53 protein-coding genes, 1 tRNA gene and 1 pseudogene (1 of these 55 cut by a window edge) are annotated in these 54,681 nt (G+C 71.3%); 31 read left to right on the plus strand and 24 right to left on the minus strand.

The annotated features are described in order from the left end of the window. Nucleotides 1-156 precede the first annotated feature (156 nt). Nucleotides 157-942, minus strand: coding sequence for a glucosamine-6-phosphate deaminase (gene nagB, locus ACFV8T_RS20750; RefSeq protein WP_385329335.1), 786 nt, complete (start codon nt 940-942; stop codon nt 157-159). 196 nt (nt 943-1,138) lie between these two features. Here nagB and ACFV8T_RS20755 point away from each other — a divergent pair, with 196 nt between their 5' ends. Together ACFV8T_RS20755 and ACFV8T_RS20760 are read left to right on the plus strand one after the other, a co-directional pair. Next, complete coding sequence (locus ACFV8T_RS20755; RefSeq protein ID WP_385329338.1) at nt 1,139-2,209, plus strand: SIS domain-containing protein; 1,071 nt, start codon at nt 1,139-1,141, stop codon at nt 2,207-2,209. 364 nt (nt 2,210-2,573) lie between these two features. Beyond that, nucleotides 2,574-4,040 carry a PAS domain-containing sensor histidine kinase gene (locus tag ACFV8T_RS20760; RefSeq protein ID WP_266425420.1) on the plus strand — a complete coding sequence of 489 codons (1,467 nt, stop codon included), beginning with the start codon at nt 2,574-2,576 and terminating at the stop codon, nt 4,038-4,040. A 219-nt stretch (nt 4,041-4,259) separates the two neighbouring features. Here ACFV8T_RS20760 and ACFV8T_RS20765 read toward each other — a convergent pair whose 3' ends face one another. Further along, a complete protein-coding gene (locus tag ACFV8T_RS20765) occupies nt 4,260-4,517 on the minus strand; it encodes a WhiB family transcriptional regulator (RefSeq protein WP_003953983.1) in 258 nt (85 codons plus the stop codon). A gap of 319 nt (nt 4,518-4,836) precedes the next feature. Then, nucleotides 4,837-5,805: a diacylglycerol/lipid kinase family protein gene (locus ACFV8T_RS20770; protein WP_385329340.1), complete on the minus strand. Its 969-nt coding sequence runs from the start codon at nt 5,803-5,805 to the stop codon at nt 4,837-4,839. A gap of 162 nt (nt 5,806-5,967) precedes the next feature. On the opposite strand from ACFV8T_RS20770, the gene ACFV8T_RS20775 reads away from it, so the two are divergent. Next, nucleotides 5,968-6,423, plus strand: coding sequence for a hypothetical protein (locus ACFV8T_RS20775; protein ID WP_385329343.1), 456 nt, complete (start codon nt 5,968-5,970; stop codon nt 6,421-6,423). A gap of 90 nt (nt 6,424-6,513) precedes the next feature. Here ACFV8T_RS20775 and ACFV8T_RS20780 read toward each other — a convergent pair whose 3' ends face one another. The 3 genes from ACFV8T_RS20780 to ACFV8T_RS20790 all read right to left on the minus strand — a co-directional run bounded on the left by ACFV8T_RS20780 (nt 6,514) and on the right by ACFV8T_RS20790 (nt 8,368). Continuing rightward, nucleotides 6,514-7,467 carry an RNA polymerase sigma factor SigF gene (locus ACFV8T_RS20780; RefSeq protein ID WP_371095424.1) on the minus strand — a complete coding sequence of 318 codons (954 nt, stop codon included), beginning with the start codon at nt 7,465-7,467 and terminating at the stop codon, nt 6,514-6,516. Further along, entirely contained in the window at nt 7,464-7,877 is a 414-nt protein-coding gene (locus tag ACFV8T_RS20785) for an anti-sigma regulatory factor (protein WP_072483809.1), read from the minus strand. Before ACFV8T_RS20785 ends, ACFV8T_RS20780 begins: the two co-directional genes overlap by 4 nt. Nucleotides 7,878-8,107: 230 nt before the next feature. Next, on the minus strand, nt 8,108-8,368 hold the full coding sequence (locus ACFV8T_RS20790; protein WP_385329345.1) for a UBP-type zinc finger domain-containing protein: 261 nt from the start codon (nt 8,366-8,368) through the stop codon (nt 8,108-8,110). A gap of 57 nt (nt 8,369-8,425) precedes the next feature. Here ACFV8T_RS20790 and ACFV8T_RS20795 point away from each other — a divergent pair, with 57 nt between their 5' ends. Further along, nucleotides 8,426-10,030: a Na+/H+ antiporter gene (locus tag ACFV8T_RS20795; protein ID WP_385329348.1), complete on the plus strand. Its 1,605-nt coding sequence runs from the start codon at nt 8,426-8,428 to the stop codon at nt 10,028-10,030. Here ACFV8T_RS20795 and ACFV8T_RS20800 read toward each other — a convergent pair. From ACFV8T_RS20800 to ACFV8T_RS20815, 4 genes are all read right to left on the minus strand, one after another. Then, nucleotides 10,003-10,920 (minus strand): 1-aminocyclopropane-1-carboxylate deaminase/D-cysteine desulfhydrase, encoded by a 918-nt coding sequence (locus tag ACFV8T_RS20800; protein WP_385329351.1) that lies wholly within the window; start codon nt 10,918-10,920, stop codon nt 10,003-10,005. The genes ACFV8T_RS20795 and ACFV8T_RS20800 overlap by 28 nt on opposite strands. Nucleotides 10,921-10,953: 33 nt before the next feature. Continuing rightward, complete coding sequence (locus ACFV8T_RS20805; RefSeq protein WP_385329354.1) at nt 10,954-11,544, minus strand: N-acetylmuramoyl-L-alanine amidase; 591 nt, start codon at nt 11,542-11,544, stop codon at nt 10,954-10,956. Between the two features lie 137 nt (nt 11,545-11,681). Beyond that, nucleotides 11,682-12,878: a globin domain-containing protein gene (locus ACFV8T_RS20810; RefSeq protein WP_385329357.1), complete on the minus strand. Its 1,197-nt coding sequence runs from the start codon at nt 12,876-12,878 to the stop codon at nt 11,682-11,684. A gap of 136 nt (nt 12,879-13,014) precedes the next feature. Beyond that, on the minus strand, nt 13,015-13,464 hold the full coding sequence (locus ACFV8T_RS20815; RefSeq protein WP_385329359.1) for an RrF2 family transcriptional regulator: 450 nt from the start codon (nt 13,462-13,464) through the stop codon (nt 13,015-13,017). A 176-nt stretch (nt 13,465-13,640) separates the two neighbouring features. On the opposite strand from ACFV8T_RS20815, the gene ACFV8T_RS20820 reads away from it, so the two are divergent. The 3 genes from ACFV8T_RS20820 to ACFV8T_RS20830 all read left to right on the plus strand — a co-directional run bounded on the left by ACFV8T_RS20820 (nt 13,641) and on the right by ACFV8T_RS20830 (nt 17,106). After that, nucleotides 13,641-15,047, plus strand: coding sequence for a family 2B encapsulin nanocompartment shell protein (locus ACFV8T_RS20820; RefSeq protein ID WP_385329362.1), 1,407 nt, complete (start codon nt 13,641-13,643; stop codon nt 15,045-15,047). Between the two features lie 237 nt (nt 15,048-15,284). After that, the gene (locus tag ACFV8T_RS20825; protein WP_385329865.1) at nt 15,285-16,280 is read left to right on the plus strand and encodes a family 2 encapsulin nanocompartment cargo protein polyprenyl transferase; all 996 of its coding nucleotides are present in this window, start codon (nt 15,285-15,287) and stop codon (nt 16,278-16,280) included. Between the two features lie 151 nt (nt 16,281-16,431). Next, the gene (locus tag ACFV8T_RS20830; protein ID WP_385329364.1) at nt 16,432-17,106 is read left to right on the plus strand and encodes a DUF6304 family protein; all 675 of its coding nucleotides are present in this window, start codon (nt 16,432-16,434) and stop codon (nt 17,104-17,106) included. A gap of 77 nt (nt 17,107-17,183) precedes the next feature. Here the strand turns inward: ACFV8T_RS20830 and snpA are convergent, their stop codons facing one another. Continuing rightward, nucleotides 17,184-17,861, minus strand: a complete 678-nt coding sequence (gene snpA, locus ACFV8T_RS20835) for a snapalysin (RefSeq protein WP_385329367.1) — start codon at nt 17,859-17,861, stop codon at nt 17,184-17,186. 244 nt (nt 17,862-18,105) lie between these two features. On the opposite strand from snpA, the gene ACFV8T_RS20840 reads away from it, so the two are divergent. The 6 genes from ACFV8T_RS20840 to ACFV8T_RS20865 all read left to right on the plus strand — a co-directional run bounded on the left by ACFV8T_RS20840 (nt 18,106) and on the right by ACFV8T_RS20865 (nt 23,673). Further along, nucleotides 18,106-19,059: a LysR family transcriptional regulator gene (locus tag ACFV8T_RS20840; RefSeq protein ID WP_385329370.1), complete on the plus strand. Its 954-nt coding sequence runs from the start codon at nt 18,106-18,108 to the stop codon at nt 19,057-19,059. An 85-nt stretch (nt 19,060-19,144) separates the two neighbouring features. Continuing rightward, on the plus strand, nt 19,145-20,152 hold the full coding sequence (locus tag ACFV8T_RS20845) for an NAD-dependent epimerase/dehydratase family protein (RefSeq protein ID WP_385329868.1): 1,008 nt from the start codon (nt 19,145-19,147) through the stop codon (nt 20,150-20,152). Nucleotides 20,153-20,310: 158 nt separating this feature from the next. Continuing rightward, complete coding sequence (locus ACFV8T_RS20850) at nt 20,311-21,714, plus strand: choice-of-anchor A family protein (RefSeq protein WP_385329373.1); 1,404 nt, start codon at nt 20,311-20,313, stop codon at nt 21,712-21,714. Nucleotides 21,715-21,723: 9 nt separating this feature from the next. Further along, nucleotides 21,724-22,083 carry a DUF952 domain-containing protein gene (locus tag ACFV8T_RS20855; protein ID WP_385329375.1) on the plus strand — a complete coding sequence of 120 codons (360 nt, stop codon included), beginning with the start codon at nt 21,724-21,726 and terminating at the stop codon, nt 22,081-22,083. Continuing rightward, entirely contained in the window at nt 22,080-23,006 is a 927-nt protein-coding gene (locus ACFV8T_RS20860) for an NAD(P)H-binding protein (RefSeq protein ID WP_385329378.1), read from the plus strand. The genes ACFV8T_RS20855 and ACFV8T_RS20860 overlap by 4 nt, the downstream gene beginning before the upstream one ends. Before the next feature lie 43 nt (nt 23,007-23,049). Then, nucleotides 23,050-23,673 carry a nucleotidyltransferase domain-containing protein gene (locus ACFV8T_RS20865; protein WP_385329381.1) on the plus strand — a complete coding sequence of 208 codons (624 nt, stop codon included), beginning with the start codon at nt 23,050-23,052 and terminating at the stop codon, nt 23,671-23,673. A gap of 15 nt (nt 23,674-23,688) precedes the next feature. Here ACFV8T_RS20865 and ACFV8T_RS20870 read toward each other — a convergent pair whose 3' ends face one another. Beyond that, complete coding sequence (locus ACFV8T_RS20870; protein WP_385329383.1) at nt 23,689-24,300, minus strand: TetR/AcrR family transcriptional regulator; 612 nt, start codon at nt 24,298-24,300, stop codon at nt 23,689-23,691. A gap of 99 nt (nt 24,301-24,399) precedes the next feature. Between ACFV8T_RS20870 and ACFV8T_RS20875 the strand changes: the two genes are divergently transcribed. Continuing rightward, entirely contained in the window at nt 24,400-25,875 is a 1,476-nt protein-coding gene (locus tag ACFV8T_RS20875; protein ID WP_385329385.1) for an MFS transporter, read from the plus strand. 111 nt (nt 25,876-25,986) lie between these two features. Here ACFV8T_RS20875 and ACFV8T_RS20880 read toward each other — a convergent pair whose 3' ends face one another. Continuing rightward, nucleotides 25,987-26,466 carry a VOC family protein gene (locus tag ACFV8T_RS20880; protein WP_385329388.1) on the minus strand — a complete coding sequence of 160 codons (480 nt, stop codon included), beginning with the start codon at nt 26,464-26,466 and terminating at the stop codon, nt 25,987-25,989. Nucleotides 26,467-26,823: 357 nt separating this feature from the next. Here ACFV8T_RS20880 and ACFV8T_RS20885 point away from each other — a divergent pair. Then, a tRNA-OTHER gene (locus tag ACFV8T_RS20885) sits at nt 26,824-26,940 on the plus strand. A gap of 184 nt (nt 26,941-27,124) precedes the next feature. On the opposite strand, the gene ACFV8T_RS20890 is transcribed toward ACFV8T_RS20885, so the two are convergent. From ACFV8T_RS20890 to ACFV8T_RS20900, 3 genes are all read right to left on the minus strand, one after another. Continuing rightward, on the minus strand, nt 27,125-28,459 hold the full coding sequence (locus tag ACFV8T_RS20890; RefSeq protein ID WP_385329390.1) for an NAD-dependent succinate-semialdehyde dehydrogenase: 1,335 nt from the start codon (nt 28,457-28,459) through the stop codon (nt 27,125-27,127). Between the two features lie 83 nt (nt 28,460-28,542). Next, on the minus strand, nt 28,543-29,643 hold the full coding sequence (locus ACFV8T_RS20895) for an alcohol dehydrogenase catalytic domain-containing protein (RefSeq protein ID WP_385329393.1): 1,101 nt from the start codon (nt 29,641-29,643) through the stop codon (nt 28,543-28,545). Next, nucleotides 29,643-31,124: an APC family permease gene (locus ACFV8T_RS20900; protein ID WP_385329396.1), complete on the minus strand. Its 1,482-nt coding sequence runs from the start codon at nt 31,122-31,124 to the stop codon at nt 29,643-29,645. Before ACFV8T_RS20900 ends, ACFV8T_RS20895 begins: the two co-directional genes overlap by 1 nt. 189 nt (nt 31,125-31,313) lie before the next feature. Here ACFV8T_RS20900 and ACFV8T_RS20905 point away from each other — a divergent pair, with 189 nt between their 5' ends. Together ACFV8T_RS20905 and ACFV8T_RS20910 are read left to right on the plus strand one after the other, a co-directional pair. Further along, on the plus strand, nt 31,314-31,955 hold the full coding sequence (locus ACFV8T_RS20905) for a TetR/AcrR family transcriptional regulator (protein WP_385329398.1): 642 nt from the start codon (nt 31,314-31,316) through the stop codon (nt 31,953-31,955). 212 nt (nt 31,956-32,167) lie between these two features. Further along, nucleotides 32,168-32,488, plus strand: a pseudogene (locus ACFV8T_RS20910) (flavoprotein); the annotation flags it as partial. Between the two features lie 310 nt (nt 32,489-32,798). On the opposite strand, the gene sodN reads toward ACFV8T_RS20910, so the two are convergent. Next, nucleotides 32,799-33,194: a superoxide dismutase, Ni gene (gene sodN / locus ACFV8T_RS20915; RefSeq protein ID WP_093899557.1), complete on the minus strand. Its 396-nt coding sequence runs from the start codon at nt 33,192-33,194 to the stop codon at nt 32,799-32,801. Nucleotides 33,195-33,373: 179 nt separating this feature from the next. Here sodN and sodX point away from each other — a divergent pair, with 179 nt between their 5' ends. Continuing rightward, complete coding sequence (gene sodX, locus ACFV8T_RS20920) at nt 33,374-33,832, plus strand: nickel-type superoxide dismutase maturation protease (protein WP_266414434.1); 459 nt, start codon at nt 33,374-33,376, stop codon at nt 33,830-33,832. On the opposite strand, the gene ACFV8T_RS20925 is transcribed toward sodX, so the two are convergent. After that, nucleotides 33,736-34,365 carry a CGNR zinc finger domain-containing protein gene (locus ACFV8T_RS20925; protein WP_385329401.1) on the minus strand — a complete coding sequence of 210 codons (630 nt, stop codon included), beginning with the start codon at nt 34,363-34,365 and terminating at the stop codon, nt 33,736-33,738. The two genes, sodX and ACFV8T_RS20925, sit on opposite strands and share 97 nt — an antisense overlap. A gap of 89 nt (nt 34,366-34,454) precedes the next feature. On the opposite strand from ACFV8T_RS20925, the gene ACFV8T_RS20930 reads away from it, so the two are divergent. From ACFV8T_RS20930 to ACFV8T_RS20940, 3 genes are all read left to right on the plus strand, one after another. After that, nucleotides 34,455-35,216: a class I SAM-dependent methyltransferase gene (locus ACFV8T_RS20930; RefSeq protein ID WP_385329403.1), complete on the plus strand. Its 762-nt coding sequence runs from the start codon at nt 34,455-34,457 to the stop codon at nt 35,214-35,216. A 146-nt stretch (nt 35,217-35,362) separates the two neighbouring features. Further along, nucleotides 35,363-35,851, plus strand: a complete 489-nt coding sequence (locus ACFV8T_RS20935) for a SigE family RNA polymerase sigma factor (protein WP_385329406.1) — start codon at nt 35,363-35,365, stop codon at nt 35,849-35,851. Then, nucleotides 35,848-36,597: a hypothetical protein gene (locus ACFV8T_RS20940; RefSeq protein ID WP_385329408.1), complete on the plus strand. Its 750-nt coding sequence runs from the start codon at nt 35,848-35,850 to the stop codon at nt 36,595-36,597. Before ACFV8T_RS20935 ends, ACFV8T_RS20940 begins: the two co-directional genes overlap by 4 nt. A 57-nt stretch (nt 36,598-36,654) precedes the next feature. On the opposite strand, the gene ACFV8T_RS20945 is transcribed toward ACFV8T_RS20940, so the two are convergent. The 3 genes from ACFV8T_RS20945 to ACFV8T_RS20955 are packed head-to-tail and all read right to left on the minus strand — an operon-like array spanning nt 36,655 to nt 39,358. Beyond that, nucleotides 36,655-37,416, minus strand: coding sequence for an amino acid ABC transporter ATP-binding protein (locus ACFV8T_RS20945; protein ID WP_385329411.1), 762 nt, complete (start codon nt 37,414-37,416; stop codon nt 36,655-36,657). Next, entirely contained in the window at nt 37,413-38,384 is a 972-nt protein-coding gene (locus tag ACFV8T_RS20950; RefSeq protein WP_385329414.1) for an amino acid ABC transporter permease, read from the minus strand. The genes ACFV8T_RS20945 and ACFV8T_RS20950 overlap by 4 nt, the downstream gene beginning before the upstream one ends. A 29-nt stretch (nt 38,385-38,413) precedes the next feature. After that, the gene (locus ACFV8T_RS20955; protein WP_385329417.1) at nt 38,414-39,358 is read right to left on the minus strand and encodes an ABC transporter substrate-binding protein; all 945 of its coding nucleotides are present in this window, start codon (nt 39,356-39,358) and stop codon (nt 38,414-38,416) included. A gap of 520 nt (nt 39,359-39,878) precedes the next feature. Here ACFV8T_RS20955 and ACFV8T_RS20960 point away from each other — a divergent pair. The 5 genes from ACFV8T_RS20960 (at nt 39,879) to ACFV8T_RS20980 (ending at nt 44,564) form a co-directional block, all read left to right on the plus strand. Continuing rightward, on the plus strand, nt 39,879-41,090 hold the full coding sequence (locus ACFV8T_RS20960; protein WP_385329419.1) for an NADP-dependent malic enzyme: 1,212 nt from the start codon (nt 39,879-39,881) through the stop codon (nt 41,088-41,090). 215 nt (nt 41,091-41,305) lie between these two features. Continuing rightward, on the plus strand, nt 41,306-42,271 hold the full coding sequence (locus ACFV8T_RS20965) for a zinc-binding dehydrogenase (protein WP_385329421.1): 966 nt from the start codon (nt 41,306-41,308) through the stop codon (nt 42,269-42,271). A 44-nt stretch (nt 42,272-42,315) separates the two neighbouring features. Further along, nucleotides 42,316-43,710, plus strand: coding sequence for a cellulase family glycosylhydrolase (locus ACFV8T_RS20970; protein ID WP_385329423.1), 1,395 nt, complete (start codon nt 42,316-42,318; stop codon nt 43,708-43,710). Between the two features lie 66 nt (nt 43,711-43,776). Continuing rightward, a complete protein-coding gene (locus ACFV8T_RS20975; RefSeq protein ID WP_014154112.1) occupies nt 43,777-43,986 on the plus strand; it encodes a sigma factor-like helix-turn-helix DNA-binding protein in 210 nt (69 codons plus the stop codon). Continuing rightward, nucleotides 43,986-44,564, plus strand: coding sequence for a Clp protease N-terminal domain-containing protein (locus tag ACFV8T_RS20980; protein WP_385329425.1), 579 nt, complete (start codon nt 43,986-43,988; stop codon nt 44,562-44,564). The genes ACFV8T_RS20975 and ACFV8T_RS20980 overlap by 1 nt, the downstream gene beginning before the upstream one ends. Before the next feature lie 50 nt (nt 44,565-44,614). Here ACFV8T_RS20980 and ACFV8T_RS20985 read toward each other — a convergent pair whose 3' ends face one another. Together ACFV8T_RS20985 and ACFV8T_RS20990 are read right to left on the minus strand one after the other, a co-directional pair. After that, entirely contained in the window at nt 44,615-45,598 is a 984-nt protein-coding gene (locus tag ACFV8T_RS20985) for a helix-turn-helix transcriptional regulator (RefSeq protein ID WP_385329428.1), read from the minus strand. A 1-nt stretch (nt 45,599) separates the two neighbouring features. Continuing rightward, nucleotides 45,600-46,457, minus strand: coding sequence for a DUF4097 family beta strand repeat-containing protein (locus ACFV8T_RS20990; protein ID WP_266414412.1), 858 nt, complete (start codon nt 46,455-46,457; stop codon nt 45,600-45,602). A gap of 153 nt (nt 46,458-46,610) precedes the next feature. Between ACFV8T_RS20990 and ACFV8T_RS20995 the strand changes: the two genes are divergently transcribed. Then, complete coding sequence (locus ACFV8T_RS20995; protein WP_385329431.1) at nt 46,611-47,462, plus strand: hypothetical protein; 852 nt, start codon at nt 46,611-46,613, stop codon at nt 47,460-47,462. Nucleotides 47,463-47,474: 12 nt separating this feature from the next. On the opposite strand, the gene ACFV8T_RS21000 is transcribed toward ACFV8T_RS20995, so the two are convergent. Beyond that, nucleotides 47,475-47,657, minus strand: coding sequence for a DUF6104 family protein (locus ACFV8T_RS21000; RefSeq protein ID WP_003961784.1), 183 nt, complete (start codon nt 47,655-47,657; stop codon nt 47,475-47,477). A 185-nt stretch (nt 47,658-47,842) separates the two neighbouring features. Between ACFV8T_RS21000 and ACFV8T_RS21005 the strand changes: the two genes are divergently transcribed. From ACFV8T_RS21005 to ACFV8T_RS21020, 4 genes are all read left to right on the plus strand, one after another. Beyond that, nucleotides 47,843-48,385, plus strand: a complete 543-nt coding sequence (locus tag ACFV8T_RS21005; RefSeq protein ID WP_385329433.1) for a CU044_2847 family protein — start codon at nt 47,843-47,845, stop codon at nt 48,383-48,385. Further along, nucleotides 48,382-50,457: a trypsin-like peptidase domain-containing protein gene (locus ACFV8T_RS21010; protein ID WP_385329436.1), complete on the plus strand. Its 2,076-nt coding sequence runs from the start codon at nt 48,382-48,384 to the stop codon at nt 50,455-50,457. The genes ACFV8T_RS21005 and ACFV8T_RS21010 overlap by 4 nt, the downstream gene beginning before the upstream one ends. Nucleotides 50,458-50,545: 88 nt before the next feature. Further along, nucleotides 50,546-51,577 carry an AAA family ATPase gene (locus tag ACFV8T_RS21015; protein ID WP_385329438.1) on the plus strand — a complete coding sequence of 344 codons (1,032 nt, stop codon included), beginning with the start codon at nt 50,546-50,548 and terminating at the stop codon, nt 51,575-51,577. Between the two features lie 7 nt (nt 51,578-51,584). Further along, on the plus strand, nt 51,585-54,681 hold the 5' portion of the coding sequence (locus ACFV8T_RS21020; RefSeq protein ID WP_385329441.1) for an SAV_2336 N-terminal domain-related protein. 320 nt of this gene lie beyond the right edge of the window; only the first 3,097 of its 3,417 coding nucleotides appear in the window; its start codon is at nt 51,585-51,587; its stop codon lies beyond the right edge, outside the window.

Below are 54,681 nucleotides of genomic sequence, written 5' to 3' on the forward strand. Positions count from 1 at the left end.
CCGGGGGGGGGGGGGGGGGGGGGTGGGGGGGGGGGGGGGGTGGGGGGGGGGGGGGGTGGGGGCCCCCCCCCCCCCCCCCCCCGGGCCGCGACGGCATACGAGAGGGCCGGGGCACCCACCACGGGTGCCCCGGCCCTCTCCACGTGTCCGGGACGGCTACAGCCCCTGCCACGACGGCTTCGCCGCGTACGTGGCGCGGAAGTAGTCCGCCAGCTTCAGCTTGGACGCCGCGGCCTCGTCGACCACCACCGTCGCGTGCGGATGCAGCTGGAGCGCCGACGCGGGCACGATCGAGGCGACCGGCCCCTCCACCGTCTGCGCCACGGCGTCCGCCTTGCCCTCGCCGGTGGCCAGCAGGATCGGGTGACGGGACTCCAGGATGGTGCCGATGCCCTGGGTGATCACGTGGTGCGGCACCTGTGCGATGTCGTTGTCGAAGAAGCGCGCGTTGTCGATCCGGGTCTGCTCGGTCAGCGTCTTGATCCGGGTACGGGAGGCGAGCGAGGAGCACGGCTCGTTGAAGCCTATGTGCCCGTCGGTGCCGATGCCGAGGAGCTGCAGATCCACCCCGCCGGCCTCGGCGAGCGCCCGGTCGTACGCCAGGCAGGCCGCCCGGACGTCCTCGGCGGAGCCGTCGGGGCCCATGAAGGACGCCTCGGACAGGCCGAGCGGTTCGACGACCTCGCGCAGCACCACGGAGCGGTAGGACTCGGGGTGGCCCGCGGGCAGCCCGACGTACTCGTCGAGCTGGCAGATGCGGGCACGCGAGGAGTCGACGGCACCGGAGCGGACCTTGGCCGCCAGCGCCTGGTAGATGGGCAGCGGGGTCGAGCCGGTGGCAACGCCGAGAAGGGCGTCGGGCTTGCGGCTCAGGAGGGCGCCGATGGCCTCCGCGATGAGTTCGCCGCCTGCCTTGGCGTCCGGGACGATGACAACTTCCACGCGGGGCCTGCCGATCTGAAGAGTTGAGTCAGGTGGTATAGACCAATCGGTCTCCAATCTAGCAGACCCCGGCAACGCGGGCACGGGGAATGTGCCCGTCCCGGACGCGGTCCGCTGGCGGCTGTCCGGTCCTGCGTGGTCGACTGGTCCGGACGGCGCCGCCGACGCACCGGGACCCCGCTGGGAGGCACTCGACATGTCCGCCACATCTCCGGCCGAGGAGAGCGAGCAGCCGGGCAGGATCATGTCCGGCGAGATGGCCGAGCAGCCCGTGATGCTCCGGCGCATCCTCGACCGGGGCGCCCCCGGGATCCGTGAGGTGGCCGCGGCCGTCGCGGCGAGGAAGCCGCGCTTCGTCCTGCTCACCGCCCGTGGCACCTCTGACAACGCCGCGCTGTATGCCAAGTACCTGCTGGAGATCCGGCTCGGCCTGCCCTGCGGTCTCGCCTCGATGTCGACCACCACCGCGTACGGCGCGAAGCCGGACCTCAGGGACGTCCTCGTCATCACCGTCAGTCAGTCCGGCGGCTCGCCCGACCTGGTGGCCTCCACCAGGGCGGCGCGCGAGGCCGGTGCGATCACCCTGGCCGTCACCAACAACCGGGACTCGCCGCTGTCCGCCGTCTCCGAGTACCACATCGACATCCTGGCCGGCCCGGAGAAGGCCCTCCCGGCCACCAAGACGTACACCGCCTCGCTCCTGTCCCTCTACCTCTTCGTGGAGGGGCTGGCCGGCGGCGACGGCTCGGCGGCCGAGGTCCTGCCGGAGCGGGCCGAGGAGATCCTGGCCCGCAAGGACGAGGTCAGGGCCCTGGCGTCGCGCTACCGCTTCGCCGAGCGCATGGTCATCACCTCCCGCGGCTACGGCTACCCCACCGCCAAGGAAGCCGCCCTGAAGCTGATGGAGACCAGTTACATCCCGGCTCTCTCGTACTCGGGCGCCGACCTGCTGCACGGCCCGCTCGCCATGGTCGACAACATCTCCCCGGTGATCGCCGTGGTCACCGACGGCCGGGGCGGCGAGGCGCTCCAACCGGTCCTGGACCGGCTGCGCGGACGCGGCGCGGACCTCTTCGTGGTCGGCCCGAAGGCCCAGGTGGAGGCGGCGTCCGCGGGCTTCGTGCTGCCGACGGCCGGGGTCGCCGAGGAGCTCCAGCCGGTCCTGGAGATCCTGCCGCTGCAGATGCTGGCGTACGAGGTGACGATCGCCCGGGGCCAGGACCCGGACGCGCCCCGCGCCCTGGCCAAGGTCACCGAGACCCGCTGAACGCGGCGAACGGCCCCGGGAACACCCGCGGGCCACGGCGCCGGGACGGGACCCTCAGCCCGTCCGGCACCGCAGCCCGGAGTAAGACCGGCCATCACGGACGGTCTGTTCGGCCGGCGGTGTGCGGTGCCCCCGGCCGGGGAGAGGTACCGACGCGGTCAGGGCAGAGAGCGCGGTACCTCGATCCGCCCTCCTGTGCGGGGAGAGCGGAAGATCTGTCTTCAGCATTGTGGACTAGACCATTCACCCGTGTCCATCCATAGGAGAGCCGCAATTTTCCGGCCTCCTCCCTCTGCACGCGCGGCCGGGCCGTTCGGTTCGGAACCACTGCCCATCCGCGGGTACGCTCGCACACGTGCCCTCCATGAACGACCTCGTCCGCCAGCACACAGCCCTCAGCGACACCGACCTGGAGTGGCTGCATCTGCTGGTCTCGGAGTGGCAGCTGCTCTCCGACCTGTCCTTCGCCGACCTCGTGCTCTGGGTCCCCACCCGCGACGGCACCCGCTATGTGTCCGTGGCACAGATGCGCCCCAACACCGGCCCCACCTCCTACCAGGACGACATGGTCGGGCACCTGGTGCCGCGCGGCCGGCGTCCGCTGCTGGACGCGGCGCTGGACGAGGGCCGGATCGTGCGCGAGGGCGACCCGGAGTGGCGCGAGGAGGTGCCGGTACGGGTCGAGTCGATCCCCGTACGCAGGGAGGGCCGGGTCCTCGGGGTCATCGCCCGCAACACCAACCTCCTCACCGTCCGGACCCCGTCCAGGCTGGAGCTCACCTACCTCCAGTCGGCCTCCGACCTGGCCCAGATGATCGCCGCCGGGTCCTTCCCCTTCCCCGGCCAGCAGGTCGACATGGATGCCTCGCCGCGCGTCGGCGACGGGCTGATCCGGCTGGACGCCGACGGAGTCGTCCAGTACGCCAGCCCCAACGGCCTGTCCGCCTACCACCGGCTCGGCCTCGCCTCCGACCTGGTCGGCCAGCACCTGGGCGGGATCACCGCCGAACTCGCCCCTTCCCGGGGCCCGGTGGACGAGGCCCTGGTCAAGCTGGCCAGCGGCTACGCCCCCCGGGAGTTCGAAGTCGAGTGCGCGGGCGGGGTGATCCAGCTCCGGGCGATCCCGCTCAAACCCAAGGGCGTCCGCATCGGCTCCCTGGTCCTGCTCCGGGACGTCACCGAACTCCGCCGTCGCGAACGTGAGTTGATCACCAAGGACGCCACCATCCGGGAGATCCACCACCGGGTGAAGAACAACCTCCAGACCGTTGCCGCCCTGTTGCGGCTCCAGGCCCGGCGGATGGACTCCGTACGGGGCCGCGAGGCGCTCAACGAGGCGGTACGGCGCGTCGGTTCGATCGCCATCGTCCATGAGACGCTGTCCCAGAATCTGGACGAGCGGGTGGAGTTCGACGAGATCGCCGACCGCGTCATCGCGATGGTCGCCGAGATCTCACCGGGCAAGGTCACCTGCCGCCGGACGGGACGCTTCGGCATCCTCGACGCCGAAGTGGCCACGCCGCTGGCGATGGTGCTCACGGAAGTCCTGCAGAACGCCCTGGAACACGCCTTCACGCTCGCCGAGTCCGGCACGGTGGAGGTGTCCGCGGTGCGCGGCGGCTCCTCCGCCGGGACGCGGCTGCTGATCACGGTCCAGGACGACGGATGCGGTCTGCCCGAGGGATTCGACCCGCAGCGCGCCGGCAATCTGGGGCTGCAGATCGTCCGGACGCTGGTGGAAGGCGAGTTGGGCGGAACCTTCGGCATGGTCCCGGCCCCCGAGCGCGGCACCCAGGTCGTGCTCGACATCCCGGTCCGGTCCGAGAAGTAGCCCTTCCGGTCCGCCTGTTCGTCCGTTCGCCCGCGTGGACGGACGGGCGGCGGCATGAACGCGGCCACGAACACAGCAGTGAGCCCGGACCGTTGTCACGGTCCGGGCTCACTGTTCATGCATGCGCTTCGGGGGTACTGCGCGCTGCGACTCGGGGGGCGGGGTTGTGCGTACGCTCTGTACGCGCCGCCTGGCTGAGGCTCGTAGCGGTGGCGTCGGTCAGGCGCTGGCGTTACGCGCCCGGTTGCGAGCGGCACGGCGCTTCATCGCGCGGCGCTCGTCCTCGCTGAGGCCACCCCAGACGCCGGAGTCCTGGCCGGACTCGAGCGCCCACTGCAGGCACTGCTCCATGACGGGGCAGCGACGGCAGACGGCCTTGGCTTCCTCGATCTGCAGCAGCGCAGGACCGGTGTTGCCGATGGGGAAGAACAGCTCGGGGTCTTCCTCACGACAAACGGCGTTGTGACGCCAGTCCATGGCTGCTACCTCTCCTTGGTATTACATACTGGTGCTTGTGAATGTGAACGCTTTCACGAATCCCCCCGCGGATGACGGGCCGACGCCCAGATGAACTGGTTGTGGTCCTGTGCAGTGAGGAGGGGTTCTGGCTTTCAGTGGAGGCCGGTGTTGCGGGCCGTCCCGATCGCCATGTAGAGATTCGCAAACCTCGGCGGCGGATACAACCCCTTCTGGAAACTTTTTTTTGATTCCTCGGTGTCGACTAGGTCACAGCCGTACTTCTATGGGGTGGATCCCAGCCCAAACGTTCGAGTTAAAGGACTTTGGTCCCTTCCACTCACACAATCACACGCAGTGCACGGCGTACGCCTGTGAACGTCACACTTCTGCGCACTCCCAGGTGGTCGCCGTCCATCTGGAAAGGCAGTGGAACCTTTGAATGCAAGGTGAAGTCCGTGAGGTCATGAAGTGAAACGGCGTGCTTGCCGGACGGGCCCTTCTCCGGACTCGAAGTGAGCAGCTGGGTGCCGTAACGAGCGACCGCCGGAGTGGAGAGCCGCTTCAGTCCGAGCACGTCCAGGCCGGTGTCGAAAGTGGCCTTCGGGGACGCGTACAACGGACGATTGCCCAGGTAGGACCAGGGTGCGGTATTGGAAATTATGGACAGTGCCAGGTCGGTGACCGGTTCCTGCCCGGGGGTCTCCAGGGTCATCACGCCCTGTCTGCGGTGCGGCTCGTCGAGGAATTGCCGGACCACCTGGCGTACATAGAGCGCGTGCGTGGAACGCTTGCCGCGTTCGCGTTGCTGTTCGACCCGGCCGACCACGCCCGCGTCGAATCCGAGTCCGGCGCAGAAGGTGAACCAGCGCTCCGGGACCGACTCGTCCTCGGTGCCGGGGGTGCCGGCCGCCAGTCCGAGCCCGACCGTGCGTTCGGTCCGGTTGGCGAGCGCGTCCAGGATCGCGCCGGTCGCCTCCACCGCGTCGTTGGGCAGGCCCAGGGCGCGCGCGAAGACATTGGTGGAGCCGCCGGGAACCACCGCGAGGCTCGGCAGGCGATCCAGATCGGGGCCGTTGTGGAGGAGACCGTTGACGACCTCGTTGACCGTGCCGTCGCCGCCCAGGGCGACCACCAGATCGATGTCGTCGGCATCCGCGGCGCGCCGCCCCAGATCCCGGGCGTGGCCCCGGTATTCCGTGGTCACGGCCTCCAGCTTCATCTCGCTGGCCAGCGCGTGGATGAGCACGTCACGCGTCCGCGCACTGGTGGTGGTAGCAGCTGGATTGACCACGAGGAGTGCGCGCATGACCGCCAGACTACCTACCGCGCGGTATCACTCTGAAGTCCCGCCCCATGACATTCACGCTCGGTGACGACCCGGGTGCTGCGGGGCGGGCCGGCCGTCCGTTCCCGTACCGATTCCGACCCCGGCTTCGCTTCCGCGGCGCCGGGATGCCAACCTGCAAGGGTGAGTACTCAGCAGAACACGCCCGCCTCGTCGCCCTCGCCGAGGCTCGAACCGGCGAAGCCGAGCAGGATCACTCTCGTTGCCGCACTCACCGCCCTGGAAGGGGCGGCGCTGGCCATCGGCGGGATCTGCATGCTGGTCATGGGCCTGCTCGGACGCCCCGAGAGCCCGCAGCAGGCGGAGATGGGCGGCCTGACGCTGATCGCGCTCGCCCTGATCCCGTTGTTCGCCGCCCGTGGTCTGCTGCGGCGGCGCAGCTGGAGCCGAGGCCCCGCGCTCATCACGCAGATCATCGCGCTCCCGGTGGCCTGGACGCTGCTGAGGTCGCACGGCGTGCTGATCCCGGCCGGGATCGTTCTCGCCGCGGTGACGCTGACGGCGCTCTACCAGCTGGTCAGGCCGACGACCATCGAGGCACTCGGCATCCGCCGGCCGGGCACCACGCCGGAGGGCTGAGCCGGCCGCCCGCTGTCCGGGCGGAGCGGCACGGCTCCACCGGACGGCCGCGGGCACGGGAGGGCCCGCGCCCGCGAGCGGCCCTGCCCGCTACTCCTCGACGAGCAGCCGCTCGCGCAGCTGCGCGAGCGTGCGGGCCAGCAGCCGCGAGACGTGCATCTGCGAGATGCCGACCTCCTGCGCGATCTGCGACTGGGTCATGTTGCCGAAGAAGCGCAGCAGCAGAATCCGCTTCTCGCGCGGCGGCAGGTCCTCCAGCAGCGGCTTGAGCGACTCCCGGTACTCGACGCCCTCCAGCGCCTCGTCCTCGGAACCCAGCGTGTCCGCGACCGCGGGGGACTCGTCGTCCGTGTCCGGCACGTCCAGCGAGAGCGTGCTGTACGCGTTCGCCGATTCCAGGCCCTCCAGGACCTCTTCCTCGGAGATGCCCAGCCGCTCCGCCAGCTCGTGGACCGTCGGCGAGCGGCCGTGCTGCTGGGAGAGCTCGGCGGTGGCCGTGGTCAGCGACAGCCGCAGCTCCTGGAGCCGGCGCGGCACCCGGACCGCCCAGCCCTTGTCACGGAAGTGGCGCTTGATCTCGCCGACGACCGTCGGAGTCGCGTACGTCGAGAACTCGACGCCGCGGTCCGGGTCGAACCGGTCCACCGACTTGATCAGGCCGATCGTGGCGACCTGGGTCAGGTCGTCCAGCGGCTCGCCGCGATTGCGGAACCGGCGGGCCAGATGCTCCACGAGCGGCAGATGCATCCGCACCAGCCGATTGCGCAGCTCCGCCTTCTCGGGCGACCCGTCGGGCAGCGCGCGCAGTTCGATGAACAGCGCCCGCGCCCCGCTGCGGTCGTGTGGATCGTGGTGCCCGTGCTCGCTCATCTGGCCTGCCCGCTCCGCCTGCGACTGCTCCACCGCGACCGTACGGCCCACAGGCCCGTCCGCCCCGTCCACCGGATGGGGCAGGGCCTGCTGTTCCGGGATGCCTGCTGCGCGCACCACCCCTGGTCGCATCGTTTCGTCCCGCACAGGACCGTCCCCGTTCCCGTTGCTCACGCCGGCCCGGGTCCCGCGCCGCGCTGTTTGTAGAGGCTGATGCTGACCGTACGGTCGTCGGCCACCGAGGAGTCGACCTTCCCGGCCAGTGCGGAGAGCACCGTCCAGGCGAAGGTGTCGCGCTCCGGTGCCCGTCCGTCCGTCGTGGGGGCGGCCACCGTGACCTCGAGAGAATCCTCGACGAGCCGGAAGACGCAGCTGAGGACGGAGCCCGGCACGGCCTGCTGAAGCAGGATCGCGCAGGCCTCGTCGACCGCGATGCGAAGATCCTCGATCTCGTCGAGAGTGAAGTCCAAGCGTGCTGCGAGACCGGCCGTGGCCGTACGCAGCACCGACAGGTAGGCACCCGCAGCGGGCAGCCGGACCTCTACGAAGTCCTGATTCCCGGGCTCGCCTGCGATCTGGGACACCCTCACCTCCAAGGTGGCACAAACTCTTTCGAGGATCCGGGAAGGGTGCCCCGGAGCCATGTGGTACGTCTTCGGTTCTGGTCCGCGACGCTATCGCGACCCATGATGCCGTGTCGCCAGAGCCCCAGCCCATGGCTGTCACTCATGGTAAACCCACGAGTACACACAGTGGCTAGGGGTCTGCGGCGGTCAATTACGAACAACCGGCGCCGGTTTGACGTACCCAGACGTCAGACGATCGAACCGTCCTCGAAGCACCAGCGCCAGCTCTCGCCGGGCTCGAAGCTCCGCATCACCGGATGACCGGTCTCCTTGTAGTGCCCCGTGGCGTGCTGCAGGGGTGACGAATCGCAGCAGCCGACATGGCCGCAGACCAGGCAGAGCCGCAGCTGCACGGGGTGGGTGCCGGCCGCGAGGCAGCCCGGACAGGTCCCGCTGAGCGGGGCCGGTTCGGGGCGCGGCAGACCGGACACGTGAGGGCAGTCACTCATGATTGTCAGGTTACGACGGATGCGTGGACCGTGAAATGCGGATGCGAGGACCGTGGAATGGACGTATTGCCGCTGGTAGGACTGGTCGCGGCCAGTGCGGCGGTCGCGGGGGCGGCCCGCCGCACACCGGTGCCGGCCCCGCTGCTGCTCGTCGCCGTGGGCCTGATCGCCTCCTATCTGCCCGGGGTGCCCGCCTACACCCTGGACGCGCACGTCGTGCTGCCGCTGCTGCTGCCGCCGCTGCTCTACACGGCGGCCGTCGACAGCTCGTACCTCGATCTGCGGGCCAATCTGCGGCCGGTCGCGCTGCTCTCGGTCGGTTACGTCCTGTTCGCGACCGTCGCGGTCGGCTGGCTGGCGTACCGCCTGGTGCCCGACCTGCCGCTCACCGCCGCGCTGGTGCTCGGCGCGGTCGTCGCCCCGCCGGACGCGGTCACGGCCGCCGCGATCGCGCGCCGGGTCGGGCTGCCCGGCCGGGTCACGACGGTCCTGCAGGGCGAGTCCCTGGTGAACGACGCCACCGCGATCACCGCGTACAAGGTGGCGCTCGCCGCCGCCGTGGGCGAGGGCATCAGCTGGGGCGCGGGGATCGGCGAGTTCTTCCTCGCCGCGGTCGGCGGCGTCGTGGTCGGCCTGGCGCTGATGGTGCCGCTGCACTGGCTCCGCACCCACCTCAAAGAGGCGCTGCTGCAGAACACGCTGTCACTGCTGATCCCCTTCGTGGCGTACGCGGCGGCCGAACGCGTGCACGCCTCCGGGGTGCTCGCCGTGGTCGTCGTGGCGCTCTATCTGGGGCACCGGTCCTGGCAGGTGGACTTCGCGACCCGGCTCCAGGAGGCGGCGGTCTGGAAGATGGTCGCGTTCATCCTGGAGTCCGCGGTCTTCGCGCTGATCGGGCTCCAGCTGCCCTTCGTGCTGAAGGGGCTCGGCGCGTACGCCGTGGGCGAAGCCGCCCGGTACGCGGTGCTCGTCTTCCTCGCCGTGGTCGTGGTCCGCTTCATCTGGGTCTACCCGGCGACGTATCTGCCCCGGTGGCTGTCGAAACGGATCAGGGAACGCGAGCCCGACACCAACTGGACGGCGCCGCTGATCGTCGGCTGGGCCGGGATGCGCGGGGTCGTCTCGCTCGCCATCGCCTTCTCCATCCCGTTCGCCATGTCCGACGGGAGACCCTTCCCGGCCCGCAACCTGGTGCTGTTCCTGACGTTCACCACCGTCATCGGCACCCTGGTCGTCCAGGGGCTCAGCCTGCCGCTGCTGGTGCGGGTCCTGAAGCTCCCGGGGCGCGACGCGAAGGCCGAGACGCTGGCCGAGGCGCAGGCCCAGAGCGAGGCCTCCGTGGCCGCCGAGGCACGGCTGGAGGAGCTGCTCTCCGATGACCGCAACCAGCTGCCGGGACCCCTCGCCGACCGGCTGCGCACCGTTCTGGAGCGCCGCCGCAACGCCGTGTGGGAGCGGCTGGGTGCGGCCAATCCGGTGACCGGGGAGTCGGCGGACGACACCTACCGGCGCCTGGCCAGGGAGATGATCGACGCCGAGCGCTCGGTCTTCGTGACGCTGCGGGACGAGCGGCGGATCGACGACGAGATGCTGCGGACGCTGCTCAGACGGCTCGACCTGGAGGAGGCGGCGGCCTACCGGGAGGAGTCGGGGGCTCCTTGAGGGCTGCCCGTGACGACCGCCGCGACCGTGGTTCCCGCAGGGAACGCACCCTCCTCGGCCAGTTCGGTGAGCGCGTACAGCAGCTTGGCGACGTAGAGCCGCTCGACGGGCAGGCCGTGCCGCCGCTCGAAGTCCTCGGCGAAGGCGTGCAGGGCCGGGGTCGTACGGGCGTAGCCGCCGAAGTGGAAGCGTTCGTCCAGGGACCACGACCCGGCCGGGCCGCCGAAGGCCTCCTCCTGCAGTTCCCGCACCGCTTCCCCGAGGAAGCCGCCGCGCAGCACCGGGACGCCGAGCGCCCGCTGCCCCGGCGCGAGGCCGGCGGCGAGACCGGCGAGGGTGCCCCCGGTGCCGCAGGCCACCGCGACCACATCGGCCCGGCCGCGCAACTCGCGCCCCAGCTCTGTACAGCCCTGTGCGGCCAGGGCGTTGCTGCCGCCCTCCGGGATGACACAGCACTCCCCGAAGGCGCTCAGCAGCCCCGCCAGGACCTCTGGATCACCCTTCGCGCGGTAGGTCGCGCGGTCCATGAAGTGCAGGGTCATCCCGTCGGCGGCGCACCGGGCGAGCGAGGGGTTCAGCGGGCGGCCGGCCAGCTCGTCACCGCGCACGACCCCGACGGTGGGGAAGCCGAGCAGCCGGCCGGCCGCGGCGGTGGCCCGCAGATGGTTGGAGTAGGCGCCGCCGAAGGTCAGCACGGTGCGCCCGGCGGCGGCCCGCAGGTTGAGGGAGAGCTTTCGCCACTTGTTGCCGGGCAGGCCGGGGTGGATGAGATCGTCGCGCTTGAGCAGCAGCCGTACGCCGTGGCGTGCGAAGCGCTCGTCCTCGACCGGCCGCAGGGGCGAGGGGAGCACCGGCCGCAGCCGGGAGAGGTCGAGAGCTTCGGAGGGCATGCCGCAATTGTCGCCGGGCCGGGCGGGCACCGGTCACTTGAGGCGCTCGTGGATCCGGGACCGCATGGAGTCCATCGTGAAGCCGCGCGGGTCGACCTTGCCCGGCTGCCACTCCTTGTGTCCGATCACCGAGCGGGAGCCCCAGTCGTGGTGACGGCAGATCGCGGCGGCGGTCTTCTCGATGGCTTCGAGCTGGACATCGGGCCAGGGGTCCTTGCCGTCGCCGAGGTTCTCGCACTCGAAGCCGTAGAAGTGCCTGTTCCCGTCGGTATTGGCCTCGTTGTCGCCCGGGAGGCGCTTCTCGGCGACGACGGCGCGCAGTACGTCGTCGTCGCCGAGTCCGGCGTGGTTGGCGCGGCCGTAGCCGACCAGATGGACCCGGCCGTCCTTGGCGATCACGCCGTGGCAGAGCGGGCCGGGCAGATCCGGGTAGCCGTCACGGCAGATGCGCACGGTGGACTCGGTGCCCTCGGTGACCGTGTGGTGGATCATCACGCCGTTGACCGGGCCCCAGGGGCCCTTGTGGTCGCGGTTGTGGGTACGCCAGTCACCGACCTGGACGACGGTGAGCCCTTCGTCCATCAGGACTTCCAGGAACCTGCTCGCGGACATGGGGGAGGACATGGCCGTCTCCTTCGTACGTGAGGGGAACCAGCCTTGATCCGCTTTTACTGGAATGTCGCTCTCCGAACCATCCCTTCGGCGGCTGTTCGGGCTGTGTGCGATCCGATCCGGTCAACTCCGCGAGCAGTGGGCCGGATTCAGTCCTGTGCCAGCCACATGTCGGGGCCGAACACCTCGTAGTGGATGTCGGTCGCCGGGATGCCCTTGGCCAGCAACTGGGTGCGTACGGCGCGCATGAACGGCAGGGGGCCGCAGAGATAGGCGTGGGTGCCGGGGGCGACGGCGAGGCCGCTCAGATCGACCCGGCCGGTGCGGTCGGCGGGGTGGCCGGCCTCGGGGTCCTCGTACCAGAAGTGGGCGGCGGCGTCGGGGAGTTTGCCGGTGAGCAGGGCGTGGTCGGCGCGCATCGCGTGGGTGGCGGGGGAGCGGTCGCCGTGCACGACGGTGACCGGGGCGCGGTGGCCGGTCGCCGCGAGGTGTTCCAGCATCGACAGCATCGGGGTGCAGCCGATGCCCGCGGAGGCGAGCAGGAGCGGTGCGTCGGCGGAGTCGAGCACGAGATCGCCGTACGGGGCGGAGACCCGCAGCACGTCACCGGCCGCCACCTCGGTGTGCAGATGGCGGGAGACCTCGCCGTCGGGCGAGCCGCCGCCGTGCACCCGCTTGACGGTGATCGAGCGGAGCCGCGAGCCGGGGGCGCTGGAGAGGCTGTACTGGCGTATCTGGCGGGCCCCGTCGGGGAGTTCCACCTGTACGGAGACGTACTGGCCGGGCCGGAAGGCGGGCGCGGGCGCTCCGTCGGCCGGGCGGAGCTGGAAGGTGGCGACGTCGGCGGTCTCCTCGATCCGGGCGGCCACCTCCCACGCGCGCCACACGTCGCCGGCGACGACGCCCTGCTGTGCGTACAGCCGCTCCTCGATCGAGATCAGGGCGCCGGCCATCAGCCAGTAGACCTCGTCCCAGGCCGCTGCGACCTCCGGGGTGACCGCGTCGCCGAGCACCTCGGCGATGGCGGCGAACAGGTGGGTGTGCACGACGTCGTACTGGGCGGCGGTGACGCCGAGCGAGGCGTGCTTGTGCGCGATCCGGCCGAGCATCACGTCGGGGCGGGTGTCCGGGTGCTCGATCAGCTGGGTCGCGAAGGCGGCGATGGAGCCCGCGAGGGCCTGCCGCTGGGCGCCGGACGCCTGGTTGCCGCGGTTGAAGAGGTCGCGCAGCAGCTCGGGGTGGGCGTCGAAGAGCTTGCGGTAGAAGAGGTCGGCGATGTCTCCGACGGCCGCGCCCACGGCGGGGAGGGTGGCACGGACGGTGGCGGTCGACGTCTCGGAGAGCATCGGGACTCCTTGGATTTTAATTGGTATTTGAGATTCGTATTTTTGACCAGTGTGGAACCGGCAGCGCGAAGCGGGGCGGCGCGAATCCGGGTGGAGTGAGGCCGGGCGTGGGGCCCGTGGTGCGGTCGGTGGCGGCTCAGCCGGTGTCCGGGCGGCCGCGGCTGATGCCGATCAGCAGCGGTCCGGTGGGGGATGCGACGAGTTCGGTGATGGTGAGCGGATCGAGGGCGGCGTAGAAGGCCTCCTCCGCGCGGCGCAGGGCGCCGCGCAGCCGGCAGGCCGAGCGCAGCGGGCAGGGGGTGGTGCCCTCGCAGTCGACGACGTCGCCGGGCCCCTCCAGCTCCCGGACGAGCTGGCCGATCGAGGCGGAACGGCCCGCTCCGGTGAGGCTGAGTCCGCCGCCGCGGCCCCGTCGCGCCTCGATGAGGCCGAGGTGCTGGAGTCTGGCGACGACCTTGGCCGTGTGGGTGTACGGCACCTGCATGGTGGCCGCCACCTCCCGGGTGGTCGGCGGGTCCTCGTTCTCCGCGACGGCGAGGCGCATCAGTACGCGCAGCGCCACGTCGGTGAATCTCGTCAGCCGCATGACGACCACCGTAGATAAGTTGCATCAAGGATGCAAATTAAAGTGTCGCGCGGGTATCGCTGTGCGTGGTGCCCAGCCCAAAGCCGATTAATCACACTCTTTTGTGTAATGGCGTGGGTGCTCTCTGTGCTGAAAGGCTCCTTCTCGCAGGTCAGCCGAAATCGAGAGGACCACAGATGTCCGTTGGTGAAGAGGTTCAGAACGCGTCGGTGCCGCCGCAGCAGAGTCTGGGGACGGCAGCGGCGCGGAACCTCGCGACGACCACCAAGTCCGCCCCGCAGATGCAGGAGATCACCTCGCGGTGGCTGCTGAAGATGCTGCCGTGGGTGCAGGTGCAAGGTGGTACCTACCGGGTGAACCGCAGGCTGAGCTACTCGGTCGGGGACGGCAGGGTGACCTTTGTGCAGACCGGTGACCGGGTCGCGGTCATCCCCGCCGAGCTCGGAGAGCTCCCCGCCCTGCGGGACTTCGGCGACGAGGAGGTGCTGGGCGAGCTCGCCCGGCGGTGCGAACAGCGCGAGATCGCGGCGGGACAGGTACTGGCCGCGTCGGGGGACGCGGCGGACAGCGTCTACCTCCTGGCGCACGGCAAGGTCGAGAGGGTCGGCACCGGCCCCTACGGGGACGAGACGGTGCTCGGGGTCCATGCCGACGGGGCCTACTTCGGGGACCAGGCCCTGGTCGACGGCGACGCCGTCTGGGAGTACACGGCCCGTGCCGTCACCGCCTGCACGGTGCTGAGGCTGAGCCGGGCGGACGTGCTGAACCTCGCCGAGCGCGCGGACTCGCTCCGCGAACATCTCGCCGGACTGCTCAGCATCCCGGAGCAGCGCACCAACAAGTACGGCGAGGCCGCGATCGACCTCTCCGCCGGCCATGTCGGCGAAGCCGTCGTCCCGCACACGTACGTCGATTACGACGCGGCGCCGCGGGAGTACGAACTGAGCGTCGCCCAGACCGTGCTGAAGGTCCACAGCCGGGTCGCCGACCTCTACAACCAGCCGATGAACCAGACCGAGCAGCAGTTGCGGCTCACGGTCGAGGCGCTGCGCGAGCGCCAGGAGCACGAGCTGATCAACAACCGCGAGTTCGGGCTGCTCAACAACTGCGACTACGGGCAGCGCCTCCAGCCGCACGACGGTGTGCCCAGCCCCGACGACATGGACGAGCTGCTCTCGCGCCGCCGCGGCTCGAAGCTCTTCCTCGCCCACCCGAGGGCCATCGCCGCATTCGGCCGCGAGTGCAACAGGCGCGGCCTGGTGCCGGAGAGCGTCGACATCGGCGGACACCATGTGCCGGCCTGGCGGGGGGTGCCGATCTTCCCGTCCAACAAGATCCCGATCACCGACGCCCGGACCACGTCGATCATCTGCATGAGGACGGGTGAGGCCGAGCAGGGCGTCATCGGACTCCAGCAGTCCGGCATCCCCGACGAGATCGAGCCCAGCCTCTCGGTCCGCTTCATGGGGATCGACGAGCAGGCGATCATCTCCTACCTGGTGACGGCCTACTACTCCGCGGCCATCCTCGTGCCGGACGCCCTGGGCGTACTGGAAAACGTCGAGGTCAGCCGCTGGCGGTAGCCCCTCGGGGGCCCGGACGACGATGTCCGGGCCCCGTCAATCTCCGCCACCGGGCAGCCGTGCCCGGGGCGGCCTCGGGAGGACGCCCCAGTGAAGACCCACCACGCACCCCAACCACCGACACCCCGGGCCCCGGGCGACAACGCCCCACCCGTCGGTGCCCCGGCCGCCCCCGCGACGCAGGGCGCCGACGACCCGCCCGTCCCCGCGGCGCAGGGCCAGGAGGCCGAGGTCCTCCTGGAGCAGACCAGGGCCCTCGTGGATCCCCAACTGCGCGCCGCCGTCGAATCCCTGCCCGGATCGATCCGCCGCGTCGCGATGTACCACTTCGGCTGGCAGGAGGCCGACGGCAGCCCGTCCTCGGGACCGGCGGGCAAGGCGATCAGACCCGCACTGGTCCTCGCCGCCGCCCGCGCACTGGGCGGCGACCCGGCACAGGCGGTACGGGCAGCCGTCGCCGTGGAGCTGGCCCACAACTTCACCCTGCTGCACGACGACGTCATCGACGAGGACCGGACCCGTCGGCACCGGCCCACGGCCTGGGCGGTCTTCGGCATTCCCGACGCGGTCATCGCGGGCGACGCCATGCTCGCCCTCGCCCAGCGGCTGCTCGCCGAGGATCCGTCCCCGGCCGGGGCCCGCGCCTCGGCACGGCTCTCGACCTGCGTCATCGAGCTGTGCGCGGGCCAGCAGGCCGACTGCGCCTTCGAGGACCGGGGCCCCGACGAGGTCACGCTGGACGAGTGCCTGACCATGGCCACCGCCAAGACCGGCGCCCTGCTCGGCTGCGCCTGCGCGCTGGGCGCGTTGTACGCGGGCGCGGGGCAGCGGGCGGTCGGCGCGATGGACGGATTCGGCCGGGAGGCGGGCCTCGCCTTCCAGCTGATCGACGACCTGATCGGCATCTGGGGGGATCCGGCGCGGACCGGGAAGCCGGTCGGGGCCGATCTCGTCGCCCACAAGAAGTCCCTGCCCGTCGTCGCCGCGTTGACCTCCGGCACCCCGGCGGCGGCCGAACTCGCCACGCTCTACCGGGGATCGATGACCACACCCGGCGAGGTGAGCAGCGCCGCCGACGCCGTCGACCGGGCCGGCGGCCGGGACTGGGCGCAGATCGCCGCGGCGGACCGGATGGCCCGCGCGGTCCACCACCTGTCCCGGGCGGTCCCCGACCTGGCCGGCGCCGGCGACCTCCTGACCCTGGCGGAGTTCGTCACCCGCCGGACGCACTGAGAGCGGGGAGCGGAGAGCAGGGCACGGAGCCGAGAACGGTGAAGGGGGCGGAGGAGGGGGAACGGAACAAGGTGCCGAGGTCACAAGGCCCGTGAGCCGAAACGGAGGGCGAGAGGGCGACTGTCATGGGCACGGGCTACAGTCCGTGCCCATGACAGATGAGTCATGGGCAGGGTGGTACCGGGACCGACAGGGTTCCGACGCCGTCGTCCTCACTACCGACGGACAGCAACTACACCTCCGGACAAGGGGCATCGACTTCGAGGGTGCGAGCTTCGACGGCCTCACCCCGGCCGTCGGCACGCCACCGGCCGACGACCGGTTCACCCTGGTGGACGGTGCGCTGAGCGACTGTGTCCTGGAGTGGGACCTCCCGCTCCCGGTCATCTGGGAAGGAGCCGTCCACCAGGCCACGCTCAGCTGCCTGTTGTCGCTGCGCCGCCCCGATTCGTACCTCGGCCTGGAGCTGCAGTTCGGCGGGGCGGCCTACACGTCCCATCGCGCCGAGAACGACTTCGCGTCCGCACTCGCCACGATCCAGCGCGCCCTGCCGCCCGGCGTGCGTCTCCAGACCTGCATCGCCTGCGCCTTCTCGGACTACTTCCCGGCCCCGGCCGCGGTGCGCGGACTGTCCGGCGGCCTGGCCTGCTTCCGGGGCGCCAAGGACGCCTACCGCGGGGCGGCCGGTGAGGGCGATGTCCTGGACCTGTGGGACCGGCGCACGGGATTCGTCCAGGAGATCTGGAGCTGCCGTGAGTACGAGCCCCGCCCGGAGCAGGGTGCCGGTACGGGCCACCGCGGCGCCTTCCCGCTGGAACACGCCTGATCGTCCCGGTGGGCAGGGCGGAGGGGCCACCCCGTCCTACGAGGTGGCCCCGATGGTGCGATGCGTCCGGACCGGGGTCAGGAGCCGCTGCGCGCGAGTGCGGCCGCGAAGCCGTTCTGCCACAGGTAGTTGACCTGGCTGCGCTCGTTCGCGTCGGGATACGGGTTGGTACAGGACGGGCCGGGGCCGCCGCCCGACATCAGCTCGCTGCACGGACCGGAGTAGTGGTCCGGAAGGCCGAGCACATGCCCGGTCTCGTGCGTGGTGACGCGGGTCGAGTCGTACTGCTGGTTCTGCGCGTAGTCCAGGAAGATGTATCCGTTGCCGTGCCCGTCGGTGCTCGCGTACGAGCCGCTCGGGTCGTTGCCCTCGTAGTAGGTGAAGTCGGCGTTCGAGCCTTCCTGCAGCCGGACGTTGGAGACGGAGCTGTTCCAGATCTGCGCGCTGTTGGATATCTGGGTGCGGAAGCTCGGCGCGTTGGCGGTGCTGTAGACGATGGTGACCGACTGGGCGCCGGGGTTCGCCGCCCGCTTCTTCGCCACGGACTTGGCGACCGCCTCGAAGAACGCCTTGTTCGCGGCGGCGTTCTCGTGCGACCCGGCGTAGGCGGTGTAGCCCGCCCGGACGTCCGAGGTGGTGGTGACGGGTGCTGCGGCGGGGGCCGAGGAGGCGATTGCCGGTGCCGTGCCCAGCGCGGCCGCGAGGCCGAAGCCGAGGCCGACCACGGCCGACATGACGGTCCTGGGGTGTTTCATGGGGGGTCTCCTACCGTTACCGGTCCGATGAACCCGTCCGATGATCGGACTCGGACGGGTGCGGTACGGAGAGAGTGTCGGGGAGCGGAAGCCGTGGCGGATGATGTCAACCGGCGATAGCACCGGGCTATCGCCAACTGCGGTACCGCTGCCGAAGGGTCCGCCAACTCCAGGTGAATTAAAGGGCTTTGACGTGATTGGGGAGTCTGGTGCGACAGTCGTCCGCCGCCCTACGCTCGACCGTATGGAGCTTGAGGTGAGACACCTCAGGGCGCTGTGCGCCATCGCGGATACGGGCAGCCTGCACCAAGCCGCCCGCAGGCTGGGCGTGAGCCAGCCCTCCCTGACCACCCAGCTGCGCCGGATCGAGAACACCCTGGGCGCCGAGCTGTTCCGCCGTGAACGGACCGGTTGCCGCCCGACGTTGCTCGGCCGTTCCGTCCTCAGCCGGGCCCGCCCCCTGGTCGACGGAATGACCGCCCTGGTCAGCGACGCGAAGGCGGAGGCGGACGCGGTCCGGGCGTCCGGGCCCCGGCTGCGCATCGGCTGCACGGCGAGCCGGGTCATCGGCGGCTGGCTGCGCAGGCTGCGGCTCCGGCTGCCCGGTACGGACATCTCGCTGCGGGTCGACGTATCGGCCGGCGCGCTGCTCCGCGACGTCGGGGCGGGCGGGCTCGACGTCGCCTTCGTGCACGAGGTCGAGGGCTGCCCGCTGGCCGTCCCGGACGGCCTGGAACAGCGCGTACTCCTGGACCGCGAACCGCAGTTCATCTCCATGGCCCGGGACCACCCGGCCGCCGCCCGCCCCGTGGTCGACCTCGTCGACCTGGCGGCCGACCGGTGGATGGTCGACCCCACGGTGGACGGCGAATGGGACGGGCTGCGCCGGGTGTTCGGCGAGGCCGGCCTCGCACCGACCGTCCTGCACGGCGACTACCTCACCGCCGCCTCCCTCGTCGTGCTCGGCGAGGCGGTCGCCCCCTGCCAGCCCACCTCCGGACCGCGCGACGACATGGCGATCCGCCCGCTGCGCGACGACCCCCTCGCCGTACGGCTGCTGCTGGTGTCCCGGCCGGGCACCGACGCGGCCACGGTGTACGGGGAGTTGGAGGCGGCCTACCGGGAGGCGGCCCGGCGCGCGGCCGGGTACCACCAGTGGCTGCTGCGCAACCGCAGCCCGCTGGCCCGCACGCTGTGAGGGGCCGGTTCCCGATTCCGCCGAGAGCGAGGACCGGTTCCCCCCGGGCCGCCCGGCGGGCAGAGTCGGTCCCATGAGGCTTCTGATGCTGGGTGGTACGGAATTCGTGGGGCGCGCCGTCACCGAGGCGGCGCTGGCGCGCGGCTGGGACGTCACGGTGTTCCACCGCGGCCGGCACGCACCCCCGCCGGGCGTGGCGGAACTCCTCGGCGACCGCACCACCGAGGACGGCCTCGCCGCCCTGGCCGGACCGGGCGACGACCCCGACGGCGGGTACGCCTGGGACCTGGTGGTCGACACCTGGAGCGGCGCCCCCTCGGCCGTACGGGACGCGGCCCGTCTGCTGGCCGGCCGGGCCGCCCGGTACGCCTACGTCTCCAGCCGCTCCGTTTACGACTTCCCGGCCCCGGCCGGTCTGCCGGAGGAGGGCCCGGTGGTGACCGGCGCCTCGCCCGACGCGGGCGGAGACGTCTCGTACCCCCTGGCCAAACGCGGCGGCGAACTGGCCGCGCTCGACGCCTTCGGCGACCGGGCCCTCCTCGCCCGCGCGGGGCTGATCCTGGGGCCCTGGGAGAACATCGGCAGACTGCCCTGGTGGCTGGGGCGGATCGCCCGCGGCGGTCCCGTACTGGCCCCGGGCACACCGGATCTGAGGCTTCAGTACATCGACGCCCGCGACCTCGCCAACTGGCTGCTGGACGCTGCCCGCAGCGGTCTGCACGGACCGTACAACCTGGTCAGCCGCCAGGGTCACGCCACCATGGGGCAACTCCTTGAGGCCTGCGTACGGGCCACCGGCTCCGACGCGGCACTGCGCTGGACGCCCGCGGAGAAGATCCTCGCGGCGGGCGTGGAGCCGTGGACCGATCTGCCGGTCTGGCTGCCGCCGGGCGAGCTGTACGACACCCTGCACTGCGCAGACGTCAGCAAGGCGTACGCGACCGGGCTGCGCTGCCGCCCGGTCGAGGAGACGGTCGCCGACACCTGGAAGTGGCTGGAGGAGCTGGGCGGGAAGCCCCCGCAGCGACCGGACCGGCCCGCGGTCGGCCTGGATCCGCGCGTGGAGGTCGAACTCCTGGCGCACTCGGCCTGACGCGCCGTCGGACATCGCGGGCGCGCTGACGGGGGCGGCCCGGCGCGCGCTCGCGCGCACGGGCGTACCCGGTCGCGGCCCCGTGTATCCGGGTACATCGGGCTCGATCCGGCGTGGCATTCCTGTCGTTTGGTAAACAAAGCTGCATATTGCCCCTTATGGCAACACAAGCGCGGAGGCGCGGCAAAGGTATCCGGGCGGCGGCGGCCACGGCGGCGGCCGCGGCCATGGTGGGCACGATGGCGTCCATCGCTCTCGCCGACCCGCTGCCCGGCGGGCTCGGCCCGTGTCTGGGCAGTGACTGCCCGACGACCTGGCTCGATCCGAACAACGGGCCCGTCACCCATCACGACAGCAATATCAATATCTTCGTCGGCGGCGACTTCCTGGTCCGGGAGGCCGCCGCCGAGGCCGAGGGGAAGATCGTCACCCTCGGACAGTTCGACATGAACAAGCGCGAAGGCGCCTCGCAGATCTACAACGTCGGCGTGGCGGGCGTGGGCTCCCGGGTGCCGCCCCCCAACGACTCCGACTACCTGACCGTGGGCGGGGACCTGACCGTCGCGACCGGGCAGCGGCTGCTCGCCGAGGAGGGGACGAACCACGGTGTGGTCAAGTACGCCGGGAACGTCAGCGGAACGGTGATCCCGGCCCCGCTCCGCGACCCGGCCGCCACGGAGCCGTACACGGCGCTGCGCGACCAGCTCACCGCGGCCAGCCACTGCTACGCGTACGACGACAACCAGGACCACCGCCGTCCCGCCACGGGCACCGTGGTGAACGCCGGTTTCGAGACCGTCTTCACCGGTGACGGCAGCTCGCCCCTCCAGGTCTTCGCCGTGGACGCGGATGTGGTGTCGGCCCAGGGCGGCCAGCAGGGCATCACGTTCAACGCCGTCCCGGACGGTGCGACGGTGCTCGTCAACGTCTACGGGAGCAGCCGCAACATCAACACGCTGATGGGCTCGCTGCCGCAGGCCGGACTGCGCGAGCGCCTGCTGTGGAACTTCCCGGACGCCACCGAGGTCGGGCTGCACGGCACCGGTCAGTTTCAGGGCAGCGTGCTGATCGGCCGGCAGTCGAGTACGGCCGTGCTGGACATGAGCGGAACCAACGGCCGTTTCTACACCGCCGGTTCGCTGACCCACACCTCGGCGGGCCAGTCGGGCGGCCAGGAGCTGCACGCCTACCCCTTCGACGGTGATCTGCCGACCTGCGGCGAGGAGCCGTCGCCCACGCCGACCCCGACGCCCACGCCGACCCCCACCCCCACCCCGACTCCGACGGACACGCCCACGCCGACTCCGACTCCGACGGGTATCCCCACCCCGACCCCCACCCGCACGCCGTGGCCGAAGCCCACGCCGACCCACACCTGGCCGCACAAGCCCGGCGGGCCCGACGAGCCCGGCACCTGGCCGCACAAGCCCCACCCCGGAGGGGAGCTCCCGCACACGGGTGCCCACGGCGGTGAGTGGATTCTCGGCGGGATCGCCGCCGCTCTGCTCGTGGCCGGATCGGCGGCCACGCTGATGGCCCGCAGGGCGCGTCGACGCGGATAGTTTTGGCCCATGGCCGAACTGCTGCTGCACCTCACCGAAGGCCCCCTGTGGGAGGCGGCCCGCGGGATCGGGACGTACGAGATGTCCACCCGCGGCCGCACCCTGCACGAAGAGGGCTTCATCCACTGCTCGCTGCCGCACCAGCTCACCGGCGTGGCCGAGATGCTGTACGGCTCCGGGAGCGGGGCCGGGACCGGCGACCAGGAACTCGTGGTCCTCGTCATCGATCCCGACCGGCTCCCGGTGCCCGTACGGTACGAGTCCGTCGCGCCCGGCGGCGAGGAGTTCCCGCACATCTACGGCCCCGTCCCGGTGGACGCGGTCGTGGAGGTGCGGCCCTGGCCGCGCAAGGAAGGCAACCCCGCATGAACAACCCACCCCCCACCGGCCCGGAGAATCCGGGCGCCCCCATCGTCGCGGTCACCGGCGCGAGCGGAGCCGTCGGCGGCCGTGTCGCCCGGCGCCTGGCGCGCGCCGGAGTGCCCGTGCGGCTCCTCGGGCGCGATCCGTCCCGGCTGCCCGAACTGCCCGGCGCCGTCGCCGCCCCGCCCGCCCCGTACGGCGACGGGGAGGCCATGCGCCGTGCCCTGGCCGGGGCGCACACGCTGTTCCTCGTCTCGGCGCACGAGAACCCGGACCGGGTGCGCGAGCACACGACGGCCGTGGACGCGGCGGTCGCCGTGGGCGTCGAACGCATCGTGTACGTCTCCTTCCTGGGCGCGGCACCCGACGCCACGTTCACCTTCGCCCGGGACCACTGGCACACCGAGGCGCACATCCGGGCCGCCGATGTCCGCTACACCTTTCTCCGCGACAGCCTGTATCTCGCCGGGATCCCGGCCATGACCGGTGCCGACGGGGTGCTGCGCGGCCCCGGTGGCGACGGCCGGGTGGCGGCGGTGGCGCACGACGACATCGCGGACGTCGCGATCACCGTCCTGCTGGCCGACACCGAGAGTGCCGACACCCGCTACGACGGGATCACCTACGACCTGACGGGCCCCGAGGCGTTCACCCTCGCCGAGGCCGCCGAGGAGCTCGGCAGGGTCACCGGCCGGACCATCACCTACGTGGCGGAGACCCGTGAGGAGGCCTACGCCTCGCGGGCGCAGTACGGAGCCGAGGACTGGGAGGTGGCCGGCTGGGTGACGTCGTACGAGGCCATCGCCACCGGCGAGATGGCCACGGTCTCGGACGCCGTGCCGGACCTCACCGGCCATCCGGCGACGAGCCTGGCCACCTTCCTGAGAGAGCATCCGGACAGCTACCGGCATCTGCTGAAGACGGACTGACCCCAGGGCGGGCGGTGCCGGAGAGGGAAAGGGGCCTGCGGCCATGCGTACGGAAACTCCGTGGGGTCCCTGGGATCCGCCTCCGCCGGACGAGGCCGCCCGCCTCTTCGCGCCGTTGCGCGTCCCCTGGTGGGTGGCCGGGGGATACGCGGTCGAATTCGCCGTGGGCCACGCCTTCCGGGACCACGGCGACTTGGACGTGCTCCTGCTGCGCCGCGACCAGCTCGCCGCCCAGCGGCTCCTGGCGGGCTGGGAGTGGTGGGCCGCGGACCCGCCCGGCACCCTGCGCCCCTGGCTTCCCGGCGAGGTGCTGCCGCCGTACGTGCACGACATCTGGTGCCGCCCGGGGCCCGGGGAACCCTGGCGCGTCCAGCTCATGCTCGACGACGCGGAGGGCGACGACTGGCTGTTCCGCCGAGATCCCCGCATCCGCCTGCCGCTCGACCGGCTCGGCCGCGTCTCCGGGGACGGCGTTCCGTACCTCTGCCCCGAGGTACAGCTCCTGTACAAGGCCGGGTCCCCGCGCCCCAAGGACGAGGAGGACTTCGCGAAGGCGCTGCCGGTCCTCACCGCGGACCAGCGCGCCTGGCTGACCGGGACCATCACCCTGGCCCAGGGCGCCGGGCACCCGTGGGCGGTCCGCCTGCGCGCCCACCCGGCGGGCTGACGGGGCGGCCGGCCGTCAGCCCACGTACGCGCCCGACCGTGCCGCCGCCGCGGCGGCCTCGGCGGCACGGTCGGCCGCCGCTTCGTCGAGCGGGTCGCCGCTGGCCAGCAACCGGTAGTAGAGCGGCGCCGATACGGCGCGGATCACCTCGTCCGGGTCCGTCCCCGCGGGCAGTTCCCCGCGCTCGACGGCCTCGGTGACGCAGCCGGACCACTCCTTGATGCGGATCGCGTAGAACCGGTGCAGCGCCTCGGCCGTGCGCGGGTCGCAGGTGGCCGCGGCGATCACGGACTTGAAGAGCGCGCCCTGCCGCGGGTCGGAGAGGGTCGTGACCACCAGCCGGGCGTTGGCCCTGAGGTCCTCGGCCAGGGAACCCGTGGCCGTACGGGGCGAGGACTGCTCGGCCATGTCGTCGAGCAGGTCCGCGATCAGGCCGGTGGGCGTGGACCAGCGCCGGTAGACGGTCGTCTTGCCGACCTCCGCCCGGCGCGCGACGTCGGCGAGGTCCAGGCGGTCGAAGCCGTGCTCGGCCAGGGCGTCGCCCGCCGCCCGCAGGACCGATTCGCGGACCCGGGCGGTACGCCCACCGGGCCGGACGCTGCCCGGCTCCACACCCTCAGATGCCATAACGGGCCTCCAGTTCCATTAGTAACGCTTCCTCTGCTACGGTGACTCCACCTTAACGGAACTCAAGTCCCGTTAAAACCTCCCTGAGGAAGCCCCATCATGTCCGCACCCAGTCACGCCCCGTCGGATACGACCGGCCCCGTCGCCGCTCCCGCCCTTTCCCCGTCGAAGACCCGCATGACCGGACGGCAGAAGCTCGTCCTCGCACTCCTCCTCGGCGCCCAGTTCATGATCGCCGTGGACTTCTCGATCCTGAACGTCGCACTGCCCGTCGTCGGTGAGGGGCTCGGCTTCTCCCTCTCCCACCTCCAGTGGATCGCCACCGCGTTCGCGCTCGCCGCCGCCGGCTTCACGCTGCTCCTCGGCCGGATCGCCGACCTCGTCGGCCGCAAGCGGCTGTTCCTCGTCGGCATGGCCGTCCTCGGCCTTTCCTCCGCCCTCGGCGGGCTCGCCACCTCGCCCGAAGTGCTGCTCGTGGCACGGGTGTTGCAGGGACTCGCCACGGCGGCCGTCACCCCGGCCGGACTCGCGCTGCTGACCACCGCCTTCAAGGAGGGCCCGCTGCGCGAACGCGCCCTGGGTCTCAACGGGGCGCTGATGTCCGCCGGATTCACCGCGGGCGCCGTCCTCGGCGGCCTGCTCACCGATCTGCTCTCCTGGCGCTGGGCGTTCTTCATCAATGTGCCCGTGGCCGCCCTGGTGGTCGCCCTCGCCCCGTCCGTCATCGCCGACTCGCGGCCCGCCGGGCGCCCCCGGCTCGACATCCCCGGCGCCGTGACCGTCACCGGTGGCCTGCTGCTGCTCGTCTACGGTCTGACGCAGGACGGCGAGTCCGGCTGGACCACGCCCACCACCCTGGCCGCACTCCTGGCGGGGCTCGTGCTGCTCATCGCCTTCCGGGCCGTCGAGAAGAAGGCCGCGGCGCCGCTGGTCCCGGTGCACATCCTGAAGCGGCGCAGCGTCATCTGGGGCAACACCGCGGGCCTGATCGCCTTCGTCACCGAGACCTCGCTGGTCTTCCTGCTCACCCTCTATCTCCAGGAAGTCCTCGGCTACTCACCGCTCGCCACCGGTCTCGCCTTCGGTGTCCTGGGCATCGGCACGGTGATCGGCGGCACGCTCGGCGGCTGTGCCGTCGGCCGGTTCGGGAGCCGTGCGACCATCGTCACCGGCGGAGTCGTCCAGGCCGTCGCGACCCTCTCCCTGGTGGCGCTCGGAACGTCGGGGGAGTGGATCACGCTTCTGCTGGTGGCCACCTTCGTCGGTGGCATCGGCAACATGCTGATGATCGTCGGCTTCATGGTCACCGCGACCTCCGGACTCCCCGACGAGGAACAGGGGCTGGCCACCGGCCTCGCCACCATGACCCAGCAGGTCGGCATCACCATGGGCATCCCGGTCATGAGCGCCGTCGCCACCGCCCGGATGTCCGCCCTCGGCGACACCGGCCCCGAAGGCGTCCTCTCGGGGGTCTCGGTCGCGATCCTGGTGAACTCGGCGCTGGTCCTGGCCGGTGCGCTGCTCGCGGGCGCCTTCCTCGGCCCGCGGAGTGCGAGGAGCGGCGCGCGGCGGTGACGGCGGGTGGGGCGCCCACCGCGCCACCCGCTCACCCTCGGCGCGGAGATGCCGGCCGGATCCACCGACTTCCGTCGGATCCGCCCGCCGGCATCTCCGCGTCCGCGCGTCTCAGCCCTTGTCGTGCGCTTTCCGCAGCGCGGCGATGTCCAGCTTCTTCATGGTCATCATCGCCGCGGTGGTCCGCGCGGCCTTCTCGGCGTCCTGATCGCCGATCAGGTCGATCAGCACCTCGGGGACGACCTGCCAGGAGACGCCGTACCTGTCCTTCAGCCAGCCGCAGGGTCCCTCTTCGCCCCCGTCGGTGAGGCTGCTCCAGTAGTAGTCCACCTCGTCCTGGTCCGAGCACCGGATCTGGAACGAGATGGCTTCATTGAAGGTGAACTGCGGCCCGCCGTTCAGCCCGACGAACTTCTGGCCGTTGATCTCGAACTCGACCGCCATCGCCGATCCGGCGGGCCCGGGTCCCGCTTCGGTGTAGCGGCCGGTCCTGCCGAGGCGGGAGTTCTTGAAGACCGAGAGGTAGTACTCCGCGGCCTCCTCGGCCTGCCCGTCGAACCACAGACATGTGGTGAAGCCCTCGGTGGTCATCGCTGTCTCCCCTCGTGTACGCAGCCCCGTTGTCTGCGCATGTCCACCCATATCGACCGATCCTGCCCCGAACATTCATCGGTGGTACGAGGAGCGAATCGACGGGGGACCGGCATAGGCCGACTTCATATGGTCCCCTCGGGAGAGGCGAAACCTTCGGCGACACGGCCGCGTTCCGGGTAAACGGCTTCGCAAACACCTTCGGGACGCCTCCGCACGCGCCTTCACACGCCTTCGCGCACACCTTCGCGAACGGCTCCGCACGCGCCTCCGCACGCGCCTTCGTAAACGGCTTTCTCGGGCTGGGGAGTTGCTCCTGGGATCACCGCAGCGGGATCGCGCGGTCCCGCAGACTGCGGCGCCGTGGCAGAGCGGCCCATTGCGATCGGCGTCCGGAGGTCACCCGTACGCCGACTGAGGGGAAGAGGGCGGACCTGCCCTCCCCGTCCGCGGGTTCGAATCCCGTCGGCGCCGCGGTCGACCGCCGGCGGACCGGGTCTCCCGTCCGCCTCCCGAACAGCTCCGCAAACGCGGAAGGGCCCGACCGCTCGAAGCGAAGCGGTCGGGCCCTTCGACGTGTTCGTCCCGCTGGCTCGTCCGGTTGGAGCGGGCGCCTCAGCGGCGACTCGGGAGGCCCGCGCCGGCCGCCCGTCGGGACCTATGCGATGGTGCGGATGAGCTTCTTGTTGACGAACTCCTCGATGCCCGGTCGGCCCAGTTCCCGGCCGAACCCGGAGCGCTTGATGCCACCGAAGGGCAGCTCGGCGCCCTCGGCGCCGACGCCGTTGACGAAGACCATGCCGGCTTCGATGCGGTCGGCGACGCGCGCGGCCTGTGCGGGATCCGTGGTGAAGAGGTAGGAGCCGAGGCCGTAGGGGGTGTCGTTGGCGATGCGCAGCGCGTCGTCCTCGTCGATCGCCGGGAAGATCATGGCGACCGGTCCGAAGAGCTCCTCACGCGCCATGGCGTGGTGGGTGGTGAGCCCGGTGAGGACCCCGGCCGGGAAGTAAGCACCGTTGCGCTCCCCCTCGGTGTGCAGCGTCGCGCCCTCGGCGACGGCGGCGTCCACCTGGCGGCCGAGGGCCTCGGCGGCGGCGACCGACGAGAGCGGTGCGCCGGACTGACGGGCGAGGAGCCGGGCGGTGAACCTCTCGACGAACGCGTCGTGGAGGTCGGACACGACGACGAACCGCTTGGCGGCGTTGCAGGCCTGGCCGGTGTTGTCGAGCCGGGCGGAGACCGCGGCCTCCACCACGGAGTCGAGGTCGTCGGTGGAGAGCACGATGAACGGGTCGGAGCCACCGAGTTCGAGGACGACCTTCTTCAGGTGCCGTCCGGCGATCTCGGCCACGGCGGCGCCGGCCCGTTCCGAGCCGGTGAGGGACACGCCCTGGACGCGGGGGTCGGCGATCACCCCGGCGACCTGCTCATTGGTGGCGTAGACGTTGACGTACGCCCCGGCGGGGAAGCCGGCCTCGGTGCACAGCCGCTCCAGCAGCGCCGCGGTGGCCGGACACTGCGGGGCGTGCTTGAGAACGATGGTGTTGCCCAGGGCGAGGTTCGGGGCGGCGAACCTCGCGACCTGGTAGGCGGGGAAGTTCCACGGCATGATTCCGAGCAGGACGCCCACCGGGCTGCGACGGATGACGGCGTGGCCGGGACCCGAGGTCACCCGCAGTTCCTCATCGGCCAGGAACGCCTCGGCGTGGTCCGCGTAGTAGTGGTAGATGTCGACGCAGAAGTCGATCTCGCCCTCGGCCTCTTCGAGCGGCTTGCCCATCTCCCGCACGATGCTGCCCGCCAGTTCGGCACGGTGCCGGTCATGGAGATCGCCGAGTCGGCGCAGGAGCGTGGCACGTTCGGCCACTGAGCTGTTGCGTCCCCAGGCGGTGGCCGCGTGGGCAGCGTCGACGGCCGCCGTGATCTCGGTGTCGGTGGCGGTCGGATAGGTCTCTGTGGTCGTGCCGGTGGACGGGTCGGTGACGGCGTACATCAAGTCTCCCGGAAGTGTTGGGGGGTATGGAGGCGGAGGCCGGTCCCGCGTACAGGTGTGCCGCGGGGCCGGGGTCGAGGAGCCTACGGCTCCAGAATGGTGCGGACCCCGACGTTCGATTTGAGGTCCTCGAAGGCGGCGGCTGCCTCCCGGAGCGGACGGACGGTGCCGATCAGCTCGTCCAGCGGCAGCCGTCCGGCCAGGTGGAGGCGGGCCAGTCTGGGGATGTCGATCGCGCCGACGCTGGAGCCATAGTTGCACCCGAGGATGCGCTTGCCCTGGTCGGCGAGGTCGAAGAGGTTGAACGCGCCCGTCGCGCCGGCGGCGGCCATGCCGACCAGGACGGCCGCTCCGCCCGAGGTGAGCATGGCCGGGAGTGTTTCGACGACCTTGGGGCTGCCGATGGCCTCGAAGGCGTAGTCGACCCCGCCGAGTTCCTCCTGGCACCAGGCGGCCACGTCGGTCGTGGCGCCATCGAGGGTGTGGGTGGCTCCGAAGCGTTCGGCCGCGGCGAGGCGTTCGGGCGAGAGGTCGACGGCGATGATGGGGTCGGCTCCCACCAGACGCAGGCCCATCACCACGGACAGTCCGACCCCTCCGGTGCCGATGACGACCGCGGATTCGCCGGGCCGGACAGCGGCGGTGTTCACGACCGCGCCGATGCCGGTGGAGATGGAACAGCCCAGGAGGGCGCCGATGCCGAACGGCAGCTCGTCGGGAACCTTGACCGCAGCCGATTCCGGAACGACCAGCCGGTTCGTGAACGCGCCCAGCCCCAGGTAGGGCCAGATCTCCTCGCCCCGGGCATCCGTGAAGGGCGTGGTTCCGTCGGGCAGCGTGTTGGCGACGGCCTGGGTGCCGGTGCACAGCCAGGCCATTCCGGCCAGGCACTTGCGGCAGCGGCGGCAGGGTGCGAACCAGGACAGTACGACGTGGTCGCCTGCCTTCAGGCCGGTGACCCCCTGCCCCACTGTCGTGACCACACCGGCGGCCTCGTGACCGAGCACCAGGGGGCGGTCGCTGGGCCAGTCGCCCGTGAGGATGTGGAGGTCGGAGTGGCACACCCCCGCGGCGCGCACGTCGATCTCGACCTCGCCCGGCCCGGCGGGCCGGTGGGAGATCTCGCGGGTGTGGAGTCCGGCGACGGGGTCGAAGGCGATGGCGGGTGAGAGTTGCGTGGGCATCAGGACGCCTTAACTTCTTCGGTGATCTGGTTGAGGGGAAGGCGGGTGTGGGGCTTGGCGATCACGACGTAGGCCAGGCCGACGGCGAACAGCGCGGAGAAGACCAGGACCACGGCCCAGACCTGGACCCAGCTGCCTCCGGCCGGGGCCAGTTCGTCGCGGGGCCAGGCGATGTTGACTGCCTCGAAGAGCAGCCACGCCACGGCGAGGGCGTTGATCGGCAGGCCGGTACGGCCCAGGCGAAGTTCTCCCGCCGACGGATTCCAGCGGCCGCTCAGGCGTGCGAAGAGCGCGACGACGGCGACCGCCAGGAAGATGAAGTAGAAGCCACCGGACCCGAAGGCGATCAGCGTGGCCGCCGCGTTGCCGCTCAGCCCGAGCACGAGGCCGAGGCTGGCGAGGACGGCCGTCACCACGAGCGAGACCCAGGGGATCTGGCGCGGTCCGACGGTGGCGAGCTGGGAGGAGAAGGGCAGCTGCCGGTCACGTGCGAAGGCGTACACGGCCCGCCCGATGTAGGTCTGGATCGAGATGGCACAGGCGAAGAACGCGATCAGGACGACGACGATGAAGGGCTTCTCGCTCCATCCCCCCAGGCCCGCGGTGACGGCGGCGAAGACGGGGTCCGCGATCTTCCCGGAGACGGCCTCTTCGGGGCTGGGCAGCGCCAGTGTCACGGCGAACGCGGTGAGCAGGACGGTGAAGGCGACGAACAGGTAGGCGCGCAGCAGCGCCCGGGGCACGTTGCGGCGAGGCTGCTCGGTCTCCTCGGCGACCTGCGTGGTGGCGTCGAAACCGAGGAAGGCCCAGCCGGCCACGGCCAGGCAGGTCAGGAACCCGGCCGCGGCGGACCCGCCGGAGGCGGATTCCGCTCCCAGGGTGTCGAACAGGATGCGGAATCCGTTGTGGCGTGCGAAGAGAAGCAGGATCAGGCTGACCGCGATGGAGGCGACGCCTTCGGCGATGATGCCCGCGTTGAGGAAGTGCTTGACCGGATTGACTCCCAGCAGGTTGATGCCGAGGGCCACGGCGACGAAGACCACGCCCAGCAGGACATGGGTCGCCGGGGACAGTGCCTCGTCGCTGACGAGCATGTGCAGCCAGGTCGCACCCAGGTAGGCCACGGTGGTCAGGGAGGCGACGGCCGAGGCGAGATAGATCCACCCCACCAGCCAGCCCAGCCGTGGCCCGCCCAGCCGGCGGACCCACTGGTAGACGCCTCCGGTGATCGGGAACTGCGAGGACAGTTCGGCGTAGACCGTGGCAACGAGCAGCTGCCCGAGGAAGGCGACGACGACCGCCCCTGTCCAGGCGGGTCCGGCGAAGACGAACCCGAGCTGGACGACGGCGTAGATGCCGACCACAGGTGAGATCGTCGCGAATCCGATGGCGAACACGGCCCATGCGGACAGGGTGCGTTTCAGTTCCTGTTGGTAGCCGTACTCGGCCAGATCACCGGCATCGGTGCGGGGTTCGTCCACGTTCGTCTCCTGGCAGTGGTGCAAGTGCAGAGCGCGCCCGGTGGCGCCGCTCGCCCCGGGTCGCCGGCCCTCAGGCCGCCGCACCTTCGGGTGACGGGGCCGGCCCGACGGCAGTCGCCCCGGCGGCGTCCAGCTATTGGCGATAGGGCCAATTGCTCAATTGGCAGCAAAGCCAATAGCATCAGTGCCATGACGTCAAGGGGTCCCGGCAAACAAGTGCGCAAATCGGCGGCCGAGCGCCGCGGCGAGATCGTCACGGTGGCCGCGCAGGTCGGGCTCCAGGAAGGGCTGGAGTGCGTCACCCGGCAGCGGATCGCCGACGAGCTCGGAGTCCAGCCCGGACTCATCCACCACTACTTCCCGGTGGTCGAGGAACTGGTGGCCGAGGCGTTCACCAGCGCGACCACGGCGGAGCTGGACGGCCTCCTGCCGACGGGGTCCGTCCCGGAGCGCGGCAGCGGGGACGCCCTGCGCACCCTCCAGCGGTTCTTCACCCTGATCTCGGGCGTCGAATTCGACAACATCAGCAAGCTCTGGCTCAACGCGCGGAACCTGTCGCGCTATCGCCCCGCGCTCCGCGACCAGGTCGTGAGCCAGGAGCTGCGCTGGTGTCACCGGATCGAGCAGATCATCACCGAGGGAGTGGGGGAACAGGTGTTCCGCTGCAAGGATCCCTGGGCAGCCGCGGTGCGCATCCTCGCCGTGGTCGACGGGGCCGGCGCGTACATCAACACCAGCGCGGACCAGCGCATGGCACCACTCGCCGACCTGGCCCGCAGGATCGCGGAGGCCGAGCTGGACCTCCCGGCCGACGGCCTGCGCTCGCCGTGAGCCGGTGCCCGTCCGGGGCGAGCTCGTACAGGGCCAGGCACTCGCGGATCGGGTGGACCAGGGAGGCGAGGCGCCGATGCTGCGTTTCCGTCACGTGCGGCGGTCCTGCGAGGACGGTGATGTCGATCCCGAGAGCGTCGGCGACGGCGGCGGTGAACTCAGCCGTTGCCACTCGGGCACCGCATCCGACCTGGTTGAGCAGGCTGTAGCTCGCACCGGTCACGTTCAGCACGGTCAATTCCCGGGCGCTCGGGCTCACGGACCGGTTCGTCGTAGGCGTCGTGGCCGAGGCCATCGGGAAGCGGATCCCGGCAGTGAGAATGCCGTGCGTGAACGCCGCCTACGTACAGCACAGGGCGTTCGACCGCAGCGTCGCCGAGCTGCGCGAAATGGGCGTGACCGTGCTGTACGGCGAGGGCGATTTCGTGCCGAACCGGCCCGGCGAGCGGCGGCCGGAGGGATACCCGTGGCATCTCGCCCTCGACGCGGTCGGAGCTGTCGTCGGTAGCCAGAACGCCGGTCGCCACGGCTGAGATCCCGCTGTACGGCTCCTGACCGGGCCGCTCCGCCGCCGCGGCAGCGGCAGATCTACTCCTGGAGCGGGGCGTCGGCCCAGAAGAAGTGCGCCTTCCTCAGCAGCTCCTCGGCGGCGTCGCCGTACGCTGCCGTCCACATCCACGCCTCCGCCGCCATCACTCTGTGGACCTGTGTACACCTCTGGCCGGACAAAGAAGACCGCACCCGGTCCGTCACGGACGCCGTGCTCGGCGGCCTGCGGACCGGGTGCGGGCAGGTAGGCGATGCGACCCGCGAAAACCGCAGGTCGAACGGCCTGGCCGGAGATCAGGCCTTCTTGGTCTCCCAGAAGATCTTGTCGATCTGGGCGATGTAGTCCAGCGCCTTCTGGCCGGTCGCCGGGTCCGTGGAGGCCTTCGCGGCCGACAGGGCCTTGAGGGCGTCGTTGACCAGCTGGTGCAGCTCCGGGTACTTCTCGAAGTGCGGGGGCTTGAAGTAGTCGCTCCACAGCACCGAGACGTGGTGCTTGGCGAGCTCGGCGCGCTGCTCCTTGATGACCACCGCGCGGGCCCGGAAGTGCGGGTCCTCGTTGGCCTGGTACTTCTCCTGGACGGCCTTGACGGACTCCGCCTCGATGCGGGCCTGGGCCGGGTCGTACACGCCGCAGGGCAGGTCGCAGTGGGCGCTGACCTTCACCTTGGGGGCAAACAGGCGGGAAAGCATTGAGCTGTCCTTCCTCGTGATCGTCTTCTCAGGTGGGACATTACTCCGTGAGAGACGTGTTTTCGTGGGTGCCCCCATGGGCTTAGGCCAAAAGTCCAGGGCGAGGATGGGACCAGTGGCCGAATGTGCGGAACGCTGTACAGGACGTGTACTGGACGGATCGGGGAGGTGCCGGAGGGATGCGGGAGGTGCCGGAGGTGCCGGAGCTGACGCAGGAGCAGCCCGGCCGAGGGCTGGCGGCGCGGGTGCCGTTCCAGGTGGTGGAGGTGACCGGGCCGTCGATGGTGCCGACGCTCCATCACGGGGACTGGCTGCTCGTGCAGTACGGGGCGACGGTGCGCCCCGGTGACGTGGTGATTCTGCGGCATCCGTTCCAGCAGGACCTGCTGGTCGTGAAGCGGGCCGTCGAGCGCCGTCGGGGCGGCTGGTGGGTGCTGGCCGACAACACCTTCGCGGGCGGGGACAGTACGGACTACGGGGTGGTGCCGGAGGAGTTCGTACTGGCCAGGGTCCGGGCGCGCTACCGGCCGCTGAAGAAGGATCAGCGGTCGGTGCGGGGTGTGGTGGCCTGGGCGGTCTCCGCGCTGCGGCCGGTGTCGGCCGCCCGTTCCGTCTCCAGGCGCTTGCGGGCCCGGTAGGCGGCCACATTGGCGCGGGTCGCGCAGCGGTCCGAGCAGTAGCGGCGGGACCGGTTGGTCGAGGTGTCGAGGTAGGCGTTGCGGCACGGCGACGCCTCGCACAGGCCGAGCCGGTCGACCCCGTACGAGGTGAGGTGGAAGGCGAGGCCCATCGCCGCGATGGCGGCGTACCCGGCCGTCGCGTTCGACGGGTGGTCGGCCAGGTGCATGTGCCAGTCCGGCTTGCCGTCCTCGTCGCGGATGTCGTGCCCGGAGATCTGCGGGCTGACCGGGAACTCCAGCAGCAGCGAGTTGAGCAGGTCGACGGCGAGCGTCTCGTCACCGCCGTCGGCCGCTTCGAAGACCGAGCGCAGCCGCCCCCGTACGGACCTGAATCGGGTCACGTCCGCGTCGGTCGCCCGCCGGGCCGCCTGACCGTTGGCGCCGAACAGCTCGCGGACCGCCTCCACGGAGGTGAGGGAGTCCTTGTTGCGGGCCGGCTCCTCGGTGTTGACCAGACGTACGGCGTAGTCCGAGTAATAGGCCAGTTCCACTTGTAGTCCTTACGGCGTCGGTCTATGGTCGATGCGGCGAACGATGTAATGGTCGTTTGTGGTTCCAGGGTATTACATGGAGGTTCCTGGTGACGGAGACATCGACAGGTACGGACTGGCGGGCCTGGCAGGAGAGCTGGGACCGGCAGCAGGAGTGGTACATGCCCGACCGCGAGGAGCGGTTCCGGGTGATGCTGGACATGGTCGAGGCCCTGGTGGGGCCGCGGCCGAGGGTGCTCGATCTCGCATGCGGTACGGGAAGTATTACGGACCGGCTGCTCAAGCGGTTCCCGGAAGCCACCAGCACCGGTGTGGATCTCGATCCTGCGCTGCTCGCCATCGCGCGAGGCTACTTCGACGGCGACGAGCGCGTCACCTTCGTCACCGCCGACCTCAAGGACCCCGAGTGGGCGCGGCAGTTGCCGTACGACTCGTACGACGCCGTGCTCACGGCCACCGCCCTGCACTGGCTGCACACCGAACCGCTCACCGCGCTCTACGGCCGCATCGCCGGGCTCGTCCGGGACGGCGGGGTGTTCATGAACGCGGACCACATGATCGACACCGCGACGCCCCGGATCAACGCGGCCGAACGCGCCCACCGGCACGCCGCCATGGACCGCGCCAAGGCCGCGGGCGCGGTCGACTGGGCCGACTGGTGGGCACTGGCCGCCAAGGACCCGGTCCTCGCCGGACCGACCGCCGAGCGGTACGAGATCTACGGTGAGCACGCGGACGGCGACATGCCCTCGGTGCACTGGCACACCGGCACCCTGCGCGAAGCGGGATTCGGTGAGGCGCGGGCCGTCTGGGCCTCGCCCTCGGACACCCTGGTGCTCGCCGTGAAGTAGCGGCGGCACCGGTGAGGAGGGGCGGTACGGGCCGGCTGCCCGTACCGCCCCTCCTTTTCTGTTATCCGCTGCAACCCGCCGTGCCTCCCGCCGCACTGGAAGGGTGAGACGGTCCGCACCCGCGGACCCGGAGAGGGGCGCCGACGATGCGGATCGATGACGATGCCGCGCTGCACGCCTTCGTCGAAGGCAGACGTACCGCGCTGTTCCGCAGCGCGTACCTGCTCTGCGGCGACCGGCACGAGGCCGATGACCTGGTCCAGACGACGCTGGTCAAGGTGGTGCTCGGGGGGCGGCGGTACGGACGGCTCGACAACATCGAGGCGTACGCGCGCAAGACGCTGATCAACACCTTCATCGCATCCCGTCGCCGGTTCTGGCGGCGCGAACAGTCCTACGGCGAACTGCCCGACCGCGCCGGCCGGGCACCGGACACGGACACCGGGCTTGCGGTACGGGCGGCACTCGCCCGGCTCACGGACAAGCAGCGGGCCGTACTGGTGCTGCGCTACTGGGAGGACCTGAGCGTCGAGGACACGGCCGGACTGCTCGGGATGCGGGAGAACACGGTCAAGAGCCACGCGGCTCGGGGGTTGGCGGCGCTGCGCGCCGAGATGGCGGAGGAATTGGTATGAACAACGACGTGCACGAGCTGCTGGGGCGGGCCGCGGAGGACGCGGGGCAGCCGGCCACCTCCACCCGGACGGTGTACGCCGGAGCCGCCCGGGTGCGGCTGCGGCGCCGGGTCGGCGTCTCGGTCGCGGCGGTCGCCGTGGTCGCGGCCGGAGCCGTCGCCGCGCCGAACCTGGCCCCGAAGGGGGACACGCAGGAGACCGCGGTGGCGGCCCCGGTCGAGCTCGCGGGGAACGGCGGCCGGGCGAAGGACCTGGCGAAGGTGCTGCCCGAGGACGTCGGGGACATCGCGCAGGTCTCGCTGTCCGTGATCATCAAGGGAGACACCTCCCAGAAGGAGATGGAGCACCTGGCGGGACCGCTGGACGGGCACTTCTCCGTACGCAAGGACGGCGGCGTCGGCTATCTCGTCATCGGCTACCTGGACACCGGGAGCCGCGTCGCGGGGAGTGATCCGTGCAAGCCCGCCCACGGGGTGCCGGGCATGGCGGACTGCGTGAACGAGAAGGTGCCGGGCGGCGGGGTGCTGACGATCTGGAGCGACCCGATGAACTACGACGGGGCGCCGAAGTGGGGACGGGAGCTGGTGGGCCGGCTCGTGCTGAAGGACGGCGGTGTGCTGAGCATCCGCGACAGCACCGGCTTCAAGGGCGAGCGGGCGCAGGGGCCTGTCATGAAGACGACGCCGCTGACCCGTGCCCAGCTGCGGGCGCTGCTGCTCAGCCCGGAGCTGCTGCCCAAGAAGTAGGGGGTACGGAAGAGGGCGGTACGGACGCCGGGTCCGTACCGCCCTCTTCCCGTTCTCCTACAGCACCTTCGACAGGAACGACTTCGTCCGGTCGTGCTGAGGGTTGGTCAGCACGTCGCGCGGGTGGCCCGACTCGACCACCACACCGTCGTCCATGAAGACCAGCGCGTCGCCGACCTCACGGGCGAAGCCCATCTCATGGGTCACGACGATCATCGTCATGCCGTCCTCCGCGAGACCGCGCATGACGTCCAGGACATCGCCCACCAGCTCCGGGTCGAGCGCCGACGTCGGCTCGTCGAAGAGCATCAGCTTCGGCTCCATGGCCAGGGCGCGGGCGATGGCCACCCGCTGCTGCTGTCCGCCGGAGAGCTGGGAGGGGTAGTTCTTCGCCTTGTCGCCGAGGCCGACCCGGTCCAGCAGCCGCTCGGCCCGCGCCCTCGCGACGGCCCTGGACTCGCGCTTGACCTGGACGGGGGCCTCCATGACGTTCTCGATCGCCGTCATGTGCGGGAAGAGGTTGAAGCGCTGGAAGACCATGCCGATGTCCCGGCGCTTCAGCGCGACCTCGCTGTCCTTGAGCTCGTAGAGCTTGTCGCCCTTCTGGCGGTAGCCCACCAGCTCGCCGTCGACGTACAGCCGGCCGGCGTTGATCTGCTCCAGGTGGTTGATGCACCGGAGGAACGTCGACTTGCCGGAACCGGACGGGCCGATCAGACAGAAGACCTCCCTCGGCGCGACCTCCAGGTCGATGCCCTTGAGGATGTGCGCGGCGCCGAAGGACTTGTGGACGCCCTCGGCCTTCACCATGGCGGTCATGCCATGCCTCCCTTCGGGCGGCCCAGGGACAGGAGGTTGGCCCTGACCTTCTGGAACGGGGTGGGCGGCAGGCTGCGGCTCGAACCCCGCGCGTAGTACCGCTCCAGGTAGTACTGGCCGATGCTCAGCACCGAGGTCATGATCAGGTACCAGGCCGCGGCCAGGAAGTACATCTCGACCGGGGCTCCGGACGCCTGCCCGATGTCCTGGGCGTTCTTGAACAGCTCGTAGAACTGCACGGCCGCCACCAGCGACGTGGTCTTGAGCATGTTGATCACTTCGTTGCCCGTGGGCGGCACGATCACCCGCATGGCCTGCGGGATCACGACGCGGCGCAGGGTCTTGCCGTGGCTCATGCCCAGCGCGTGCGACGCCTCCGTCTGGCCCTCGTCGACCGAGAGCAGACCCGCGCGGCAGATCTCGGCCATGTACGCGGCCTCGTTGAGACCCAGGCCGAGCAGCGCCGTCAGCAGCGGCGTCATGAAGCTCGACCAGTAGTCCTTGTAGATCGGCATGAGGTCGATGTACTCGAAGACCAGGCCCAGGTTGAACCAGACGAACAGCTGGACCAGGACCGGGGTGCCGCGGAAGAACCAGATGTAGAACCAGGCGATCGACGAGGTCACCGGGTTCCTGGACAGCCGCATCACGGCCAGCAGGATGCCGCCGACGATGCCGATGACCATGGACAGCGCGGTCAGCAGCAGGGTCTGGGTGACGCCCTTGAGGATGCGGTGGTCGAAGAAGTAGTCGGGGACCGCACCCCAGTTGATCTTGCCCTGGCTGAAGGCGTAGACGATCGAGGCGAGTACCCCGATCGCGATGACCGCCGAGACGTACCGGCCGTAGTGCCGGACCGGAATGGCCCTGATCGCCTCGGGTTTGGACGGTGGGGTGGAGGGTCCGGATGGTGGGGTGGAGGGTATGGGCGGCTGGTCGGCCGGCCCCGTCTTCTCGATGTCAGTCACAGGAAGAACCTTTCAGCGCCGGTGCCTGCTCAGGATCCGCCGTTCAGCTCGGCCTCGGTGACCGCGCCGGCCTCCACACCCCACTTGGAGATGATCTTGTTGTACTCGCCGTTCTTGATGATCGCCTCCAGGGCCGCCTGAATGGCCTTGGTCAGCTGGTCGTTGCCCTTGGCGACGGCGATGCCGTACGGGGCGGCCTCGACCTGCTCGCCGACGATCTGGAAGTCCTTGCCGCCGCCCGAGGTCTTCACCGCGTACGCGGCCACCGGGAAGTCGGAGGAACCGGCGTCGACGCCACCGCTGCGCAGCCGGGTCTGGGCCTCCAGGTCGTTGTCGAAGGTCTCGATGGCGATCTTCTTGCCGCCGGTGCACTTCTTCGACTCGGCCTTGGCGAGGTTGTGCGAGACGGTGCCGCGCTGGACCGCGATCTTCTTGCCGCAGAGGTCGGCCCAGGTCTTGATGGACTGGTCGTCGCCCTTCCGGGTGTAGATCGAGACACCTGCGGTGAAGTAGTCGACGAAGTCGACGCCCTCGCCGACCTTCTTCTTCGTCTCGGAGTCGACGCCCTGCTGGCGGTCCTTGGTGTCGGTCATCGAGGACATCGCCAGGTCGTAGCGCTTGGAGCGCAGGCCGGTGATCAGTGTGTCGAACGTGCCGTTCTGGAACTGGAGGGTCACGCCGAGCTGCTTGCCGATCGCGGCGGCGATGTCGGGGTCGATGCCGACCGTATTGCCGGACTTGTCCTTGAACTCGACCGGCGGATAGGCAATGTCCGAACCGACCTTGATGACTCCCTTGTCCCTGATCTCCTTGGGCAGGAGGTCGGAGAGCGGGGCCGATTCCGAGCTGTTCGTCGGCCCGTTCTTGGTCTGGTCGCCGCAGGCGGCCAGCAGCATGGTGCCGGCGACCGCGATGGCGCCGACCGCTGCGATCCTGGATTTCGCGGCCGGGCGACGTGTGGTGCGTGCGGTCATGATTGGGGTTCCTCCGGCAGGTGAGGGTGGTGTTACCAGGCGGTATGGACACACGACTGTGGACTCGCCCCCCTGTGTGATTAGGGCATCTTGCCATTCGGACTGGCTCAAACTTGCCGCTGCTCATATCAAAATCGGATAACGGGCCATCCCCGAACCTCAGGAGGCCGGTACGCAAGGCCGGACCATCCGCGGGGTTTCCCTCTTCACGCCGGAAGATCTGTGGCGCGTCTCGACTGGTGGACGCTTTTGTCGCGCGGCGGACTTGTCCAGATATTCGACTATGAGTCACGTCACCGAGTCGATTTGGACTCGTCCATGACGTGGTCCTTCGGGTAAGAAAGACCTTTACACCCCTCATCCGGGGCTCAGGGCGCGTGTGCGGCGCGCCCGCGCGTATGTATTTCCCCCTGCCGGGGCGGGCCAACCGTCGACGCGGGGCACGTACGCGGTGCCCGCCCACCCCTCCTCAACCAGGAGTGGCCACCCTCAAACGATGAAGACTTAAGGGGTCAACACCATGGCAGCGGAGATCGTCAATCCTCGCAGCGACAGCACCACTGACAGCACCACCGATGAGCCGTTCGATCCGGCCTTCGCTCTCCACCGCGGGGGGAAGATGGCCGTGCAGGCCACCGTTCCCATCCGTGACAAGGACGACCTGTCCCTCGCGTACACGCCCGGCGTCGCCAAGGTGTGCAGCGCCATCGCGGAGAATCCCGAGCTGGTCCACGACTACACCTGGAAGTCGCAGGTCGTCGCCGTCGTGACGGACGGCACCGCGGTGCTCGGCCTCGGTGACATCGGACCCGAGGCGTCCCTCCCGGTGATGGAGGGCAAGGCGATCCTCTTCAAGCAGTTCGGCGGCGTCGACGCGGTGCCGATCGCGCTCGCGACCACCGACGCGGACGAGATCGTCGAGACGGTCGTCCGGCTCGCGCCCTCCTTCGGCGGCGTGAACCTGGAGGACATCTCGGCGCCGCGCTGCTTCGAGATCGAGCGCAAGCTCCAGGAGCGGCTCGACATCCCGGTCTTCCACGACGACCAGCACGGCACCGCCGTCGTGACGCTCGCGGCCCTGCGGAACGCCGCGAAGCTGTCCGGCCGCAGCCTCGGCGATCTGCGCGCCGTCATCTCCGGCGCCGGCGCCGCCGGGGTGGCCATCGCGAAGTTCCTGCTGGAGGCGGGGCTCGGCGATGTCGCCGTGGCCGACCGCAAGGGCATCGTGAGCCGGGACCGCGAGGACCTGACCGAGGTCAAGCGCGAGCTGGCCGAACTCACCAACCGGGCCGGGATCTCCGGCCCGCTGGAGAGCGCGCTGGCGGGCGCGGACGTCTTCATCGGCGTCTCCGGCGGTACGGTCCCCGAGGCGGCCGTCGCCTCGATGGCGCCCGGCGCGTTCGTCTTCGCCATGGCGAACCCGAACCCCGAGGTCCACCCCGACATCGCGCACAAGTACGCGGCCGTCGTGGCGACCGGGCGGTCCGACTACCCGAACCAGATCAACAATGTGCTGGCCTTCCCCGGCATCTTCGCGGGTGCCCTCCAGGTCCGGGCCTCCCGGATCACCGAGGGCATGAAGATCGCCGCGGCGAACGCGCTGGCCGACGTCGTGGGCGACGAGCTCGCGGCGGACTACGTGATCCCGTCGCCGTTCGACGAGCGGGTGGCCCCCGCGGTGACGGCGGCGGTGGCCGCGGCGGCGCGGGCGGAAGGCGTGGCCCGGCGCTGACGTCGGGGCGGGTGGGGTGCGGGTTCCCGGGTGCGGGGTGCGCCTGCGGCGGGCTTGCTCCCCACCCCGCCCCTTCCCGTAACCGGGGCTCCGCCCCCGGACCCCCGCCCCTCAATCGCCGGAGGGGCCGATTCTCCGCCCCGCCCACCCCGCGCGTCGCGCGTCACACCCGTGGCCGGTTACGCCCGGCCGCGCCCCGGCCTATCGTCGGGGCCATGTTCGCCGCCTACGCATCCCGCATCGACCGCGACCAGCCCCTCAACGGCCTTGAGCTGGGTGAACGCCCCGCCCCCGAGGCACGCCCCGGCTGGACCACCGTCAACGTCCGGGCCGCCTCCCTCAACCACCACGACCTCTGGTCCCTGCGCGGCGTCGGCCTCGCCGAGGACAAGCTGCCGATGATCCTCGGCTGCGACGCGGCCGGAACCGACGAGGACGGCAACGAAGTCGTCCTGCACTCCGTCATCGGCCAGACCGGTCACGGCGTCGGCCCGAAGGAACCCCGCTCCATCCTCACCGAGCGCTACCAGGGCACCTTCGCCGAGCAGGTCACCGTCCCCAGCTGGAACGTGCTGCCCAAGCCGAAGGAGCTCACCTTCGAGCAGGCCGCCTGTCTGCCGACCGCCTGGCTCACCGCGTACCGGATGCTCTTCACCAACGCCGGGGTGCGCCCCGGCGACTCGGTCCTCGTCCAGGGCGCGGGCGGCGGCGTCGCCACCGCCGCGATCGTGCTCGGCCGGGCGGCCGGGCTGCGGATCTACGCCACCAGCCGCGACGAGGCCAAGCGCAAGCGCGCCGTCGAACTCGGCGCGATCGAGGCGTTCGAGCCGGGCGCGCGGCTGCCGCAGCGCGTCGACGCGGTCATCGAGACGGTCGGCGCGGCCACCTGGTCCCACTCCGTGAAGTCGCTGCGCCCCGGCGGCACGCTCGTCATCTCCGGCGCGACCAGCGGTGACCGGCCCTCGCACGCCGAGCTGACCCGGATCTTCTTCCTGGAGCTGAAGGTCGTCGGCTCGACCATGGGCTCCAAGGACGAGCTGGAGGACCTGCTGGCGTTCTGCGCGACCACCGGTGTGCGGCCCGTCATCGACGAGGTGCTGCCGCTGGACCGGGCCCGCGAGGGGTTCGAACGGCTGGAATCGGGCGACCAGTTCGGAAAGATTGTGCTCACCTGCTCTTGAGGTGTGCTGGGTGAGCTGCTCTGATCTGCGCCATGCGAATGCGGATGGGCTCAGGCAGCGTACTCACCTCGATCGTCACTTCGTTCGTGCTCGCGGCGGGGGCCCTCGCCCCCGCCGCCGACGCACGTCCCGCACCACTGGATCGGCCCGGCATCCCCCGTCTCACCGACGACGAGGGCCGCACCCTCACCCTGCGCGGATGGAGTTTCGCGGACAAGGCGAACAGCGGTGACCAGGCGCTGACCGCCATCACCGAGAAACAATTCCGCGATCTGCATGCCAAGGGCTTCGACTTCGCCCGGCTCCTCATCTTCTGGGACGACCTGGAGCCGCGCCGGGGCCAGTACAGCACCGCGTATCTGCGCCGTATCGACCGGGTCCTGGGCTGGGCGCGGAAGTACGGCATCCGGGTGGTGCTCGATGCCCACCAGGACGTCTTCGGCCCGGCTTTCGGCAGTCGGGGCATCCCGGCCTGGGCGACCCGTACCGATGGTCTGCCCTTCACCCCGCACCCCGACGACTGGTTCGCCGAGTACTTCGAGCCCGCCGTGCAGCGTGCCTTCACCCATCTCTACGAGGACCCCGATCTCCAGCGCGCCCAGGCGCAGATGTGGAAGGTCGTCGCCGACCGCTACGCGCATCACCCCGCCGTCATCGGCTACGACCTGATCAACGAGCCGATGGGGGAGCTCCAGGAGGGTGAGGACCTGCCGACGGCCGCCCGGCGCATCGAGGCCCGCCAGCTCACCCCGATGTACAACAGGCTGGCCCGCGCCATTCGTTCGGTGGACCGCTCCACCTGGCTCTTCGTCGAACCCACCCCCGCCGTCGGCGAGGGTGTCCCCACCGGGCTGGGCGTGATCAAGGACCACCGGATCGTCTACGCACCGCATTTCTACAACACGGCGATGGAGGCGGGCGCCGACTACGACCCGTCGGCGGGCTGGATCGAGTCGTACGAGGCCGCCGTCACCACCTACCCGGAGCAGCGGCACATTCCGGTCGTCGTCGGCGAGTGGGGCCCGTTGAACAACACGCTCCCCCAGATGGGGCGTTTCTACCAGGATGCGATGGCCTCCCTGAACCGCTACACCTCGGGCTGGGCCGGCTGGGTGTGGTGCTACGGCGGCGGCTACTGCGCCTTGGACGAGAACGGGGAATTCGCCGCCAACAAGGAGCGGACCGCCACCCCGTACGCCCCCGCCGTCGCAGGGGCCGTCCACTCCGACACGTACGACGACAACGCCCGTGTGTACCGGCTCACTTATACGGCGGGCCGCCGCGGCACCACGGAGATCTCCCTGCCGCCGACGGCCGGGCGGTGGCGGGTCTCGGTGGACGGCCGTGCCGAGGTCCGCAGGCACGGGGGAGAGGTACGCGTCCACGCCCGCGAGGGGGCGCGCGTCACGGTGACGGTGACCGGGAAGGCGCGCGGCTGAGCGGTTCGTACGGCATGGCTGTCAATCATGGTTGACAGCGATGGCGTGTCAACGTAGGTTGACATCATGACTGAAGCGACGGATCTCGCCGCGCGCGCCGGTGACCGCGACCCCCGGGTGGGGCTGCGGGCGGTCGCCGCGCTGCGCCGGCTGCTGGAGCAGCTCGAAGCCGTACAGGTCAGGAGTGCCCGCGTGCAGGGCTGGTCGTGGCAGGAGATCGCGGCCGAACTGGGCGTCAGCCGGCAGGCCGTGCACAAGAAGTACGGGAGGCATTGATGTTCGAACGTTTCACCAGGAGCGCCCGGGAAGTCGTGACCGGCGCCGTGACCCATGCCGAACGGACCGATGCCGCATCGGTCACCGAGGAGCATCTGCTGCTCGCGCTGCTGGACCGTCAGCAGGGCCGGGCCGCCTTCGCCGCCGCCTCGCTGGGCCTCGCCGACCGCCGTGCGGACGTGGCGGCCGATCTGGTCACGGCCCGCCGCCACGGCGGGCTGACCCGGGCCGATACGGACGCGCTGGCCGGCCTCGGCATCGATGTGACCGAGATCGTCGCCCGCGTCGAGGAGGCCCACGGGGAGGGGGCGCTGGACAGGGCCCGGCGGCGTGGCGCGGGGCGTCGCCCGTTCACCCGCGGGGCGAAGGACGCCCTGGCGAAGTCGCTGCGGATCGCGGTGGGGCGCCACGACCGTTTCATCGGCGACGAGCACCTCCTCCTGGCGCTCACCGCCTGCCCCGGCGTGGTCGCCGACGTGCTCGCCGCGCATGGTGCGACGTACGCAACGGTGAACCGCGCGTTGTACGGGGGCGGGGACGGGGAGGGAGACGCGGGGCAGCTCAGGAAGGCGGGCTGAGCCCCGGGGCCGGGGCCACCCGGGTCGTCCGGCCCTGGCGGCCCCGCCCGTCACCTCTCCCCGCCGTCGTCCTTCCGCAGCAGCGCCCCGATGTGGGCCGCCGCCGTCGACAGATGGTGGCGGGCCTCCTTCAGCTGCTCCTCCGTGACACCCCGGTCCCGGGCCGCGTCGCGGATGTCGTCGCGGAAACGGTCGAGCAGGCGGTCCAGGTCGCGGGCCGGGTCCCCGGTGCCGGCGGTGTCCTTGCCCCAGTCGGGTTCGGCGGGCTCCGGCTTGACGTACGGGGGCCGGCCGCCCGACCTGGCGAGGCCGCTCAGCTGGCCGGTGATCTCGGCCAGCCCCTCCCGTACGCCCGAGGGCCAGTCGCCCCGGGCGAAGTGCTCCTGGACCTGACGGGCGGCGTTCTGCATCTGCTCACGCGCCCGGTCCTGGGCCTCCTTGGCCTGGCGGCGGGCCTGCTGGGCCTCCTCGCGGGCGCGGCGGGACTCGTCCTTCGCCCGGCGGGCCTGCTCCTTCCACTCCTGCTTGGCCTTGCGCAGCTCCTCCTTCGCGGCGCGCCACGCCTCCTTGTCGCCGAAGTCCCCGAGGTCGCCGAAGGCGGACTCCCAGTCACCCTTGCGGCCGGAACGGGAACCGGAACCCGTGTGCCTGGTCTCGTCCGCCGCGGCCCGCATCTCGCTGCGCAGCTTCCCGGCCGCGCCGCGTACGTCGTCCCGTATCTCGGCGGCCAGCTCGGAGACCGAATCCCGGATCTCCAGCTCCAGATCGGCCAGTTCGCCCGTACGGCCGGCCAGTTCGGCGCGGCCCGCGTCGGTGATCGAGTAGACCTTGCGGCCGCCCTCGGTGGCATGGGTGACCAGGCCCTCGGCCTCCAGTTTGGCGAGGCGCGGGTAGACCGTGCCCGCCGAGGGGGCGTACAGCCCCTGGAAGCGCTCCTCCAGGAGCCGGATCACCTCGTAGCCGTGGCGGGGGGCCTCGTCGAGGAGTTTCAGCAGGTAGAGGCGGAGGCGGCCGTGGGCGAATACGGGGGGCATGTCAGAGCACCTTTCCGGTCGGCTCGGCATCGTACGGACCGTCCTCGGCCGGCGGGCGGCGCAGCAGGGCGATCGATCCCGAGACGGTCGTCGCCCGCAGCTGCCCGGTCCCGGCGCCGAGTGTGCCGGTGATCTTCTTCGCCCCCCACTGGCCGCTGACCCGCAGGTCCTCGAACCCGTTGGAGACGGAGCCGCTCGCGGTGTTGGCCTCGACCGTCGCGTCCGCCGGGTGCGGCAGCCGGATGGCGACCTCGCCGGAGACCGTGGTCAGCCGGATGTCCGTGGGCTTCCCGGTCGGGTCCAGGTCGAGCACCATGTTGCCGCTGACCGATTCCGCCCGTACCGAGGCCCCGGCGCCCTCGACGACCGTCAGATCGCCCGAGACCGAATGGAAGCGGAGCTCGCCGGTGACCGACTGGGCCTCCACGCTGCCGGAGACCGTCTCGGCCAGGACCGGCCCCGCGAGCCCGACCAGCGTGGTGTCGCCGGTGACGCCGCGGACGTCCGTACGCCCGCGGATTCCGGACACGACGGCGCCCGCGCCGACGACGCCGACCTCCACCGCCGACCCGGCCGGGACGGCGAGCGAGACGACCGCGCTGCGGTGCCAGCCCTTGCGGTCGAACCACTTGAGGAAGTTCTGCCAGGGCAGGTCCTCGTACGCGACCGTGAGCGTGCCGTCCTCCTGGGTCACGATCAGCGGCGGTCCCTCGATCCCGGAGATCTCCAGCCGGGCGGTCGGCTCCTCGGTGCCGACGACATTGACGGCGCCTCCGACGATGCGCACGCTGAGTGACGTCACGGGGTCGTCGAAGGTCAGCTTCTGGGGCTCGGCGATGGCCCATGTCGACACAGGCATGGATCTGACCTCCGGGGAGCACGGAATGACGCAACATATCGCGTCTCTTGCTCAACACGATATATCGCGGATCGGGGAAGTCAAGGCGCGTCACGCGGTCGTCGATGGACCAAAGGGCTCCAAATGTGGGCAAATTGCCCTAGCGTGTGGAACATGAACGCGACATCCCCCGCGGGGGCGCTGCTGCTGTGCCGTGCCGAACCGGAGACCGTACGGCCGGTGGCCCATCTGCTGCGCGAGCGGATGCTGCTCGCTCCCGCCGGAGACGGCTGGTCCGTCCTCGTACCCGAGGGAAAGCCCTGGCAGGGCGGTGCCGGTGCCGGTGATACGGACGTGGAACCGGTCGACCGGGTCGTGGCCGGCTGGGTCACCGCGCTCGCGGTCGGCTCGACGTGGCCCGTGCTCGCCCTGTGGTGGGACGGCGACCGGGCGGGCTACACGCTCGCGTCCGGATTCCGCCGTCCGGTCGGCTACGTCTGGCTCGCCGACGGCACCCCGGCCGGCGAGGACGAGGCCATGCGTACGTTCGCCGAGCGCCTCGGCCTCGATCCCGTGCTGGACGTCCAGTCGCTCGAAGGGCTGACCCGCACGGACCCGGACGCCGACGCGCGCATCCGGCTGCGCGGGCTGCTCGCCGTCCTGACCCGGATCGGGCTGGCCCTTCCGCCCGGCCTGGACCCGGACACCCCCGGCGACCGGCTGTACGCGGCGGCCGACGACCGGCCCGAAGCGGAACCGCTCGTCCGGACCGGGTGGCGCGAGGGGGTACGGGCCGGACTCGACGCGGTGGAGAGCAGCCGCCTCGGTCCCTGGATGCGCGGTCCCAGGGCCCGGGTGCTGGCCGGTGCCCAGCTCGCGGCCGGACTGCCGCTGACTCTCTGGGGGCTCCGCCGCCGCGGCGGCGGATGGGTGCTCGCGGGGGCGCTGCTGCTGGCGCACGGGGCGCTCGGGCTCGCCTACGACCGGATCAGGGACGCCGAGGACGCCGGGGACGGGCGCGGCTGACCAACCAGGTGGCTACTCGTCCTCGTCCTCGTCGTCGAGCCGGGCCAGCCAGGTCGCGAGGCGCTCGACCGGCACCTCGAAGTCGGGATTGAGGTCGACGAACGTACGGAGCTGCTCGGCGAGCCACTCGAAAGTGACCTCTTCCTCGCCTCGACGCTTCTCCAGCTCCTCGATACCGCGGTCGGTGAAGTACATGCGGCCAGCCTAATGCCTGGTGACAGCCCCGCGAAGGCCGGGAGCGGGACCCCGGGCCGCGGTTCCCGGCAGCCGCGCGAGCCCGCCGAGAACCGGCCCGCACCACCCCCGCGTCCTGGTCCATGTATCTCGCATCGGGCGCGTACTGCCGTTAACCTGCGGGTAGTTGGGGAACGGGGGGTTTCATGGGTGACAGTGACGCCCGTATTACGCGCATTGAGATGCCCGACGGCACAGAGGTCTGGGCGCGGATCTCCGGAGCCGAGGAGGAGCTGGCGCAACCCGGCTCGGGCCCGTCGTTCACGGACATCGGCGCCGGGAACATCGCCGATCGGGTACAGGCCCGGGTCGAGAGCCTGCAAGGGGTCGTGACCAGCGTCGCGCGTTCGCTCGCCGAGCCGCTGCGGGCCGTGCGGCCCGACGAGGTCAGCGTCGAATTCGGCATCGAACTCACCGCGAAGTCCGGCAAGGTCGTCGGACTCCTCGCGGACGGCGAGGCCAAGGGGTCCATCAAGGTCACGCTGACGTGGAGCGGCGGCGGGCCACCCCTCGACCCACCGCCACCGGCACAGGTGCCCGCGCAGGCGCCGGGGCAGCGGCCGGCCGCCCCCTCCGCCTCTCCCGCCCCTTCTGCCTCTCCCGCTCCTTCCGCTCCTTCCGCCGGGGCACCCACCGGCGCATCGGCGCACGCGAGCGGCACCGGGCCGGACGACGGAAGCGGATCGTGACGTACCTGCCGGGCGGGGGCGCGTGGCAGGGGCCGAACGACGCGGAATCCGCGCTGATGAGCCTCGTGAAGGACGCGACGGTGCGCATCCATCGTCCGGAGCCCGGGTATGCCCCTGAAGGACCTGAAGGATCCGACGGCGACTTCCTGGGGAGCGGCTTCTTCATCGCCCCGAACTGGGTCCTCACGTGCGCGCATGTCGCGATGGAGGGGAGGGGGCGTCAGGTGAACGTGGTGTACAAGACCGCCCGCGGCGGCGACGCCGTCCGGGTCGGGGGCACGGTCAGGGCGGCCCTGCCCGAGGAGCGGCCCGGCACGGGCGGCTGGCCGGCCCCCGACCTCGCCCTCATCCAGCTGCTGCGCCCCGTCGAACACCCCTGTGTGTACCTCAGTGAACGCTCCACGGGCATGAACCGCGGCGCGTACTACTTCGCGGGCTGGGCGGACGGCGGCGCGGGCACGCTCAAGCGGCTCGGCCGGGAGTGCCGGGTGGTGGGCACCGTCGACGACTGGGCCGACGGCGACGAACAGGTGCTGATCGAGGCGAGCCAGCTGTACGCGGGCATGTCCGGCGGACCCGTCGTGGACCTGGTCCGGGGCGAGGTCGTCGGCGTGCTCAAGTCGCGCGCCACGGATACGAACGGCGGTACGGCGATCGGCGTGGAGCGGCTGCGCACGCTGCCCGTGCCGGAGCGGGCGGCGACGGCCGAGTCCGACGACCCGTACCAGGCCGTGTTCCACGCCCACGACCGCTACCACGCCGACCGCCACAACAACCCCGTCGACGACGAGGAGACCTGGGCGGACGTCCAGCGGGACCTGGGCTCCGTGGCGGGCCCGGCGCTCACCCCGCAGCAACGCGTCGACCTGCTGGGGCGGCTCGCCAAGCTCCCCCCACCGGTCAGTACCCGCAGCCTTCTCGACATCCTCGGCGGCCTGGGCCACGGGTACCGGACCGTCGGCGTCCCGGCCCCCCGCGGCTGGCGCGACGGGCTGGGCGTCCTCTACGACGCGCGCGAGGGCGACGAGGCGCTGGAGCGGATCCTGCGCTACTGCATGAGCGCCATCGCCGCCGAACGCCCGTACGTGGTGCCGTCCACCAAACTCGCCGAGGACGCCCTGTGGGACTGGGTGAAGGAGACCGCCGAGGACCGGCTCCGGCGGCCGTTCCGCCGTGAGATGGCCCGGCTCCGGTACCAGGGCCGGTACGACCGGGGCGCCGAACACCTGCGAACCCCCGCACCGGCCGACGCGCCGGTCCGGCCGCCGCGCTCCCCGTCGTCCGTCGTGCTGTACCTGGAGCCCCGCGCCTGGCAGCCGGACCACTACGACTGGCGGGTCGTCGCCCGCCTGTCCGCCGACGACCTGCCCGTGACGGAGAACTACCAGGGCACCAGGGCCGACGAACTGCCGGCCAGGCTCGCCGCCTCCCTCGGGAAGGCGTTCCGGATGTGCGACGAACCCGACAACCCCGCGATCCTCCAGGTCGTGGTGGAACCGGCGCTGCTCGACCTGGAGGTCGAGAAGTGGCAGCTGCCCGCGGACAGCCGGCCGCTCGGAGTCCAGCGGCCGGTCGTCATCCGCTGCTCGGACGAGCGCTCCGCCCCGTCCGAGGACGTCCTCCCGGAGCGCGAAGCGCGCTGGAAGCGCATCCACACCGGCCCGATGCGGGCCGCCGTCGTCGACTGCGACGACGGTATGCGGGTACCCGTGCCCGTGATGGCGGAGCTGCGCGGACTGGCGTACGAGACCGTCCCGGTGCTCTGCCGGTACGGCGGACGGACCGACACCCAGAGCGTCGCGGGGTTCGGGCGGGTGCTCGACGGCGGGTTCGACGTGGTCCTGTGGCGGCGTCCGAGGACCGAACGGGCCGCGTCCTGCACGGAGTTCCACCTCCGTGCCGTCGACACGGTCGACGGGGCCGGCGTGGCCGACCGGCTCCCGCAGAAGATCCATGAGCTGAGAAGAGGGGTGCGTGAGGGCCGTACCGACATGTTCTGGTCGGACGGCATTGCCCTGATCTACGGCAATCCGCAACCGCCGCCGCCCGGACCGTTGTTGCAGGCGCCGTGAATCCCCTTACGGGGTGTGGACCGGATGGCTACGGTGAACCACGTTCGACTGCTGCCCCTGGCGGACGAGTGATGACGAGGAACACGTTATGAGTGAACCCAGCGAGTGGCTCATCTACCGAGGGGCCGGCGAACCGCACGAAGGCATCGAGCAGTTGCCGCCGCCGCCGCCCTGGCGCGACTTCGCGAGCCGCGGCATCCCGGGCCCCGACGAGCCGGACGGGGACGGTTCCGCCGACCGCCGCCTCGGCGGCCACCGGCACATCGCCGAACTCCACCGGCCGGGCGCCGAAGAGCTCGAAATGATCAATGCCGCGCTCTATCTGCGGCGCCCGCTGCTGGTCACCGGCACCCCCGGCGCCGGGAAGAGCACCCTGGCCCACTCCGTCGCCCATGAGCTGGGGCTGGGGCGGGTCCTGCGCTGGCCGATCGTGAGCCGGACGACGCTGCTGGACGGCCTTTACCACTACGACGCCATCGCCCGGCTCCAGGACGTGCAGATCGCCGCACACGGCGCGGCAGCCGGCGCGGGCGGTGCCGAGGCCGCCGACGGCGTGGGCAGCTACATCCGGCTCGGGCCGCTCGGCACCGCGCTCCTTCCCTCGGACCGGCCCCGGGTCCTGCTCATCGACGAGCTCGACAAGAGCGACATCGATCTGCCGAACGACCTGCTCAACGTGCTGGAGGAGGGCGAGTTCGGCATTCCCGAACTGGAACGGATCGCCGACCGGCTGCCCGACGGCGAGGCGCAGGTCCTCGACGACGACGGCAACAAGGTGAAGGTGCGGGGCGGCCGGGTGCAGTGCACGTCCTTCCCGTTCGTGGTCCTCACCAGCAATGGCGAACGGGACTTCCCGGCGCCCCTGATGCGCCGCTGCATCCATCTGGAGCTCGGACGCCCCGACCACCAGCGTCTCGCGACCTTCGTACGCGCCCACCTCGGCGACGAGGCGGCGCGCTCCGGGGACGATCTCATCGCCCACTTCCTGGAGCGGTCCCGCAGCGAACTCCTCGCCACGGACCAGCTGTTGAACGCGATCTACCTCACCGACGCCGCCGCCCCGGCCGGCCGCGACCGCCTCGCCGACCTGCTCATCCAGCGACTCGACCGGCCGAGGTGATGTGCTGATGGCGGGCGCCGGACCCGAGGGCTCCCCCGACGCGCGTGGCGCCGACGACGCGGGGCTCTACCCCGCGTTCGTGGCACGGCTGCGCGAGGCCGGGCTCGACCCCGACGTCGAGCAGCTCCGCGACGCGCTCTGGCTGGCCCGCTGGGCCCGCCACCCGGACGCACCGCCGGAGGGCGACGAGGAGCCGGGGAGTGCTCCGCTCCCTCTCCCTCTCCCGGAGCGGGCGGAAGGGCGGCCCGCCGACCCCGGGCCCGAAGCCGTGGGACCCGCGCGTTCCGCGCCGCGCGAGGAACCCCCGCCGCGCGCGGACCCCGGGGACGCGGACCGGATCACCCTCTACCCCGTACCCCGCAACGGCCCCTCGGGCCACGCCCGTACCGGCGGCCCGTCGGGGGCCGGCCCGGGTGCCGCCCGGGAGGGCCGGACGGCCGCCCTCACCTTCGGCGTGCCCGCCGCCCCGGCACTCCCCGCACCCCTCGAACTCCAGCGGGCGCTGCGACCGTTGCAGCGCTACCACCCCGCCTCGCCGCCGCTGCGCAGCACCCTCGACGAGACGGCGACCGCCGAACTCAGCGCCAGGGCGGGCGGGTTGATCCTGCCGGCGTTCCGCGGTGTGTCCCGGCGCGAGGCGGTCCTGCAGTGCGTCATGGACGCCTCCTCCTCGATGCTGGTGTGGGACCGCATGTTCGGCGAACTCCAGCAGATATTCAGCCAGTTGGGCGCATTCCGGGACGTCCAGGTGCGCTATCTGCACCAGGGGCCCGACGGCGCGGCCGCGGTGAGCCGCAGCCCCGACCCGGCCGCGGCGCCCCTGCACTCCGCGGACCGGCTCAGCGACCCGACCGGCCGCCGCGTCACCGTCCTGGTCAGCGACTGCGCCGGTCCGCTCTGGCACAGCGGACGGGCCCACCGGCTGCTGCACCAGCTGGCCGCACAGGCCCCGGCCGCCGTGCTGCAGCCGCTGCCGCAGCGGATGTGGAACCGGACCGGACTGCCGGTCACCTACGGCTCGCTGTCCCGGGGCGACGGACCCGGCGGAGCCGCCGTGCTCAAGGTCGTGGAGCAGCCGGGCACGGGTCCCGCCGTGCACCCGGGGGCCCTCGCCGTACCCGTGCTCCCGCCGGTCGAAGGGGCGCTGGCGGCCTGGGCGAGACTGCTCTCCGGCACCGGCTCGGGACAGATCTCCGGCGCGGTCGGCTGGGTGCGGGCCGATCATCCGGCGGCGGCCGCGCAGCGGCCGGGCGGCGGACTCTCCTCGCTCCAGCTGGTCAGCCGCTTCCGTGCGGCGGCCTCACCGACCGCCGGGCAGCTGGCCGTCTACCTCGCGGCGGCCCCGCTGCACCTGCCGGTGATGCAGCTGGTGCAGCGCACGATGCTGCCCCACTCGGGCCCTTCCGAACTCGCCGAGGTGCTGCTGAGCGGTCTGCTGTCACGGAGCAGGAGCGAGGGCGGCGGCGCGTACGACGGCCAGTGGTACGAATTCGTGCCCGGCGTCCGGGAGGCGCTGCTCGGGCCGCTGGGCCGTGACGAGGCGCTGCTCGTGCTCAAGCACTGTTCGCAGTACATCGAGCAGCGGTTCGGCAAGGGCGGGCCGAACTTCCCGGCCCTGGCCTTCGCCCAGCTCGGCGAAGGCAGGTACGCGGCCCCGTCGGCCGCCCGCGGCACGTACCCCATGGAGAACGGCGTACCCGACGAGGAGATCGAGGAGGGCGGCGAGAACGGGGAGGGCGACGCAGGCGGCGGATCGCGCGTCCCCCATCCCTTCGCCGAGGTCGCGGTCCGCGTACTGGAGCGTTTCATGCCCCTGCCCGAGCAGTTCGTGATGCAGACCGGACGGCGCGGCCACCGCGGCCCCGTCCGGACCCCGAACGCGGCGGTGGAGAGCGCCCGCGCCCTCCTGCGGCAGTTCGAATCGGACAGCATGGTGCAGTACCTGATCGACGCCGTGCAGCTGCTGCGCGGTGCCACCGAACGCGAGGAGCGGCCGGGCGCCGACCCCGGACTGTGGGCGGAGTACTCCCGCTGCGTGCTGCGGCTGTGGGAGGTCCAGGGCGACGCCGAACTGCTCCGCGAGGCCGAGTACGCCGCCGAACGGGCCGCCGCACACCCGGCCGCCGTGCGTGAACGGGCGGTACTGGCCAAGGTGTTGCACGCCGCGGCCGACGACCGGCGGCGGCGCGGCGACCGGCGCGGCGCGCTGGAGCTGCTGCGCCGCGCCGACCGCGAGTACACGGCCGCCTGCGCCGCCCCCGGACTGGAAGCCGCCGAGGCCCTCCGGCTGACGCTGGAACGGGTCCGGGCCCTGGAGGCCCAGTGGCGGCTCGACGGCGACACCGCCCTGCTCCAGGCGGCGTGCGGCATGCTGGAGGCGTTCGCCGATGTCTGGCCCGACCAGGAGAACCGGCCCACCACCCTGCCCCTGGCACACGGACGGACCCTGCTGAAGCTGGCCGGGGCCACCGTCGACACCGAACAGTCCCGGGTGTACGCGGGCCAGGCGGCACGCTCCCTGCGCACCGCGTTCGAACAGGGCGGCGGCCGGCACACCATGGGCACCGAGGCGCGCATCCTGCTGGACCTGGTGGACGCCCTGCTCGGCTCCGGCGAGGAACCGGACGAGGCCGCGACCCTGATCCAGCAGGCCCTGGCGACCGTACGCGAACAGCGGCTGCGTGCCTGGCTCCAGATCAGGGCGGGCCGGGTCGGTGTCGCGCGGTACGAGCACACCGGTGAACCGGACCAACTCGTGGAAGCCGCAGACTGGTTCGCCCGCGCCGCCCGGGGCGTCCCGCGCGACTCGCGGGCCCACGCCGACCTGCTCGCCGAATGGGGCGGCACCCTGCTGCGCCGGGCCCGGCTGCCGGACGGGCGCCCGCACATCGGTGCCGCGATCCGGGTGCTGCGCGACTGCCGTACGGAGACGGCGGCGGGGAGCGCGCGCCAGGCCGAGCGGCTGCTGATGCTGGGCCGGGCACTGATGCTGCGGCACCGGGCCACCGAGGACCGGGTCGACCTCAGGGAGGCCGAGCATCTCTTCGGCCTCGCCGCCCAGGAGGCGGCCGACCCGCTGACCGAGGCGCGCTGCTGGCTTGAGC

This window comes from Streptomyces sp. NPDC059832, assembly GCF_042731715.1.
Classification (GTDB): Bacteria; Actinomycetota; Actinomycetes; order Streptomycetales; family Streptomycetaceae; genus Streptomyces.

What these genes read in the sequence shown, in the direction of transcription:
- ACFV8T_RS20860 (WP_385329378.1), top strand. Translation starts at nt 22,080, where the DNA reads ATGAACAACCCACCCCCCACCGGCCCGGAGAATCCGGGCGCCCCCATC.
- ACFV8T_RS20820 (WP_385329362.1), top strand. Translation starts at nt 13,641, where the DNA reads ATGTCCGTTGGTGAAGAGGTTCAGAACGCGTCGGTGCCGCCGCAGCAG.
- ACFV8T_RS20955 (WP_385329417.1), bottom strand. Translation starts at nt 39,358, where the DNA reads ATGACCGCACGCACCACACGTCGCCCGGCCGCGAAATCCAGGATCGCA.
- ACFV8T_RS20755 (WP_385329338.1), top strand. Translation starts at nt 1,139, where the DNA reads ATGTCCGCCACATCTCCGGCCGAGGAGAGCGAGCAGCCGGGCAGGATC.
- ACFV8T_RS20770 (WP_385329340.1), bottom strand. Translation starts at nt 5,805, where the DNA reads ATGCGCGCACTCCTCGTGGTCAATCCAGCTGCTACCACCACCAGTGCG.
- ACFV8T_RS20965 (WP_385329421.1), top strand. Translation starts at nt 41,306, where the DNA reads ATGTTCGCCGCCTACGCATCCCGCATCGACCGCGACCAGCCCCTCAAC.
- ACFV8T_RS20960 (WP_385329419.1), top strand. Translation starts at nt 39,879, where the DNA reads ATGGCAGCGGAGATCGTCAATCCTCGCAGCGACAGCACCACTGACAGC.
- ACFV8T_RS20805 (WP_385329354.1), bottom strand. Translation starts at nt 11,544, where the DNA reads ATGTCCTCCCCCATGTCCGCGAGCAGGTTCCTGGAAGTCCTGATGGAC.
- ACFV8T_RS20795 (WP_385329348.1), top strand. Translation starts at nt 8,426, where the DNA reads ATGGACGTATTGCCGCTGGTAGGACTGGTCGCGGCCAGTGCGGCGGTC.
- ACFV8T_RS20845 (WP_385329868.1), top strand. Translation starts at nt 19,145, where the DNA reads ATGCTGGGTGGTACGGAATTCGTGGGGCGCGCCGTCACCGAGGCGGCG.
- ACFV8T_RS20815 (WP_385329359.1), bottom strand. Translation starts at nt 13,464, where the DNA reads ATGCGGCTGACGAGATTCACCGACGTGGCGCTGCGCGTACTGATGCGC.
- ACFV8T_RS20875 (WP_385329385.1), top strand. Translation starts at nt 24,400, where the DNA reads ATGTCCGCACCCAGTCACGCCCCGTCGGATACGACCGGCCCCGTCGCC.
- ACFV8T_RS20890 (WP_385329390.1), bottom strand. Translation starts at nt 28,459, where the DNA reads ATGTACGCCGTCACCGACCCGTCCACCGGCACGACCACAGAGACCTAT.
- sodX (WP_266414434.1), top strand. Translation starts at nt 33,374, where the DNA reads ATGCGGGAGGTGCCGGAGGTGCCGGAGCTGACGCAGGAGCAGCCCGGC.
- ACFV8T_RS21005 (WP_385329433.1), top strand. Translation starts at nt 47,843, where the DNA reads ATGGGTGACAGTGACGCCCGTATTACGCGCATTGAGATGCCCGACGGC.
- ACFV8T_RS20830 (WP_385329364.1), top strand. Translation starts at nt 16,432, where the DNA reads ATGACAGATGAGTCATGGGCAGGGTGGTACCGGGACCGACAGGGTTCC.
- ACFV8T_RS20760 (WP_266425420.1), top strand. Translation starts at nt 2,574, where the DNA reads ATGAACGACCTCGTCCGCCAGCACACAGCCCTCAGCGACACCGACCTG.
- ACFV8T_RS20970 (WP_385329423.1), top strand. Translation starts at nt 42,316, where the DNA reads ATGGGCTCAGGCAGCGTACTCACCTCGATCGTCACTTCGTTCGTGCTC.
- ACFV8T_RS20765 (WP_003953983.1), bottom strand. Translation starts at nt 4,517, where the DNA reads ATGGACTGGCGTCACAACGCCGTTTGTCGTGAGGAAGACCCCGAGCTG.
- ACFV8T_RS20995 (WP_385329431.1), top strand. Translation starts at nt 46,611, where the DNA reads ATGAACGCGACATCCCCCGCGGGGGCGCTGCTGCTGTGCCGTGCCGAA.
- ACFV8T_RS20895 (WP_385329393.1), bottom strand. Translation starts at nt 29,643, where the DNA reads ATGCCCACGCAACTCTCACCCGCCATCGCCTTCGACCCCGTCGCCGGA.
- ACFV8T_RS20975 (WP_014154112.1), top strand. Translation starts at nt 43,777, where the DNA reads ATGACTGAAGCGACGGATCTCGCCGCGCGCGCCGGTGACCGCGACCCC.
- ACFV8T_RS20990 (WP_266414412.1), bottom strand. Translation starts at nt 46,457, where the DNA reads ATGCCTGTGTCGACATGGGCCATCGCCGAGCCCCAGAAGCTGACCTTC.
- ACFV8T_RS20810 (WP_385329357.1), bottom strand. Translation starts at nt 12,878, where the DNA reads ATGCTCTCCGAGACGTCGACCGCCACCGTCCGTGCCACCCTCCCCGCC.
- ACFV8T_RS20870 (WP_385329383.1), bottom strand. Translation starts at nt 24,300, where the DNA reads ATGGCATCTGAGGGTGTGGAGCCGGGCAGCGTCCGGCCCGGTGGGCGT.
- ACFV8T_RS20945 (WP_385329411.1), bottom strand. Translation starts at nt 37,416, where the DNA reads ATGACCGCCATGGTGAAGGCCGAGGGCGTCCACAAGTCCTTCGGCGCC.
- sodN (WP_093899557.1), bottom strand. Translation starts at nt 33,194, where the DNA reads ATGCTTTCCCGCCTGTTTGCCCCCAAGGTGAAGGTCAGCGCCCACTGC.
- ACFV8T_RS20980 (WP_385329425.1), top strand. Translation starts at nt 43,986, where the DNA reads ATGTTCGAACGTTTCACCAGGAGCGCCCGGGAAGTCGTGACCGGCGCC.
- ACFV8T_RS20940 (WP_385329408.1), top strand. Translation starts at nt 35,848, where the DNA reads ATGAACAACGACGTGCACGAGCTGCTGGGGCGGGCCGCGGAGGACGCG.
- snpA (WP_385329367.1), bottom strand. Translation starts at nt 17,861, where the DNA reads ATGAAACACCCCAGGACCGTCATGTCGGCCGTGGTCGGCCTCGGCTTC.
- ACFV8T_RS20985 (WP_385329428.1), bottom strand. Translation starts at nt 45,598, where the DNA reads ATGCCCCCCGTATTCGCCCACGGCCGCCTCCGCCTCTACCTGCTGAAA.
- ACFV8T_RS20790 (WP_385329345.1), bottom strand. Translation starts at nt 8,368, where the DNA reads ATGAGTGACTGCCCTCACGTGTCCGGTCTGCCGCGCCCCGAACCGGCC.
- ACFV8T_RS20935 (WP_385329406.1), top strand. Translation starts at nt 35,363, where the DNA reads ATGCGGATCGATGACGATGCCGCGCTGCACGCCTTCGTCGAAGGCAGA.
- ACFV8T_RS20855 (WP_385329375.1), top strand. Translation starts at nt 21,724, where the DNA reads ATGGCCGAACTGCTGCTGCACCTCACCGAAGGCCCCCTGTGGGAGGCG.
- ACFV8T_RS21000 (WP_003961784.1), bottom strand. Translation starts at nt 47,657, where the DNA reads ATGTACTTCACCGACCGCGGTATCGAGGAGCTGGAGAAGCGTCGAGGC.
- ACFV8T_RS20840 (WP_385329370.1), top strand. Translation starts at nt 18,106, where the DNA reads ATGGAGCTTGAGGTGAGACACCTCAGGGCGCTGTGCGCCATCGCGGAT.
- ACFV8T_RS21015 (WP_385329438.1), top strand. Translation starts at nt 50,546, where the DNA reads ATGAGTGAACCCAGCGAGTGGCTCATCTACCGAGGGGCCGGCGAACCG.
- ACFV8T_RS20880 (WP_385329388.1), bottom strand. Translation starts at nt 26,466, where the DNA reads ATGACCACCGAGGGCTTCACCACATGTCTGTGGTTCGACGGGCAGGCC.
- ACFV8T_RS20905 (WP_385329398.1), top strand. Translation starts at nt 31,314, where the DNA reads ATGACGTCAAGGGGTCCCGGCAAACAAGTGCGCAAATCGGCGGCCGAG.
- ACFV8T_RS20865 (WP_385329381.1), top strand. Translation starts at nt 23,050, where the DNA reads ATGCGTACGGAAACTCCGTGGGGTCCCTGGGATCCGCCTCCGCCGGAC.
- ACFV8T_RS20850 (WP_385329373.1), top strand. Translation starts at nt 20,311, where the DNA reads ATGGCAACACAAGCGCGGAGGCGCGGCAAAGGTATCCGGGCGGCGGCG.
- ACFV8T_RS20800 (WP_385329351.1), bottom strand. Translation starts at nt 10,920, where the DNA reads ATGCCCTCCGAAGCTCTCGACCTCTCCCGGCTGCGGCCGGTGCTCCCC.